This window comes from Kitasatospora sp. NPDC034533 (assembly GCF_055575155.1).
In genome coordinates, this window is record NZ_JBVITE010000017.1 from 81,134 (window position 1) to 138,804 (window position 57,671).

The 57,671-nt window shown below is 69.7% G+C and carries 47 protein-coding genes and 1 pseudogene (1 of these 48 cut by a window edge); 18 read left to right on the forward strand and 30 right to left on the reverse strand.

Features of this window, described 5'->3' with window-relative positions; all coding sequences use genetic code 11:
* The 4 genes from ACZ55U_RS15395 to ACZ55U_RS15410 form a co-directional block, all read left to right on the forward strand.
* Nucleotides 1-370: DUF8189 domain-containing protein (locus tag ACZ55U_RS15395; protein WP_465526431.1), on the forward strand; the 370-nt coding region annotated here is incomplete at its 5' end.
* 803 nt (nucleotides 371-1,173) lie between these two features.
* On the forward strand, nucleotides 1,174-2,550 hold the full coding sequence (locus tag ACZ55U_RS15400; protein ID WP_465526433.1) for a hypothetical protein: 1,377 nt from the start codon (nucleotides 1,174-1,176) through the stop codon (nucleotides 2,548-2,550).
* A gap of 180 nt (nucleotides 2,551-2,730) precedes the next feature.
* Entirely contained in the window at nucleotides 2,731-4,380 is a 1,650-nt protein-coding gene (locus ACZ55U_RS15405; protein ID WP_465526435.1) for a GDSL-type esterase/lipase family protein, read from the forward strand.
* 171 nt (nucleotides 4,381-4,551) lie between these two features.
* Complete coding sequence (locus ACZ55U_RS15410; protein ID WP_465526437.1) at nucleotides 4,552-4,821, forward strand: hypothetical protein; 270 nt, start codon at nucleotides 4,552-4,554, stop codon at nucleotides 4,819-4,821.
* A gap of 277 nt (nucleotides 4,822-5,098) precedes the next feature.
* Here ACZ55U_RS15410 and ACZ55U_RS15415 read toward each other — a convergent pair whose 3' ends face one another.
* Genes ACZ55U_RS15415 through ACZ55U_RS15425 form a run of 3 tightly spaced genes read right to left on the reverse strand, consistent with a single transcriptional unit; the run spans nucleotide 5,099 to nucleotide 7,703 of the window.
* Nucleotides 5,099-5,701 carry a hypothetical protein gene (locus tag ACZ55U_RS15415; RefSeq protein ID WP_465526439.1) on the reverse strand — a complete coding sequence of 201 codons (603 nt, stop codon included), beginning with the start codon at nucleotides 5,699-5,701 and terminating at the stop codon, nucleotides 5,099-5,101.
* A complete protein-coding gene (locus ACZ55U_RS15420) occupies nucleotides 5,698-6,957 on the reverse strand; it encodes a DUF7224 domain-containing protein (protein ID WP_465526441.1) in 1,260 nt (419 codons plus the stop codon). The genes ACZ55U_RS15415 and ACZ55U_RS15420 overlap by 4 nt, the downstream gene beginning before the upstream one ends.
* A gap of 2 nt (nucleotides 6,958-6,959) precedes the next feature.
* Nucleotides 6,960-7,703, reverse strand: coding sequence for an ATP-binding cassette domain-containing protein (locus tag ACZ55U_RS15425; RefSeq protein ID WP_465526443.1), 744 nt, complete (start codon nucleotides 7,701-7,703; stop codon nucleotides 6,960-6,962).
* Nucleotides 7,704-8,432: 729 nt separating this feature from the next.
* Here ACZ55U_RS15425 and ACZ55U_RS15430 point away from each other — a divergent pair.
* Both ACZ55U_RS15430 and ACZ55U_RS15435 read left to right on the forward strand, forming a co-directional pair.
* Nucleotides 8,433-8,849 carry a hypothetical protein gene (locus ACZ55U_RS15430; RefSeq protein WP_465526445.1) on the forward strand — a complete coding sequence of 139 codons (417 nt, stop codon included), beginning with the start codon at nucleotides 8,433-8,435 and terminating at the stop codon, nucleotides 8,847-8,849.
* A gap of 16 nt (nucleotides 8,850-8,865) precedes the next feature.
* Nucleotides 8,866-9,285, forward strand: coding sequence for a hypothetical protein (locus ACZ55U_RS15435; RefSeq protein ID WP_465526447.1), 420 nt, complete (start codon nucleotides 8,866-8,868; stop codon nucleotides 9,283-9,285).
* Nucleotides 9,286-9,881: 596 nt separating this feature from the next.
* On the opposite strand, the gene ACZ55U_RS15440 is transcribed toward ACZ55U_RS15435, so the two are convergent.
* From ACZ55U_RS15440 to ACZ55U_RS15450, 3 genes are all read right to left on the reverse strand, one after another.
* Entirely contained in the window at nucleotides 9,882-10,115 is a 234-nt protein-coding gene (locus ACZ55U_RS15440; RefSeq protein WP_465526449.1) for a hypothetical protein, read from the reverse strand.
* A gap of 528 nt (nucleotides 10,116-10,643) precedes the next feature.
* Entirely contained in the window at nucleotides 10,644-10,922 is a 279-nt protein-coding gene (locus ACZ55U_RS15445; RefSeq protein WP_465526451.1) for a hypothetical protein, read from the reverse strand.
* A 100-nt stretch (nucleotides 10,923-11,022) separates the two neighbouring features.
* Complete coding sequence (locus tag ACZ55U_RS15450) at nucleotides 11,023-11,337, reverse strand: hypothetical protein (RefSeq protein ID WP_465526453.1); 315 nt, start codon at nucleotides 11,335-11,337, stop codon at nucleotides 11,023-11,025.
* A gap of 260 nt (nucleotides 11,338-11,597) precedes the next feature.
* On the opposite strand from ACZ55U_RS15450, the gene ACZ55U_RS15455 reads away from it, so the two are divergent.
* From ACZ55U_RS15455 to ACZ55U_RS15465, 3 genes are all read left to right on the forward strand, one after another.
* The gene (locus tag ACZ55U_RS15455; protein ID WP_465526455.1) at nucleotides 11,598-12,326 is read left to right on the forward strand and encodes a hypothetical protein; all 729 of its coding nucleotides are present in this window, start codon (nucleotides 11,598-11,600) and stop codon (nucleotides 12,324-12,326) included.
* A gap of 239 nt (nucleotides 12,327-12,565) precedes the next feature.
* Nucleotides 12,566-13,072, forward strand: a complete 507-nt coding sequence (locus tag ACZ55U_RS15460; RefSeq protein WP_465526457.1) for an SsgA family sporulation/cell division regulator — start codon at nucleotides 12,566-12,568, stop codon at nucleotides 13,070-13,072.
* A 343-nt stretch (nucleotides 13,073-13,415) separates the two neighbouring features.
* A complete protein-coding gene (locus tag ACZ55U_RS15465) occupies nucleotides 13,416-14,423 on the forward strand; it encodes a hypothetical protein (protein WP_465526459.1) in 1,008 nt (335 codons plus the stop codon).
* 83 nt (nucleotides 14,424-14,506) lie between these two features.
* Here the strand turns inward: ACZ55U_RS15465 and ACZ55U_RS15470 are convergent.
* Together ACZ55U_RS15470 and ACZ55U_RS15475 are read right to left on the reverse strand one after the other, a co-directional pair.
* A pseudogene (locus ACZ55U_RS15470) lies at nucleotides 14,507-16,010 on the reverse strand (ISL3 family transposase).
* Nucleotides 16,011-16,351: 341 nt separating this feature from the next.
* The gene (locus tag ACZ55U_RS15475; RefSeq protein WP_465526461.1) at nucleotides 16,352-16,888 is read right to left on the reverse strand and encodes a hypothetical protein; all 537 of its coding nucleotides are present in this window, start codon (nucleotides 16,886-16,888) and stop codon (nucleotides 16,352-16,354) included.
* A gap of 539 nt (nucleotides 16,889-17,427) precedes the next feature.
* Here ACZ55U_RS15475 and ACZ55U_RS15480 point away from each other — a divergent pair.
* Complete coding sequence (locus tag ACZ55U_RS15480; protein ID WP_465526463.1) at nucleotides 17,428-18,102, forward strand: HNH endonuclease family protein; 675 nt, start codon at nucleotides 17,428-17,430, stop codon at nucleotides 18,100-18,102.
* 204 nt (nucleotides 18,103-18,306) lie between these two features.
* On the opposite strand, the gene ACZ55U_RS15485 is transcribed toward ACZ55U_RS15480, so the two are convergent.
* The 4 genes from ACZ55U_RS15485 to ACZ55U_RS15500 form a co-directional block, all read right to left on the reverse strand.
* On the reverse strand, nucleotides 18,307-19,851 hold the full coding sequence (locus tag ACZ55U_RS15485) for a tyrosine-type recombinase/integrase (RefSeq protein ID WP_465526465.1): 1,545 nt from the start codon (nucleotides 19,849-19,851) through the stop codon (nucleotides 18,307-18,309).
* 1,150 nt (nucleotides 19,852-21,001) lie between these two features.
* Nucleotides 21,002-22,252 carry a tyrosine-type recombinase/integrase gene (locus ACZ55U_RS15490; protein WP_465526467.1) on the reverse strand — a complete coding sequence of 417 codons (1,251 nt, stop codon included), beginning with the start codon at nucleotides 22,250-22,252 and terminating at the stop codon, nucleotides 21,002-21,004.
* A 733-nt stretch (nucleotides 22,253-22,985) separates the two neighbouring features.
* Nucleotides 22,986-23,621, reverse strand: a complete 636-nt coding sequence (locus ACZ55U_RS15495) for an HAD-IA family hydrolase (protein WP_465526469.1) — start codon at nucleotides 23,619-23,621, stop codon at nucleotides 22,986-22,988.
* Nucleotides 23,618-24,859 carry a hypothetical protein gene (locus ACZ55U_RS15500; protein ID WP_465526471.1) on the reverse strand — a complete coding sequence of 414 codons (1,242 nt, stop codon included), beginning with the start codon at nucleotides 24,857-24,859 and terminating at the stop codon, nucleotides 23,618-23,620. Before ACZ55U_RS15500 ends, ACZ55U_RS15495 begins: the two co-directional genes overlap by 4 nt.
* A 121-nt stretch (nucleotides 24,860-24,980) precedes the next feature.
* On the opposite strand from ACZ55U_RS15500, the gene ACZ55U_RS15505 reads away from it, so the two are divergent.
* From ACZ55U_RS15505 to ACZ55U_RS15515, 3 genes are read left to right on the forward strand one after another with little or no spacing between them, the layout of a single operon-like run.
* Nucleotides 24,981-25,469 carry an integrase gene (locus ACZ55U_RS15505; RefSeq protein ID WP_465526473.1) on the forward strand — a complete coding sequence of 163 codons (489 nt, stop codon included), beginning with the start codon at nucleotides 24,981-24,983 and terminating at the stop codon, nucleotides 25,467-25,469.
* Between the two features lie 21 nt (nucleotides 25,470-25,490).
* A complete protein-coding gene (locus ACZ55U_RS15510) occupies nucleotides 25,491-26,639 on the forward strand; it encodes a hypothetical protein (protein ID WP_465526475.1) in 1,149 nt (382 codons plus the stop codon).
* A 53-nt stretch (nucleotides 26,640-26,692) separates the two neighbouring features.
* Nucleotides 26,693-26,995, forward strand: coding sequence for a hypothetical protein (locus tag ACZ55U_RS15515; protein WP_465526477.1), 303 nt, complete (start codon nucleotides 26,693-26,695; stop codon nucleotides 26,993-26,995).
* Nucleotides 26,996-27,066: 71 nt separating this feature from the next.
* Here the strand turns inward: ACZ55U_RS15515 and ACZ55U_RS15520 are convergent, their stop codons facing one another.
* From ACZ55U_RS15520 to ACZ55U_RS15590, 15 genes are all read right to left on the reverse strand, one after another.
* Nucleotides 27,067-27,819 carry a polysaccharide deacetylase family protein gene (locus ACZ55U_RS15520; protein ID WP_465526479.1) on the reverse strand — a complete coding sequence of 251 codons (753 nt, stop codon included), beginning with the start codon at nucleotides 27,817-27,819 and terminating at the stop codon, nucleotides 27,067-27,069.
* A complete protein-coding gene (locus ACZ55U_RS15525) occupies nucleotides 27,816-29,006 on the reverse strand; it encodes an MGDG synthase family glycosyltransferase (RefSeq protein ID WP_465526481.1) in 1,191 nt (396 codons plus the stop codon). The genes ACZ55U_RS15520 and ACZ55U_RS15525 overlap by 4 nt, the downstream gene beginning before the upstream one ends.
* Before the next feature lie 120 nt (nucleotides 29,007-29,126).
* The gene (locus ACZ55U_RS15530; RefSeq protein ID WP_465526483.1) at nucleotides 29,127-29,699 is read right to left on the reverse strand and encodes a DUF4097 family beta strand repeat-containing protein; all 573 of its coding nucleotides are present in this window, start codon (nucleotides 29,697-29,699) and stop codon (nucleotides 29,127-29,129) included.
* A gap of 353 nt (nucleotides 29,700-30,052) precedes the next feature.
* Nucleotides 30,053-31,054, reverse strand: coding sequence for a beta-ketoacyl-ACP synthase III (locus tag ACZ55U_RS15535; protein WP_465526485.1), 1,002 nt, complete (start codon nucleotides 31,052-31,054; stop codon nucleotides 30,053-30,055).
* 31 nt (nucleotides 31,055-31,085) lie between these two features.
* The gene (locus ACZ55U_RS15540; RefSeq protein ID WP_465526486.1) at nucleotides 31,086-31,367 is read right to left on the reverse strand and encodes an acyl carrier protein; all 282 of its coding nucleotides are present in this window, start codon (nucleotides 31,365-31,367) and stop codon (nucleotides 31,086-31,088) included.
* A gap of 56 nt (nucleotides 31,368-31,423) precedes the next feature.
* Entirely contained in the window at nucleotides 31,424-33,169 is a 1,746-nt protein-coding gene (locus ACZ55U_RS15545) for an acyl-CoA dehydrogenase (RefSeq protein WP_465526487.1), read from the reverse strand.
* Nucleotides 33,166-34,932 carry an acyl-CoA dehydrogenase family protein gene (locus ACZ55U_RS15550; protein ID WP_465526488.1) on the reverse strand — a complete coding sequence of 589 codons (1,767 nt, stop codon included), beginning with the start codon at nucleotides 34,930-34,932 and terminating at the stop codon, nucleotides 33,166-33,168. The genes ACZ55U_RS15545 and ACZ55U_RS15550 overlap by 4 nt, the downstream gene beginning before the upstream one ends.
* Nucleotides 34,929-36,710, reverse strand: coding sequence for a fatty acyl-AMP ligase (locus ACZ55U_RS15555; RefSeq protein ID WP_465526490.1), 1,782 nt, complete (start codon nucleotides 36,708-36,710; stop codon nucleotides 34,929-34,931). Before ACZ55U_RS15555 ends, ACZ55U_RS15550 begins: the two co-directional genes overlap by 4 nt.
* A 33-nt stretch (nucleotides 36,711-36,743) precedes the next feature.
* Entirely contained in the window at nucleotides 36,744-38,168 is a 1,425-nt protein-coding gene (locus ACZ55U_RS15560; protein WP_465526491.1) for a condensation domain-containing protein, read from the reverse strand.
* Entirely contained in the window at nucleotides 38,165-39,004 is an 840-nt protein-coding gene (locus tag ACZ55U_RS15565) for a thioesterase II family protein (RefSeq protein ID WP_465526492.1), read from the reverse strand. The genes ACZ55U_RS15560 and ACZ55U_RS15565 overlap by 4 nt, the downstream gene beginning before the upstream one ends.
* Before the next feature lie 112 nt (nucleotides 39,005-39,116).
* A complete protein-coding gene (locus ACZ55U_RS15570) occupies nucleotides 39,117-40,694 on the reverse strand; it encodes an amino acid adenylation domain-containing protein (RefSeq protein ID WP_465526493.1) in 1,578 nt (525 codons plus the stop codon).
* A complete protein-coding gene (locus tag ACZ55U_RS15575) occupies nucleotides 40,691-45,271 on the reverse strand; it encodes an amino acid adenylation domain-containing protein (RefSeq protein WP_465526495.1) in 4,581 nt (1,526 codons plus the stop codon). Before ACZ55U_RS15575 ends, ACZ55U_RS15570 begins: the two co-directional genes overlap by 4 nt.
* A gap of 220 nt (nucleotides 45,272-45,491) precedes the next feature.
* Nucleotides 45,492-46,220 (reverse strand): DUF4097 family beta strand repeat-containing protein, encoded by a 729-nt coding sequence (locus ACZ55U_RS15580; RefSeq protein WP_465526497.1) that lies wholly within the window; start codon nucleotides 46,218-46,220, stop codon nucleotides 45,492-45,494.
* A gap of 31 nt (nucleotides 46,221-46,251) precedes the next feature.
* On the reverse strand, nucleotides 46,252-46,896 hold the full coding sequence (locus tag ACZ55U_RS15585; protein ID WP_465526499.1) for a response regulator transcription factor: 645 nt from the start codon (nucleotides 46,894-46,896) through the stop codon (nucleotides 46,252-46,254).
* Nucleotides 46,884-48,137, reverse strand: coding sequence for a sensor histidine kinase (locus tag ACZ55U_RS15590; protein WP_465526501.1), 1,254 nt, complete (start codon nucleotides 48,135-48,137; stop codon nucleotides 46,884-46,886). Before ACZ55U_RS15590 ends, ACZ55U_RS15585 begins: the two co-directional genes overlap by 13 nt.
* A gap of 274 nt (nucleotides 48,138-48,411) precedes the next feature.
* Between ACZ55U_RS15590 and ACZ55U_RS15595 the strand changes: the two genes are divergently transcribed.
* A complete protein-coding gene (locus tag ACZ55U_RS15595; protein WP_465526503.1) occupies nucleotides 48,412-48,732 on the forward strand; it encodes a hypothetical protein in 321 nt (106 codons plus the stop codon).
* On the opposite strand, the gene ACZ55U_RS15600 is transcribed toward ACZ55U_RS15595, so the two are convergent.
* Nucleotides 48,697-50,616, reverse strand: coding sequence for an AfsR/SARP family transcriptional regulator (locus ACZ55U_RS15600; RefSeq protein WP_465526505.1), 1,920 nt, complete (start codon nucleotides 50,614-50,616; stop codon nucleotides 48,697-48,699). The genes ACZ55U_RS15595 and ACZ55U_RS15600 overlap by 36 nt on opposite strands.
* 501 nt (nucleotides 50,617-51,117) lie before the next feature.
* On the opposite strand from ACZ55U_RS15600, the gene ACZ55U_RS15605 reads away from it, so the two are divergent.
* The 4 genes from ACZ55U_RS15605 to ACZ55U_RS15620 are packed head-to-tail and all read left to right on the forward strand — an operon-like array spanning nucleotide 51,118 to nucleotide 54,418.
* Nucleotides 51,118-51,576, forward strand: a complete 459-nt coding sequence (locus tag ACZ55U_RS15605) for a hypothetical protein (protein ID WP_465526525.1) — start codon at nucleotides 51,118-51,120, stop codon at nucleotides 51,574-51,576.
* Nucleotides 51,577-51,586: 10 nt separating this feature from the next.
* Nucleotides 51,587-52,105 carry a hypothetical protein gene (locus tag ACZ55U_RS15610; RefSeq protein WP_465526507.1) on the forward strand — a complete coding sequence of 173 codons (519 nt, stop codon included), beginning with the start codon at nucleotides 51,587-51,589 and terminating at the stop codon, nucleotides 52,103-52,105.
* Nucleotides 52,106-52,128: 23 nt separating this feature from the next.
* Complete coding sequence (locus ACZ55U_RS15615) at nucleotides 52,129-53,259, forward strand: MAB_1171c family putative transporter (protein ID WP_465526527.1); 1,131 nt, start codon at nucleotides 52,129-52,131, stop codon at nucleotides 53,257-53,259.
* The gene (locus ACZ55U_RS15620; protein WP_465526509.1) at nucleotides 53,228-54,418 is read left to right on the forward strand and encodes an amidohydrolase family protein; all 1,191 of its coding nucleotides are present in this window, start codon (nucleotides 53,228-53,230) and stop codon (nucleotides 54,416-54,418) included. Before ACZ55U_RS15615 ends, ACZ55U_RS15620 begins: the two co-directional genes overlap by 32 nt.
* Nucleotides 54,419-54,438: 20 nt before the next feature.
* Here ACZ55U_RS15620 and ACZ55U_RS15625 read toward each other — a convergent pair whose 3' ends face one another.
* The gene (locus ACZ55U_RS15625; protein WP_465526510.1) at nucleotides 54,439-55,716 is read right to left on the reverse strand and encodes an MFS transporter; all 1,278 of its coding nucleotides are present in this window, start codon (nucleotides 55,714-55,716) and stop codon (nucleotides 54,439-54,441) included.
* Nucleotides 55,713-57,671: part of a serine hydrolase domain-containing protein coding region (locus ACZ55U_RS15630; RefSeq protein WP_465526511.1), annotated on the reverse strand (this coding region is incomplete at its 5' end). 699 nt of the annotated region lie beyond the right edge of the window; the window shows 1,959 of its 2,658 annotated nt. The genes ACZ55U_RS15630 and ACZ55U_RS15625, both read right to left, overlap by 4 nt.

Here is a 57,671-nt window from a genome sequence, read left to right on the forward strand (position 1 = left end):
CCTGCGCACCGACGGCGTCATGGCCCACCTCTACAACACCGACGGCGCCGGCTGGCACGGCCCGTTCACCCTCAACCCCTCAGGCCAGTTCACCGGCACACCGGCCGTCGTCCACAACCCGGTCACCAACACCCTCGACGTGTTCGCCACCGGCACCGACGGCTCCATGTACCGCGCGACGTGGAGCCGCACCACCGGCTGGACGTCCTGGATCATGACCGGGAGCTGGAAGTTCCGCGGCTCCCCCTCCGCGGTCTACAACCCCGCCAGCAGGACAGCCGAGGTCTTCGGCCAGGGCACCGACGGCATCATGGCCCACATCGCCAACCCGGCCGGCGCAGGCTGGACCGGCTGGTCCATCGTCGGCTAGCTGTACTGACCCGTGCCACCGCCTTCACGCTGTGCGGCGGCACGGAGCACGTGCCGCCCGTGTGTCTCGTCGTACGGCGCCGTTTCGGGCCCTGACCGGTACTTGGCGCCTCGGGACACACGAAGCGGCGGCCACCGTGCTGGCGGCTGGCGCCCAGGGGTGCGGGCAGGGCCGATCCGCTCGTCACTGCCGAGCACTCGGCCACGCAGCGCCCCTTCAGGTGTGGCTCCAGCGACTTCGCGATGCTGTGTAGGGAGAGGACGAGCTGCTCGGAGTGCGCGTTCTTGAGGTATGCGAGGCTTCGGCGGCCGGCGTTGACGGCCGCGTCGAAGTCGGGCCGTGCCCGGCGGGTCTGATGGAGCGCGATGTCGGCGGTGTAGAGGGCCGTATTGCGGGCGTGGCCGCCGACGAAGATGAGGGGTCCGTCTGACATGGCGTGAGTCAACCGGAGAAGGCCCATGTCACAGTGCCAGTGGTTGATACCGGGATTGAGAACCTACGACACCGTCGGTTCCGCGCCCGCCGAACCGTAGTCGGTCGGAACCCCCGGCCCCGTCCCGGCTGCTTCCGCTCTCGAGCCGGCCGCGCTCTGGGAGTCTGCCGCCGATGCCGCTGAGCATGGAGAGCACCGCCACGATGGGTGCCGTGGAAATCACTGTACACAGCAAATATCCGCGCCCTAGACTCCCTCGCGCCCCGCAGGTCCGCGCTGACCTATCTGCGGTTCCCCTGGCGAGGTACTCACCGACACGCTCGTATTCGTATCAACGGACGGGCCGTTCGCCTGTCATCCGAGAGGACTCATGCAAAAGCTATCAAGGCTTCTCGCCTTCATCGGTGCCGTTGCCCTGGCCGTCGGCGTCACCGTCGTCGCCGGCCCCCCGGCGTCAGCGGGCGGTTTGGGCGGATACCAGATCCAGAACAAGGCGACCGGCCTGTGCCTGACCGCGGTGATCGACACGCCGTCCGCCATCAACCCTGTCTACGAAGCCCCTTGCGGAACCAAACCCACGCAGCACTGGGGCAATATCACGAACATGCTCGTCCTGCTGGGCGCCGGAACGTCCAGCCTCTGTCTGACCGCGGACAATTACGCCGGCGTGGTCACCACAGGATGCCATCCTGAAGGTGACATAGGTTGGAACTACACCGACCAGGGGTGGAAGTACGCGTCGCTCCGGGGCGACTACACCAACCTCTACAACACTGGTAAGGCTTGCTATGTGCAGGTGATCTCCGGTCAGACCGCCTGCATGAAGGGTTGGGCCGGGGATTCCAAGCTGTTCCGTTTTATGGAGACTCCTATCGTGTCGCCTCCCAGCGAGCCGAACACGGTGCGGTTGGTGGACCTGCGGCCGGACGGCAGGCTGCAGAACGCCGAGGGTGACTTCTCGGCGGGCAAGTGGAGCTCGTGGAGCGACATGGGTGCCTACGGGGTCAGGGAGGTGACCAGCGCGGCCACCGGTTCCGTCAACCGGATCTTCGCGATCACCGACGACGGCCAGATCTACGAGAAGGACGGCGACTACGGGAACGGCCAGTGGTCGGGCTGGTTCCACCCGGCGACCGGGGACCTGCCGACCTCTGCAGTGGCGATCAGCGCGTCCTCGTTCGGCAACGTGGTGCACCTGGTCGTCGTGGGCGCGAACGGGCACCTGTACAACTCCGACGGTGACTTCACAGCCGGTCGGTGGAACGGGTGGACGGACCACGGCGGCAACTTCAAGCGGGTCGCCAGCGCCTCGACGTCCACCAACGTCAACCACATCTTCGCCATCGACAGCAACAACCGGGTCAACGAGCTCGACGCGGACTACGCAGCCGGCAGGTGGGGTTCCTGGTCGACAGCCGGATCGAACGCGTTCACCGCGCAGGATGTCACGGCGTCCGCGTCCGGCAACATCGTGCACCTGAGCGCCATCGCACCGGACGGCAGCTGGTCGAACACCGACGGCGACTTCAACAGCGGTCAGTGGAACGGCTGGACCAAGATGCCCGGGTCCGGCCTCAAGCGCATTGCCAGCGCCGCCGCCAACAACGTGAACCACATCTTCGCCGTCGACGGCAACAACCGCCTCCTGGAGATCGACGGCGACTACAACGCTGGCCGCTGGGGCTCCTGGAACCAGGCCGCCACCGGCGCCGACTCCATCGGCGTCACCGCCACCTTCACCCACTGACCGAAGAGCCCACGTACGGCGATGCCGTGATCGCCGTTCTCACCGCGCCCGGCGCGCCCGAGCCTCGTGCAGGGCTGCCGGGCGCGGTCTGTCCATACCGGGCGATATCCGCCGTCCGCCGTACGCGCCCTGCGTACGGCCCCCACCGCCACCTTTGGTGTGTCAGATCCGGAGCATGTCATGACCCGTCCCACCGCCCTTGCTGTGGCCACCGTTCTGCTGGCCGCAGCAGGAATCGCCGCGTCCCCCGCTACCGCAAGCACCTCGACCACCAGCCCGACGGCAGCCCCGCCGACGGTCCGGGTCCTGCCGTTGGGTGACTCGATCACCTACGGCCGAAACAGCTGCACCGGCAACGGCTACCGGGGACCCCTGCAGAACCTGGTTGCCGCCGAAGGGCGTTTCGCCATCGACTACATCGGCTCGCAGCAGAACGGCGTGATGGCAGACCCTGCGAACGAAGGCCATCCAGGCTACACGGTCGACCAGATCAGCAACAACATCGACGGATGGCTGGCGGCCACCCACCCGGACGTCGTGCTGCTGCACATCGGCGCCAACGACCTCAACCAGTACGCCAGCAGCTCGGACACCGCCGCCAAGGCGGAGCGGCTGGTGAACCGGATCTTCGCGGACCAGCCCGGCGTCACAGTCATCATGCAGGGACTGGTCCCGACCATGTCCGGCATGAACAGCCCCATGCCGGACATGGCGAGGAACATCCCGGACTACAACGCTGCCCTCCAACGTCTGGAGGCCACCGAGCAGCAGGCGGGCCGGCACTTCAGGTACGTCCCCGCTCCGGCGCTGGTACCGTCCGGTCAGGGCACGGCCACCAAGCCCGCACAGATGTCGGACGGCCTGCACCCGAACGACGCCGGCTACGCCCTGATGGGTCAGAACTTCCTGGCGCCGCTCGACCAGGCATACAACGCCGGCTGGTACACCGGCCGCGCCGCGCAGTCCCCGCAGCCGGCCAATACGGTCCGCCTGGTGAACCTGGCACCGGACGGCAGCCTGCACAACGCCGAGGGAGACTTCTCCGCAGGTTCGTGGAGCGGCTGGAGCAGCCTGGAGGCCTCGGGGATCAAGGAGGTGACGAGCGCGGCAACATTCTCGGTGAACCGGATCTTCGCCATCGGCCGTGACGGTCAGGTGTACGAGAAGGACGGCGACTATGGCAACAAGCAGTGGTCGGGCTGGTTCCAGCCGAACATCGGGACTCTCCCCTCGCCGGCCGTCTCCATCACCGCCTCCTCGTTCAACCACAGCATCCACTTGGTGGTGGTCGGTGCCGACGGGCACCTGTATAACTCCGACGGCGACTACGAGGCCGGTCGGTGGAACGGGTGGACGGACCACGGCGGCAACTTCAAGCGGGTCGCCAGCGCCTCGACGTCCACCAACGTCAACCACATCTTCGCCATCGACAGCAACAACCGGGTCAACGAGCTCGACGGCGACTACTGCGCCGGCAGGTGGGGTTCCTGGTCGACAGCCGGATCGAACGCGTTCACCGCGCAGGATGTCACGGCGTCCGCGTCCGGCAACATCGTGCACCTGAGCGCCATCGCACCGGACGGCAGCTGGTCGAACACCGACGGCGACTTCAACAGCGGTCAGTGGAACGGCTGGACCAAGATGCCCGGGTCCGGCCTCAAGCGCATTGCCAGCGCCGCCGCCAACAACGTGAACCACATCTTCGCCGTCGACGGCAACAACCGCCTCCTGGAGATCGACGGCGACTACAACGCCGGCCGCTGGGGCTCCTGGAACCAGGCCGCCACCGGCGCCGACTCCATCGGCGTCACCGCCACCTTCACCCACTGAGCCAGCGCAAATTACTGGCACAGGCGCCAACTCGTCGGTCAACTGGACGTAGAAGGCGTTCCCTCGCCCGCTGCGCTCCGCGCTGGGCAGCTGTCCCGCCGCAGCTGTCCGGCGGGGCCGTCGGGAGGGACAGGCGCGGGTGGCGCCGGCAGTCCGGTCGGCCTCGGGGGCGTGCTCGGCCGCCAGGCCGCCGAGCACGCAGGGCGGAAGGCCGCGGCGATCGCGCAGAGGGTGATCAGCGGCATCCACTCGCCGGGGTGGAGCCCGGACAGGGCGCTGATGATGTGCGAGCTCCTAGCCGACGAGCACCTGGCCGTCCTCGCCGTCACCTACACCCCCGGCGAGCCCACCGCGAAAGGCAACCCCGCCACCCGGCCGCCGCCCGCATCACCACCCTCGACCACACCGGCACCACCCTCTACGACCGCCTGCTGCGCCTGACCGGCCTCCGCATCTCCAGTGCCCCCTCCGACGCGCTCGACCCTGCCCCGGCTCTGGACGACCTCGCCAGGCGTGATTTCCCGAGGGCTCCAGCCGCAGGCGCCCCGAGGGGTCTGCCGGGCGGTGATTCTTCGCCAGGGCCCCTCGTACGAGCCGCCGCAGGGCTGGCAGTTCGAGCGGGCGCCACCCGCGGCCGCCCCCACCATGAGGAGATTGCCAGGTCAGCGCAGGCGCATGCAGTGCGTCGCCCGCGCGGGGACCGAACACGGTCGGAGTGTCATTCGCCCTCGACATCGGTGTGCCGGCGCGGCGGGGGGAGGAGGAGCGACAGACCTCCGGTGGTGAGCAGGAACAGGGCTTGCAGGACGGCGGGGACTGAGTTCGCGTCGTGCAGCGGCCAGGCCCAGATGCCGGGTCTGTTGTGTACCAGGCCGAAGGAGACGCACAGGAAGGGGAACAGCGCGGTGGTCACCGTGGCGACGCGGGCTCCCGCGAGCCGGCGGACGATGAGGGCGAGGCCGAGGTAGCCGGCGAAGTCCCGGGCCAGAGCGCTGGTGGCGCTGCCCGCGCCCGCCATGGATGCCACGGCGGCGGCCAGTGTGCAGGACAGGACGCATGCGGCCATGAAGGCCGCGTCCCATCCGCCCATGGCGCGGACCGCCACGCGCTCCGCGACGCCGTCGGCGCGGGCCTGGCCCTCCAGGATCAGGCAGACGGGTACCAGGGGCAGGAGCGAGGACATGGGGAGGTCGAACGTCAGCCCGCCGATCACCACCGGAATGGGAACCGTCACGGAGTCGGCGCCGCTGCCGAGCAGGATGCAGGCGAGCAGACCGACGGCGACGGCGGGAACGTACCTGATGCGCAGCCACCAGATCATCGGGGCGCCTGGAGGGAGGACGCGCCCGGCTGGTGGTATTGCGCCGGGTCCAGAACCGGCCTGACGTCGCAGCGGCCCACGGTGTCCGCGTTCTTCCGGAACCATGTGAGCTGTTCGGCCTGCGGGAGCGCCATGACCCGGCGGGCGAGTTGAACTTCCTGCGGTCGGTAGCGGCCTTCGACCGTGCTGGGGGTGACTCCGGCCGTGAGCTTCAGCCAGGACGACAGGGGGGCGACAGCCTCCGAGCCGAGCCAGCGGGCGAACGGCTCCTTGGCGCAGTCCGGAGCACGGTTGGGGATGTATCCCAGTGCAACGAGTGACTGCACCTCGTCCTTGCTGGGCTTGGCGGAGAGCGGTGACACCGTCGCGGTCTGCGTCAGGCCCACGGCGTTCAGGCGCTGCTGGGCCTCGGTCGCCCAGCCGGTGATGCGGGTGGCGTCGGCCTTCTGCTCGGGCCACAGACACACCCGCGGCGTTGTCGTGGCGCAGGTCTGCTCGCTTTCCGGGCGTGCCTGCGCCGCGCGGTAGCCGAGCGGCGCGGCGATCCACGCGCCTGCGGCTGTCGTGGCCGCCAACGCCAGGACCGCGGTGAGCCGGTTGTTCCCGCGCAGCCTCGTCCAGATCCAGGCGGCGCCCACCATTCCGACAGCCACGACGGCCGGTGCGAGGACCGCTCGGGTGGTCGGCACCTGGTCCAGAGCGCAGCACTCGGTGAGGTTGCGTCCGTTGAGCTGGCGGACCCAGAAGGCGTCGAGGGTCGACGGGTAGGCCATCCACAGGAAGCCGGCGATGAGGGTCAGGGGTACGGCGAGCAGCCGCGGCAGCATCTGCCCGAGGACGTAGCCGGCCACGGTGTGCGCGAGGACGACCAGCAGCTCCAGGAGGACGATGACGGGGACGGACCAGCCTGGAAGGCCGCCGGCCTGCGGCACGAACAGGGCGAGGGCGGCCAGGACGGACAGCGTGCCGAGGGCCAGGGTGGGGGCCAGCACAGAGAGGGCGATGACGGCGGCGGAACGGGTGGGCGCGGTACCGAGGACGGCCGACTGGCGTACCTTGAGGCCTTCCCAGGCCCCGCACGCCGCGACGGCGGGTGCGGTGAAGTTGAGCAGGAAGCTGCTCTGGGCGGTGACGGAAGGCCAGTAGCCGTCGGTGACCCAGTCGGCCATGTTGCCGCTGTACATCGCGATCCACACGAGCAGGACAGGTGCTGCCCGCAGGGCCGATGAGATCCGGATGATGCTGCGCCAGGGCATGGTCACACCTCCCCGGTGACGATGCCGGCGTAGGCGCTTTCGGCGCGCCGCTCCGCGGAGACGGTGTTCGGCGCGAGCGCCAGGAAGGTCTCGATGGGCCCTTGGTGGCGTACCTGCCCCTGGTCGAGGACGACGACCGAGTCATAGATCTCGGCCAGGTCCTCGGTCTGATGTGTGGAGACGAGGAAACTCGTCAGGTGGCGCAGCTCGCCGATCAGGTCCCGGAAGACTCCGCGCTGGACCGGGTCAAGCCCCGCAGTGGGTTCGTCCAGAAGCACGATCTCGGCGCCGTGCACCAGGGTCTGGGCGATCCCCAGGCGCCGTAACTGTCCACCGGAGAGCTCCCCACTGCGCCGGTCCGCGAGCGAGGCGAGCCCGACTTTGCGGATGGCTTCTTCGGACTGGTCCCAGGCTTCGCTGCGCGACATGCCCTTGAGCCAGCCCGCGTAGGCCGCTTGTTCCCGTACCCGTAGGCCGGCTACCGGCCGCACCTGCTGGGGGAGCCAGGCGACCTTCCGGCGGTAGGCCTTGAGGTCCTTGGACCTGCGGGTGTCCAGGCCGTCGAGGGTGATGCGGCCGGACTCGGGCCTGAGAGAGGAGGCGATCAGGCCCAGCAGGGTCGACTTGCCCGCGCCGTTCGGACCGAGCAGGACACTGCACCCGGAGCCCAGGCTGAGGCTGAAGGATTCCAGGACTCGGGACCCCTTGCGGTAGCCGAAGGAACAGTCAGTTACTTGAACAGGCATAATCACCGATCCGCTATGCGTTCGAGCTGGGGAGAGGCGGGGAGGGTCCAGTCAACTGGACATTCTTTGGGACAGATACGTACACCACTAGGTTCCCGGGCGGGCCTGTAGGGCGGTGCACGCACGTTGGATATCCGTGCGTTCGCACTGGGAGGGCGCGCAGGTTCCCGGCAAGGGTTCCCGGCATCCTTCCAGTGCGAGGGGCTGAGGCCCCGGCGCGCCGATCTTTGGCGCGTATGCGCTGACGGAGAGTACGCCGGGCCCGCTGGCATATGCCGGAGCCTCCCTCCTCGAAGGGAGACCGGAAGCGTGCTCATGCCTGTTGATCTGCACTGACCTCCTCCTGATGACCTGCGCGCGAGACCTACGGCGAGAGTTCGGGTCCGATCATGCCGTATGGGCGCCACCTCCGCAGTGACTTCAGGGAACCCGATCGCATGAAACATGACAAAGTCGACCATTCGATTACCAATCGTATTGCACAGTGCAATATGCAGCTTGCGCCTATGTTCGTAAATTTTCCACCAGCCTCCAGGATCAATTGACTTGACCTGGAATTTCCGCTCCATTGGGCACCGCAAAGTGATTGGCGAAAACCGGCCAACCGAGCAGGAATTTCAGAAAGGCATTCGCTCGGCCCTCGTACGTGTGCATCATTAATCCGGCGCTCCGGAGCTTCCCGGGTGCCGGCTTCGCTGGTTGGCGAAGCCCCCACAGAAAGGGATTAGTGTGCAGGTCACTGGATTCATGCGGCGCCGCGCGGGCGTCGTCCTGGCCGCGATCGCGGCGGCCACGCTCGCCGGAACGGTGCCGGCGAACGCCGAGGGGGACTGGAGCTCCTCCATCTCCTACTGGGGGTACAACGCCGAGTCCCGCCGGTGGACCGACAACCACGTCGATGGGAACTGGACCACCGTCAGCTTCAGCGGCTGCTCGGACAACAACTCGGGCTGGTTCGCCTCCGGCCGTCCCACCACCGTCGAGCTGGACAGGGACATCTCCTGGTCCCCCGACACGAGCTACGGCGGCCGCGGCAACTTCTGCAACACCGTCGACTGGGGCGAGCGCACCGACAAGGGCCAGTACTACTTCATCCACAAGAGCGACTTCCGGCTCGACGTCAACTCGGTCTACACCGCCTACTAGCAAGGGGAGAAGCGACATGCAGCTCACTGGATTCATGCGGCGCCGCGCAGGCGTCGTCCTGGCCACCATCGCGGCTGCCACACTCGCCGGAACGGTGCCCGCGAACGCCGAGGGAAGCTGGAGCTCCAGCATCACCAACTGGACGTACAACTTCGAGTCCCGCCGGTGGACCGACAACCACGCCGACCGGAACTGGACCACCGTCAACTTCAGCGGCTGCTACCACAACGGTTCGACGGACTACTTCGACCGAGGCGGACAGGCCACCGTCGAGCTGGACAGGGACATCTCCTGGTCCCCCGACACGAGCTACGGCGGCCGCGGCAACTTCTGCAACACCGTCGACTGGGGCGAGCGCACCGACAAGGGCCAGTACTACTTCATCTTCAAGGATGACTACCCGCTGAGCGTCGACAGGGTCTACACCGCCTTCTGACCGAACCGGCCCGATCGCTAGCCGCCAGTGTGCCCGGCGGCGCTGATACCACCGCCGGGCACACGCAGGCCAGGCCAAGAACGGATCAATCGCACCGCCTCGGAAATGGCCGGGTTCCTCACGCTGGAATCGAGAGGGACCCGGCCTCAGCATACGGAGTCCCAGATCAAGGCCGGTGCCTGTTCAAGCGGAACACCCCCTGCTCCCCGGGCCCGGCCGCCTGCGCCACGCCTCCTTCAGCCGCGGAGCCGGCGCGCCTCCGCGTACGGTAGCGACGCCGTCCACGTCCGCGACCACCACCAGGCCGTCCGCGATCTCACCGGCCAGCTCGACCCCGCCACGCTGCGCCGGGTCATGGGATGGCTGGAGCGCACCCGCGCTGCGGTCTTCGCGCTGCGGGGCACGGAACAGGCCCCGCCCGCCCGGCCCGTCGTGCGGCGCGCGGCGCGCGGGTTCTGATCGGCACCCCGGTGCCCAGGTGCCCTGGGAACAGGTGAAGCGCCGGCCGCCGTGATGGTGGCTGGTGCTTCACCTGTTCCGTCCTGTCCGGGTCTGGGCGGGGTGAGGGCCTGTTCGTCGGTATCGGGGACGCTGTCTCAGTCCAGGTCGGTGCTGGCGGGTTCGACCGCGTGGACGAGGTGGGGGACGGCGTCCAGGCGCCGGTCGGCCGCGGTGTCGGGGCCGGGGGCGGTGCGCACCTCCTGGAGGGGGAGCAGGGCGGCCGTCACGCATTCGTCGGTCGCCGCGTCCAGGACCTCCCACGCGGAGAACTTGCCTCCGGCGGTGAGTTCCAGGGCCGGCGCGGCGCCCTCCGCGGGGTCTCGCGCCACCGTTCGGCGACCTCGGCGCCGGCGGCCGCGAGATCCATCGCCGCGCCCTGTTCGACGACCGGCACCGGCACGGCTGGCCCCGGAGCTTTCGCCCCGTCGCCGATGGGATCTTCCCGGCCGTCGTGGTGGGTGTGGTCCTGGGCGGCGGCCACCGCGCACCGCGCCGCGTAGGCCAGTTCCGACTCACGCCGCTCGCGGATGACCTCGCTGGGCCACCGCTCGTCGTTCTCGGGACGGGCATGGTCGAGCAGGACCGGCGCGGCGAGGCCGACCCGGACGCACAGTCAGGTGGCGGCCGTGGCCCCGTCCCTGGCGCGGCGGGGCCGCGGCGATCGGCTGGTACACCTCGCCGGCCGCTTCGGGGAGGGCGCCGATCAGGGCGGTGAGGACGGCGATCAGCCGCGCGCGGCGGCGACAACGGGGCGGGGCCAGGTCTGTGCTCCTCCTGCACCATGCCGCCGGGCTCCCGCCCCGCCGCCCCCGCTTTTCGGGACATCCGCCCGCACCTCCCGAGAGCCTGTGCCAGCCTCAGGGCATGTCACCGCGCCAGACCAGGGTGCCGGGCCGGCCCGGGGCCGGGACGTAGACGCTGCGCCCGCCCGGGTAGGAGCAGCCGTTGGTGATCAGCGCGAAGCCTTCCTCGGCGTCATTGGGGTCCACGCCGGTGGTGTCCAGGAAGCGCCCGTCGAGGGGACCTCCCCGCAGCGGGACAAGGCCGGGCCCGGCCGTGGTGGGGTAGAGATCCTCGCCGTCCTGGGGCGGGATTCGGATGATGTCGTGTGGGCTGTCGAACCGGTCTTGGTTCACGAAGGCTCCTGGAGGCGCGGCTGCTGTCGGATCTCATGATGGGCACGCAGCGGCTGCGCTGTCTGGCTGTCCGGTCCGCGCCGACGCCGGCCGTCGGCGGCTACGCCGTCTCGTTGGCCGGCGCCGGGTTGTCGATGTGGCTGAGGCGAGAGCGGGCGGTTACCCGGTCCTCGCCGGAGAGTGTGGCCCAGTACGCGTCGGCCCACACGGTGTGGGAGGCTTGGCGTTCGGCTTCCGCGAGCCGGGCGGACTCGGCGAGCCGTTCCTCGCTCAGGCCCTGTCCCGCGGTCTCCAGGTCGCCGTTCCAGGGGCCGAGCGCGGCCAGGAACGTGCGCCGCTCGGCCTGCACGGCCGCCAGCGCCCGCTGTGCGGTCTTCAGGTCGTCGGGGTACTCGAAGGTCTTCTGCTTTCCCACCCCGCCATCGTACGGCTGGTCGAAAGCGCTCGGCCGCGACCCGTTCGGTGAAGGACCCGGGGTACGGGCCGGTACCGCCTCCGATGAGGGAACGAAAGCCACGCCCTGTCGCTGGCCTTCAGCCCGCGCCGCCGCTGCTCGCGGTCGGTAGCACCAGCAGCGGGGATGGTGTGCGGCTATGGGACACCACCGACCCGGCCAGACCAGCCCCGGTCACCAAACCGAACTACACCGCGGATCCGTCCTACTCGACCGACCCCGTGAAGATCGCACCCGGTCAGCTCGTGGGGACGGCCGGGTTCTCCTCGGACGGCCGGACCCTGGCCCTCGGGGCCTCCAACGACGACGGCTACCAGCTCGGCCGTGCCGAGACCGTCGACACCACCGACCTGCACCAGCCGACCGTCCTGACCGACTTTCCCACCCCGGGGATGCTCACCTCGGTCCAGATCGACGACCGCGGGTCCCTGTTCAGCGCAGGCGCCGAACCGGAGATGCGGCACTGGTACCCCTCCATCGACTTCACCCTGCCCAACACCCAGGCATTCGGCGACTACTCCCCGATCGTCCGCACCCTCCTGGCCTTGCGACGCGTCGAAGGCCGAGTCCCTCCGCCCGCTGCCCTCGACACGTACGAGAAGACCTTCCACCTGCGGCGGCACATGTCAGTGGAAGCAGTCGATGACAGGCAGCACCCGCAGGGATGGCACAGCTACCTCGTCTTCCAGAACGCCCCAACCGTCTCCAGCAGCCTGGCCTTACCGACCACGACGAACCGCACACGACGACATACCAGTGGTACGGGCAATCCCGATGGACGGACCTCGCAAGGGAGGCATCAGTTCTTCCTTCGCTGCATACCGTGCACGGACCAGTGCGTATCTCGCGTTCCCGCGAAGGACTTTGGGCGCCCATTGGGCTGTCCTCGGATTCTCCCTGCGACTTCCTGTCCCAAGACGCTCTTGATACCGGCCCTGGCAGCACCCTAATGCTGTTCGCCGACGGAATCGTCGAACGAGGCGGCCGGCCGCCTCGGACGGACATGGAGTTTCTGCTTGATGAACTGCGTCACTCGTGGGGCTACCTGCCCGCACCTGCCCGCCTGGGAGCGGACAACGGGTATCCACAACCGTCCGGTTCTTCGCGCAGGCCCCGGGTCGCGAGGTCGGAGCGTCGCCGTGCCAGCTCCGCCAAACCCACGTCGCGCAGCGACACCCTTCCCAGTGCGATGCCGAAGGATCACCGCCTTCGCTTTGCCACCGAGACAACCGACACCGGCACGACTCTCCGAGCCCGGGCCCACATGCAACTGCTCGCCCCCGACGAGCAGCACATCGACGTGCCCACCGAGCTCGTCTACCGCTCCCGCGACCCGTACGCCGTGGAAATCGCTTTCGCCCCCACCGGATTGCCGCCAGTCACGTGGACCGTTGCCCGTGACCTCGTCGCCGACGGCCTTGCTGGCCCAGCCGGCACCGGCGACGTTCGGATCTGGAGCGACCCGCACGAGCTGTTCGGCTCCAACGACGACCGCAAGGTGCACCTGAGCCTGGACTCACCCCAAGGACACGCCGACCTCACAATTCCGTGGAGCGACCTCGAGGAGTTCATCACCGCTACGCGCAAGATCGTGGCACCGGGCCGGGAGCACACCCACGTCGCCCCCGCGTTCGACGACTTCGCGGCGACCATCCACAGCAGCACCCCCTCGCCGGCATCGCGCCCTGTCAGCTGACCGTAGGTGTGGACACGGGCCATTCGCGGACACACGGTTGTCGACAGGCATGGCTTGTCAGACCGCCGCAGTTCCGCTGCGGCTACACGCCCAGGGAGAGGTGGCGCGGGGGCGACGTGGTGCTGTTGCCCGGGCTGGGAAGGCTCTTGGGTACGTCTCACTGCCGTACTGTTGGTGGCCATTTGGAATTCTCCGCTCGCGGCCAACGTGTGGGGACCTAACTGGCCGCGGATTCGCTACTTGCTGTAGCACCGTGGACTGCTCAAGTTCGGTCGATCTCAGTCAGATGTGGTCGATGGCCCGAGAGCAGCCCCGACTCACTGACGAGTCGTTAGATTGAATCATGGCCACGACCCATCTACGAGCCTCCGACGTTCCTGAGCTGCGTCAGGACCTGGTCCGCTGGGCGGACGAGAACGTGCAGCGCGCTAAACCCGTGCTGTTGCACGGGTTCACCGACCCCCGCCTGGTGCAGTCGGCCGTCCGCGGCGCGGAGCTCTACTTCATCACCGACGACATGACGTGGCTGGCCCGTACCGTGGGCGAAGGCCTGCCGGTCTGCGCCTTCGACGCGGACGACCTGCCGGATCCGCTCGGCTTCCTGCTGTGGTCCGACGACCCGAGCGCGCATACCACCACCCTCGGCCGACCCCGGGCGGTGTTGTGGTCCCGGGCCGGGGAGACCTTGCGGGTGCTGGTCCTGGACGACGCCAGCCCGTACCGGCGCGCGCTGGAGGAGGCGGGGCGACAGGCCCATCCGACCTGGGCCCACCAGGTCACCAGCACCCTCGCGGGGGACTTGGCCGTCGCCTTCGGCGCCGTCATCCCGCTGGGCGTCGAGACCGACTGGGACCAGGTCCAGCGCGCGTGGTCCCTTGACCGCAACGGCAACTCGGCCCAGGACCGGTACGGCCTGGGCGACACGGGGATCACCACCATCACCCACGACCAGCTGCGCGTGCTGAGGACCTTGCTCGGCACGCTGCTTCTGATCCGCCAGCCGGCCGACGAACGCCGCACCTTGTGCCAGGCCGAGGACGTCCAGCCCGACCCAGCCGCCCGCAAGCGCCTGCGGCGAGCCGGTGCCGAACGTCTAGACGCGACGGTGCGGTACATCACGCTGCGCCAGTCCGCCCGTCCCGAGCCCGGGGACGACTTCGGCAGCGAGGACACCGCCGGCCGGGTTTACCGGCACCGCTGGGTCGTCAAACCGCACCGACGCACCTACCCCGACAAGGACCACCCCGCCGGCAAGTCCCGCCGCTGGGTGGGTCCCTACCTGGTCACCCCGGCTGGCTGTGAAGATGCTCCGATCCTCGGCACGGAGAAGGTCAACGTCCTACGACGCTAGCGGTGACGCACCGTGCAACTGGCCGTGAGCGGGGAATCGTGAGGCTCTGGCGCGAGTTCCGTGAAAGCCGCCCGCGGTGATCCTCAGGCGAGGAGTACACGTTTGCGGAGGAGGTCGAGCTTGGCGCGTCCGAACATCTGCCGCTTGAGCATCTTGATCCGGTTGACGTGACCCTCGACTGGCCCTGAGTTCCAGCGGAGTGTGAGGCCGGCCATGACCGCGTCCCAGTCCTTGCGCAGCCCGGTGGCGAAACCTCGCAGTTCGGGCATAGTGCTCGCCTCAGCATCTGCGGTCCACTGTTCGAGGTCCTCCTGGCCGCGCCGGTTTACGAGGATCGAGGCGAACCGGGCGACGAGGTCACACGCATCGCCCAACTCCGCGCAAAGGATGCGTAGTTCCTTCAGGAGGACTTGCTGTTCCTCGGACCGGTGATCGGGGTGGGTGAGGATCAGCCCGGTCACCTCGCGGACCTTGGGGACCGGCACGCGGGTGGTCGGCTTGGCGTTCTCGCGCAGCCGGTGCACGAACCGGCGGACGGTTCGCTCGCTGACGGCCAGGCCGCGCTCGGAGAGTTCACGGTGGAGCCGCAGTGCGCTGTGGCAGCCCTCATTGAACCGGGCGGTCAGGTAGCTCGTCCGCAGTAGCGGCCCTCATGAACTTCCGCACCGTCTTCGGGTCCAGATGCAGCTCGGCGACGATCTGGCTGTGCCCCATGCCGCTGGCCATCAGCGCGTGGACGGCGGCGTGGCGCTCACGGGTGCGCCGGGCCCGCGGTCCTTCGGGCAGTTCCACCTTCTCCTGGTCCGGGGCGGGCGGGACCCAGTGCGGGCGCAGGCGGGCGACCAACCGCTCGGCCGCATCGCCTAGGTTCGCCCAGAGGTGATACCTGTCCGCGACCTGGGTCGCGGTGCCGGCTCCGCGGGTCGCTCCCTCGGCGTAGTAGGCGGCGCGGTCGCGGCAGATCACCTCGACACCGGGGTGCTCGGTGAGCCAGCGGGCCAGGGCGTCGGCGGACCGCTCGGGCAGGACCTCGACCGGGCGATGGCCCTCGATGTCGATCAGAACGGTGCCGTAGTGGTGGCCCTTGCGCAGGGCGAAGTCGTCGACGCCGAGCACGCGGACGCGCCCGGCGGCCGGGTCCGGGAGCGCACGGATCAGGCGTATCAGGGAATCCCGGCCGACCCCGGCTGACAGGTGCTCGGCCAGGCGGGCTCCGGCTCGGCCGCCGAGGGCGAGGGCGACGGCCTCACGGAGCTTCCGCAGCGGTACCGTGCATCGGCCGTAACGGAACGTCAGACCGGGGATCTGCTCGGCGAAGGTCCGCTGCCCGCAATCGTCGGCGTCGCAGAAGAACCGGCGGACCCGCAGGTGCACCAGCAGCTCCTGACCGGAGACCGCCGTGTCGCTGACCCGCCGCTCGTAGCCACTATGGACGCGCTCGGACCAGTTCCCGCAGCCCGGGCACTCCGCCCCCGGCGCCCGACCCCGGGCGTACACCCGTACCGACCGGCCAACTGGCCTGATCAAGTCCACGCTCAGCAGCGCGAACTGGGGGAACAAGACGGCCAGAAGGTCAGTGACAGACACTCATCATGATCGACAATTTTCAAGATCCACGGAGGGCTTTCATGGAACTCACACCAGGGCCAGTCTGCTGCCGTGTCCTCTGACACCCACGGGTTAGAACCTGCACTGGTCACGCGGAAATAGCCGCTCCAGATGTGCTTGAGCAGCCATGCGTACAGTAGCGCGGTCATGGCCGCGAACAACCACGCGCCTGCCTTGTCCGGGTCCGTTCCCGTGCTGTTTGGCTCCAGACCTGGCGACCGCCAGCCCTGGAGCCAGGTTGGCCCGGCTGCGCCCCCGGTTCGAGCGGCCCCGAGCGTTGCACCCGTCCCGTCACAACCTCCCCGCTCCGGGGTGGTGCACTACCAGCCGATCGCCGTACGGAACCGGTCCACGGCCTCGGCCAGGCCGGTCGCCCCGGTGGCCAGCGCGGTGAGGTTCGTCAGCCAGCCCTGGGCCCGGTCCGCTGAGGGAGCGTCAGTCAGCCGCTTGACGTACATCTGCGCCTCTTCCTTGTCGCCGTCGGGCAGTGCGCTGGCAGCGATGGCGCGCAGCAGGTCCGCAGCCTCGGTGCCGCCTGCTGCAGCGTTGAGCTGGACGCCGATGCCCTGCACATTGCCGTTCCCGACCTGTCCGACGGGCCCCTGAAAGACAAGATTTGGCTGCGGTTTGTGAGTGTCGGTCATCGCGAAGTAGTTCCCTCCGAAGTGGTTGATGCAGTGGCGTCCGTAGTCGGTGATGAGCCATCCGCCGAGGGCATCCTTCGACGCGATCAGGCCCCATCTAGTCAGATACGGCGCATAGTTCGACCAGTCATCGCGCTCAGCATGGGAGACAGATCCGTGGCCATAGAGCGGGGCATACCCGTTCGGGGAGTATCCCGCGCTGATGGCGCTCATGTAGGCCCTGACCCGGGAGTCGACTACAGCTCGCGCCGCAAGGTCCTCCCCGCTGAGCGCTGCGGCAACCATCGCATGGAAGTCCGCCTCGGTCTGGCGCCGCCGAAACAGTCGCGACCGGCCAGCCTGGTGTCTGGTGTCCCCCATACACACATACTTCCCGGCTGTGCCCGGACCGTCTAGGGGGGAGACGGGTCCCGTCCGAGCGGCTTGACCTGCGGGCGGCTCTCACGGAACTCGCGCCAGAGCCAGATCCCGGTGGCCGCTGTCGCCGTACCCAAAGACAGGAGGCGATCCGGGTCCCAGTTCAACGCCGGCGCGGTGGCGAGCTTCCCGCGACGGTCAGCAGATCGACACCGGCGAGACGCAGCTCGCGAGAATCGGCCTGCCGCCCGGTGATCGCGGCATGCCGACCCGCCGCCCCCGGCTCCATTCCACTGTCCGGTGGTTTCCCGGGACACGCTCACGTTCGTCGCGTGACCGTCCCAGGCCGTGATCGTTCCCAGGGCGGCCGACCACCGTCACCTGGGAGAACCGACATGCGCCTGCGTCCCGCCATCACGGCCCTCGCCGTCACCGCTCTACTCGGTATCACCACCGCTCCCGCCCACGCCGCACCACACCACCGCGTGGCCGGCGAAATGGTCACCACCACCCTCTACAACGCGATCGACAGCCTCCCGATCGCGGAGGAGGACCGCACCGGATACGAGCGCACCAAGTTCAAGATCTGGGTGGACGAGGACGGGAACGGCTGCGACACCCGCAAGGAGGTCCTCATCGCCCAGGCCGTCGAGAAGCCCGCCATCGGCTCCAAATGCGCTCTGACCGGGGGTGTATGGCTCTCGCCCTATGACAACCTCATCCTCAACGACGCGAAGCTCCTCGACATCGACCACGTCGTACCCCTCGCCGAAGCCTGGGACAGCGGGGCCTCGAACTGGAGCCCGAAGGAGCGTGAGCGGTACGGCAACGACCTCGGAGACCCCCGCGCGCTGCTCGCTGTCTCCGCCAAGACGAACCACTCGAAAGCCGACAAGGACCTTGCGGATTGGATGCCCCCGGCAGCGGGCTTCGCTTGCACGTACGTCAGCGACTGGGTTGTCGTGAAGACCCGCTGGGGTTTGAGTATCGATCAGCGGGAGGCTGACGCGTTGCACCGGATCGCTGCCGGCTGCGAGGACGCCGAGCTCCAGGTCGTACTCGCCCGATGAGCTGGTAGGTGCCCGAGGCGATAGCCGATCAGCCACAGTCGACCTCGGACCCAGGCTGCCGGCCTTCCTCTCCGTGGTGGTCTGCTTCGCCGTTGCGGTCGGCGGCCGGCTCGAAGAGCGCCGACCGCCAGTGCGGGAGATCGGGGCTCCGGTGGGTAGAGCCAAGGCCCTACCCACCGGAGCCCTTGCTTGACGGTGTGATGATCAGAGGCTGGTGGTGATCACGGTGCCGGTGTGGTTGCCGGGGATGGAGGTGAGGTTGAGGGTTTCGGGGGCGGCCCAGGTGCCGTTGGCGTGGCGGGCGGTGAGCAGGACCTTGTTGTCGGTGGTGGCGATGGCGAACTGGGCGTCGGTGTCGAGGGGAGCGGCGCTGATGCTGGTGCCGGTGACGTTCCCGATGACCCCGCCGAGGGAGGCGACGGGCTGCCAGCTGCCGTTGGCCCAGCGCAGGGTGTGGTACTGGCCGTCGCTGGCGATGAAGGCGAGGTTGAGGTCCCCGTTCTGGCGGGAGATCGCCGTGGCCGTCACGGGTGCGGTGGCACCGGCAGCCTCGGCGACCGACCCCCACGTGCCCCAGTTCCCGGTGGCGGTGCGCAGGGTGTGGTAGATCTTCCCGCCCGTCACGGCAGTGATGTGCAGGTTGCCGCCGTCGGCTCCGGCGGCGGAGATGGAGGTGATGCCCTTGAGCGGGCCGGCGACGTCGGTGACCACGCCGAAGGCGCTCCACTGGCCGGCGCCGTTGCGGACGGTGTGGAAGAGGATGTCGTTGGCGACGACGACCACGTGCAGGCTGTCGCCGATGGGGGAGACGGAGACCTGGGTGATGTTGCCGAGGTCGTTGAGCGCGATGTTGAGGTCGACGAAGCGCTGACCCCAGCTGCCGTCCAGGTTGCGGATGGCGTAGTGGAGGTGTCCGTCACCGCACAGGGCCATGATGTGGGTGGAGGTGTTGATCCCGGCCGAGGCAACGGCGCGCACGCCGCCGATGTTCCCGGCCGCGGCCTGGACCTCCTCGTACGGGGGCCAGGAACCGTCGTAGAGGCGGCTGGCGAAGTTTCGGCGGCCGGGGTGGGCGGCCATCTGGATCGCGGCCTGGCGGTGGAGGGCGGCCATGACTCTGGGGGAGAGGCTGATCCAGGCGCGGCTGGCTTCGGTCTTGGGCTCGCGGAGGTGGATCTTGCCGTTGTCGATGGCGGCGAGGGTCCAGCGGACGTAGAGCTTGCGGTCCATGAGGTAGACGTCGGACCAGTGCAGGGCGAGGACCTCACCGCGGCGCATGCCGGTACCGAGCAGGACCTCGAACAGATCGGTCAGCTGGTCCGCGTACTGCTCCGCACCGTGGCGCAGGAAGGTCGCTGCGTGCTCGGGGGTCCAGCAGGTGCGTTCGGCGGCGCGGGGCTTGGGCGGCACGGAGTGCTTGGCCGGGTTGTAGCGCAGGCGCCACGAACGTACGGCGGCGTTCAGCGCGTTGCGCAGCGTGGACACAGCCCGGTAGACGGTGACCTTGCCGCGCTGGGCCTTCAGCTGGGTGGTGACCCAGGCGTCGACGTGCTCCGGGCGCAGGTCGAGGAGCCGGAGGTGGCCGAAAGCGGGGATGAGGTCCCGCTCGACGCACGCCGCGTAGCCGGCGTACGTGTTCGGCGCGAGGTGCGGCTTCCTCGTGGCCAGCCACTCCCGCAGGTAGCTCGCGACGGTGGTGCGACGGTTCTCGTAGACCCCGCGCAGCTCACCGTCCAGCACCGCCCTCATCTCCCGAAACGCCTCCGCACGGCTGGCGAACCCGCCACGCCGGCGGGTCTTTCGCTTCCCGTCCTCCGGAGCCAGGTCGACGCAGTACGTCCACGACCCGTGACCCGTCTCCTCCAACAACCGCACACACCACGGACCCAACTGCCTCCCGTGCCCGTCCGAACAACCACACCGCCGGTACACCCGACCACGCTGCGCACGCTGTTCCATGAACTTCCCCTTCCCTCGGACTGAGTGGTGACTCTGGGGCAAGAGTGGCTGCTGTGTCGGGTGTGGCGGCAGAGCGCGTTGGGAGGTGCGCGAAGCACTCAGAACCGGATGGCGAGGACACGCTCAAGACGACACACCGTCCGGAAGATCACTATCCGTATCCGGTGGGTAGTCGACCCTGATCCGACCGGACCGCCTCGTCTGCCAGGGGCAATGCACGACGGGCCGCGGCGGTCGGCAGAAGGGTCCTGTTGAAGAGGCGACAGATTGCTGTCACTCGCGGTGACGAAGGCGGGTCCGGGGGCCTGGGGACCATTTGGGGACCGCACCTGGTGGGCGCCCATGAGCGCCCGTGGGCGCTTACGGACATCTATGTACGAACTTGAACCCGGTTGGGCATCGGCCGGGTTCTGGCTCTGTCGGCCATGGGTCTTCATGGCGAGTCTAAACTTCCGGTGTTTTCAGTGTAGTTGGGCAACAAGAAAGCCGAGGCCTCAAGGCCTCGGCTGGGGGTCAAGGGGTCGCAGGTTCAAATCCTGTCGTCCCGACCGGCATTTTCGCAGGTCGGAGGCCGTTCTTATCGAAATGATAGGAACGGCCTTTTCCTTTGGTGGTCGCAATGTGGTCGTGAACGCTCGTTCACATCGCCTCGCTGGGCACGTTTCCGCAGGCCTGGCCCCTCCGGCCTGGCCGTGACGGGGCATTTGTTCATTCATCTGGGAGTCCGCGTGCCGTCGATCGCGGACTGGTTGCCTCTTCGGCGCGGAAATGGGCCAGGATTCCCGGGAAATAGGCATGCCGACAGAACCTGCGGCGTCATCTGCTCCGACGGGCCGCACGTTTATCGGGTGTCAGCTATGCGCCGGGGAATCCCGGTTGCTTGTCGGCTCTGGTGGCCGGAGCGGCCAGGAGAGCCGAGCCGGCTTCAGCGGTGGGGCCGTCAGGCCGCGTGGCTGAACAGCGGGTTCGGCAAGCCGGCGCCGTGGGCGGGGGCGTCGAGGCCGGACTGGGTGCGGGCTTCGACGAGGTAGAGCCTTGCCTCGATGGTGTTCACGGCGGCCCTGGCGACGTCCCAGGTCAGGTGGCTGTAGATGTTCGCGGTGGTCGACAGGGTGGAGTGCCGCAGGGTTTTGGAGATGACGGCCATGGAGACGTTGCCCTCCAGGGCGAGGGTGGCGGCGAGGTGGCGCAGGTCGTGGATGGTGACGTGGGGCAGTCCGGCCTGTTCGCGCAGCTCGTGGAAGCGCCGGCGGACAGCGGCCGGGTGGAGGGGCTGGCCGTCGGGGCCCTGGAAGACGTGGCCGTTGATGCTGGCGGTGCTCCGGTCCATGGCGCGCTGGAGGGCGGCGGCGACGCGCTCGGACAGGGGCACCCAGTTGCGGCTCTTCTTGGTTTTCGGCGCGGTCAGGACGAGTTCGTGGTTGTCGACCGCGGACAGGGTGTGGCGGATGTACATGACGCGGTCGTCGAGCCGCACGCACGGGCGCTGGAGACCGAGTGCCTCGCCCTTGCGCAGGCCGGTGCCGATGATGACCTCGAAGAGGTCGGCGAAGGCGGGGTCGACGTTGCGGCAGTGGGAGAGGAAGGCGACGGCCTGGTCTGCGGTCCAGGGCACGCGCTCGTCGGGGCGGGGCCTGCGCATGGGCAGGGGCTGGGCGGCGTTGAAGGGCAGGCGGTGGGTGCGCACGGCCGTGCCCAGGGCGCTGGAGAGGGTGGCGAGGCAGTGGTAGACGGCCTGGCGTCCGCGGCCGGCTTCGAGCTGCTCGTGGGCGTAGGCGGAGATATGGTCGTGGGCGAGCTCCTCCAGGCGCAGCTTGCCGAAGACGGGTATCAACTCGCAGAGCACGTAGGTGCGGTAGCGGGCGTAGGTGGTGGGCTTGAGCAGGAACTCCATGCCCTTGAGCCACTTGGTGAGGTAGGCGGCGACCGTCTCGTGCGGGTCGGCGTCGAACCCCAGCTTGCGGCCTTCGAGGAAACGCCGCAGTGCGCTCTCGGCGGCGAAGTCGTCCTCGAACCCGCCGCGGCGCACGGTGCGCCTGCGGCCGCTGAGAGAGGGCACGTCGACGGCGAACGTCCACGTGCCGTGTCCCTCCTCGGCCAGGCGCGGACACGACGCTCCGAGTTGACGCCGGTCGGCGTCCCGGCATCCGCAGCGGCGGTAGACCCGGCCCGGCCGTTCTGACGTGCGCACTTCCTGCTCCTCCAGCGGTCATTGGCTCTTGATCGACTCGCGGAGGCTACCGGTGCGACCGGCGGGAGGGTCGCCTGCGACCACCATGCGATCACCAACGCCGAATCAGGCCCCTGACCTGCGGCTCGCGGTGAGGACCCGCACCTGGACGTGCCAAAACACGGGAGGACCGCCGCGCTACCTCGGTGGCCGGCGCGAGTACCCGGAAATTACTACCGTGCGTAACCGTGAGCCCCCGAAGTGCACCCCGGAGAGGGCCCCGAAGCGGCGGCCGTGCGAGAGGGGGGCGGATCACTTTCTATTGACGAATGCTCATATAAGTGATATGGGAATCTGCCTCTCTGGCGCCTGTTCGGCCTGCGGGCTGGAGTGTCCCGTGACCTCGATTTGGTTACGCAGCGCTACCAGAAATCGGCTCGGACGGGTCACCGCCGGCTCCCAGTCGAAGAGGCTGGGCGTGCCGACGTCGGGGAGCATCCCGTCGGCTGGCCCGTGCGTGGATGTGTCCTTGCGGAGGTTGCGTGTAGGCCGGAGGTGCTGCTCGTGTGGCCGGGCCGGATGGTCAGACGAGCCGGTCGCGGTTGGCGGCTGCCGCTTCGTGAACGAGGCGGGCGAATCAGCTGCGGTCGATGCCGGGCTGTCCGGCGTGCTCGTCGCCGGGGGGTGACGTGAAGGGGGGCTTGGGTTCGGTGCTGCCGCGGTGTCGGTCGCTCCGGCCGGCGCGGGCGCTGTGTCAGGGTTTCTGCGCGGTCCAGGGTTGATGGCGGATGTCGATGACGGGTGTGCCGGCGGCGAGGGCCGCGGTGACGCCCTCGTCGGTGTTCTCGAAGGCCAGGCACCGGCCGGGGGCTGTGGCCAGCTTGGCTGCGGCGAGGAGGTAGGCGTTGGGGTGGGGATTGAGGCGGGTGACGTGCTCGCGGGCGACGACGGTCCTGAACAGGTCGGCCAGACCTGTGGTGGCGAGAGCGGCTCGAACAATCTGGCCGTCGTTGGCCGAGGCGACCGCCGCGGGAACGGCGGCGGCCAGGTGGCGTGCGGCGGCCGCGACCCGCGTCACGGGGTGAACCTCGTGGACGTGGGCGAGCCAGTGTGCGCGGGTCCGGTCGACGAACTGGGCGTCAGTTTCGGGCAGGTGGAGTCCGAGGTCGTCGCGCAGGTGCTCGCGCAGCAGCGTGAGGTCGGCCAGGGGGGGCGAGTGCAGCCACCGTTCGGGGACGGTGAGGTGCAGGTTGGTGAAGGCAGCGCGGAGGGCATCGATGTTGAGGGCGTCGGTGTGGACCAGGGTGCCGTCGAAGTCGAAGATCACGGCGGCGGGGCGCAGGGCGGCCAGAAGCTTCCGGTCACCGTCAAGGAGGGTGGGGCGGTTCATCGGCGGGCTCCGAGGGACGGGCGCGTCGGGGTGAGCGTGTCTCGCAGTCCGCGGGCGGCGAGGGCGTGGACCTGGGTGCCGGTGACGCTGAGGAAGGGCCGGGGCCGTGCATGACGGGCCGGTCCTGCCAGGTGCCGTCGCCGGTCTGAGCGTCGATGAGGAAGTGCAGCGCTCGCTCGACGGCGGATTCGGGCGGGCGGGGGCCGACGGTGGCGAGGGCGGTGAGCGCCAGGCCGGTGGCGGTGGGGCTGGAGTACGGTTCGCCCGGGATGCGGGGCCACCCGCCGTCGGGGCGCTGGGCGGCCAGGAGCGCGCGTGCGGTGGCGGGTTGCTGGTTGGGGGAGGCGATCTCGGCCGCGCCGTAGGCGGGTGGGATATACCAGTCGGAGTCCCAGTGGCCCTGGGTTCCGTGCGCGGCGGGCGACGGTGAGGTCGATGTCGGGCAGAGCGGTGGCGTGGATGCCAGCGGCCATGTGGGCCACGACGTCGGGGGCGGGGGTGTCATCGCTGGAGTGCCAGGTGGTCCACAGCCCTTCGGGCGTCCGGCGGCGTCGGGCGTAGCGGGCCGCGGCGGCGCGTCCGCGGTCGGTCCATGGCGTGCTGGCCAGGGCGAGGAGGGTGTTGCCGGTGGTGTCGTTGTCGGACTCCATCGCCGCGTTGCAGGCCCAGCCGCTTTCCGCGTTCTGGGCCGTGGTGAGGTAGGCCAGGGCTCCGGGGAGGGCGGACCGGTCGAAGTGGGGATGGCCGCGTAGGGCGCGGATTATTAGGCCGGTGTCCCAGACGTCGGCGACGAGGAAGCGCCAGGTGCCGTCGCCCTGTTGCGTCGCGAGCAGGCCGTCCAGGCAGCGGCGGGTGACGGGATGGTCCGGGGCCGCGAGGTTGAGGGCGAGCTGGAGGATGCCCGTAACGAAGGGCATGGCGTAGAAAGTGCCGTCCGCGGACTGGGCCACCGCGTACTCGTCGAGCGTGCCGCCGGGGACCGGCCGGCCGAGGGTGGAGCTGGCGATGGCCTCGAAGGCGAGCAGCATGGCGCGTTGCCACGGCTTGATCCGGTCGCCGTGCTCGGCGGTGTCAATGGCGTTGCGGGCGGTGTTCAGGAGCCGGCGGGGATCGGCGCCGGGGGCGTGGAGGGCGCAGGCGACGGCGTGCAGGTACATGGCTCGCCGGGCGTGCGGTCCTTCCGGTGCGGGCGGGTGGGCGAGGGCTGTGGTGCCGCCGGTGGTACGCTGATGAGCCATCGGTCGGCGGCTTCGACGAATGGGTCGTGCCACTGCGGTTCGGCGTCGGCCAGCCAGCGCACGGCGCGAGTGAACTCCTCACTCACTTGCGCGAACCCACGCTCCGAACGGCCTTGTAGCCGTGACGATCGGCTACAAGGCGGTCTATCCGGAGGAGACTATCAGGTCCCACCTGGCCTTCCTTGCCCGCCGCAGATCCCTGCGTCCCAGCGAGGAATACCGCACACCCACCGACTCCGAGTGGCAGGAATTCCTCGGCCACTTCGAGCGGCGAAAGGTCGCTACTGGGTTCTGCGGCCGCGCTTTCTCAACCCCTTGCATTCATGAACACGCCTGCCTGCGATGTTCCATGCACTGGCCAGACCCTGACCAGCGCTCCCGCATCGAGGAGATTCGCGACAACCTCATCGCGCGCATCGCCGAAGCCGAGCGCGAGGGCTGGCTCGGCGAGGTCGAGGGCCTGCAAGCCAGCCTGGCGAGCGCCAACGACAAGCTCGCCCAGATCGACGCGCTCGTCAACAGGCGGTCGACCGCCGTCGAACTCGGCATGCCAAGTCGGGAGTCATCGCCGGCATCTCGGAACGTGTGTTTGAATAAAGGAAAATTATAGTTGACTCACGATAATCGAATCATGATTCGACGGAAAACTCGAAGTGCTCTGCTCGTCGCGGCGACGGTGCTCGGTGCTGCTCTGCCTGTCGGCGGCACGCCGGCCATGGCTGATGCGGGATCCACATCCTGGCAGCAGCTCCCTCTCCCGTCGACGCCGGGAAAGATGGACAGGGTCACCGCTTTCAGCGCCAACTCGGCGATCGCCTTCAACGTGGAGAGCTGTCCGCCGTGGGACGGCAAAACCTGTTCTCGACTGGTGCAGCTGAGGGGAGGAGCCTGGAGCTACTTCAAGAACTACCTCGCTTCTGTTTACGCCTATTCCGGTCCCGTCAGGGGGACCAGCGAAAACGACGTATGGGTCGTCGGGATCAAGTTCGACTACCCTGCCGGCGACCCCGCGGTCATCTCCCACTGGGACGGTCAGAAGGTGGACGATCGCACCCCGGGGGATGCCGGGTACCGCATCGTGGACGTCGCTCCGGTGTCACCCACCACTGCGTGGGCTGTCGGAACGTACGGCGACAACCAGGCTGCTGTCAGCCTCTGGGACGGGGCCAAGTGGACCATCACCAAATTGCCGAAGGAGGCAGGCACGTCCACCAGGCTGTGGAAGGTTCAGGTGTCGTCGGCCGACGAGGCCTGGGCCATCGGGAAGCAGTGCACCGTTGTGGGGAGCGTCGAGAGCAACTGCCGACTCTACGTGGTGCATTGGGATGGCAAGCAGTGGTCGCGGGCGGATGTCCCGGACGCTCCGGCGTGGGGTGACGACGTGATCAGCCGCGGTGGCGAGGTCTGGATCGCGGAAAGGGAATCCGGGGCAAGTCCCACGCAGGACCGGTTCTATGCCCTGCACTGGGACGGCCGGAGGTGGACCAAGGACTACCTTCCGGTGGGCGCGAGCGCGGCCGACGGCCTGACCTACAGCTATTTCAAGGGGTTCGCCTTCCACGGCACAGAGCTGTTGGCCGCGATCGGTGACGCGGGGAACGAGGGCATGGCGCGCTGGAACGGCCAGGCCTGGGAGAAGTTTTCCAGCCCACTGCTGGCGACTTCGACCATCCGCTCCATCTCCGGAACGGCTGACGGGGGAGTCTTTGCCGCTGGTACCACGCTGGACGCGGACGGCAGGCATGATTTTCTGGCCTTCCTCCCTGCTCCAGCCAAGTGATGGAAACTTTCCCGTATGGAGAAAATAGATATGGGGGTACCAGCCTGATGGGCATGCAGAAGAAACGGAACTCTCTGAAGCTGGTCCTCGCTGCTGCGACAGGGGCGGCGCTCCTGGTCCCGGCCGTGCCGGCCAACGCTGCCGCCAATGCTGGTGCTGTGACGGCCGATGTGCCCTGCGGGGCCTCCTACCCGAGCCAGGGAAATTCGTACTACCGGAACTGTGAAGACCACGCCGTCAAGGTCCGCGGGCAGTATTTTGATGGCTTAGGTTTTCAGTGGTGCCTTCAGCCTGGCGAGACTCAGCACTTTGGTCCGGATACGTGGTTGGTGGTCAAGGTAGCGGACTCCTGCTGATCCTCCGCCTGGAAACGGCCGATCGGGGCGCTGCCTGAAGAGACAGCGCCCCGATCGGTTCGTCCCGGGTTCTACGGGCGGGCTCTGGCTGGAAGGTGGTCGCGCAGCGGGCCGACCACCAGTCCTTCTCGGGCGCAGTGCTCCAGGAGTCGGGGCAGTGCGCCGAGGGTGGCCCGCCAGGAACCGGGAGCGGAGGTGACGTCGGAGTCGTGCAGGAGGACGGTACCGCCGTCCAGCGGGGATCGAATGACGGTCCGCAGCACGGAATCGGGAGTGGCTCCGGCAGTCCAGTCGCGACCCCAGTGGGTCCAGAGGACGGGAGTCAGCTCCAACCGCCGGGCGGCTGAGAGTGCGGAGAGACTGAACACTCCGTACGGCGGGCGGTACCAGCGTGGTGCGGTCCCGGCCAGGTCGGTGACGAGGTCTCGGGCGCGGTGGACGTCGTCTCGGGCACAGCGCGGGGAACGGAGCAGCATCGGACGATGCCGGTAGCCGTGCACGGCGACCTCGTGGCCGGCCTCGACGAGGTCGCGACCGAGCGACGGGGCCCGGAGGAGCATCCGGCCAAGCAGGAAGAACGTCGCCTGGACGCCTGCGCGCTCCAGCTCTGCTAGGAAGAGCGGTGTGGAGCGGGGATCCGGGCCGTCGTCGAAGGTGAGGGCCACATGACCTGGGCGGCCCAGGCCGCTGAGACTGGGGGCGAGGTACGGGCGCAGCGGACCCACTGCGGTGAGGGCGGGCAGGCTGTGCACCGCGACGGCACCGGCGGCCACGGCGGCGGAGACGGTCAGGGCACGGCCGGCGGTGACGGGTGGGCGGTTCACGAGGCGGCGTTCAGGCTGAGTGAGGGCGGCTCCTCCGATGCGAACGGCGCGAGCCGAGCCGAGCGACCGGGGCCGGCGTGTCCGGACACGGGGCGCGGGTTCACGAGTCGTGCGATCTCGCGGTCGGGCGACGGCCAGGCGGAGAACGCCTTCAGGGGACCGGTCGCCCACTGGCCGGGAGCTGTGAGCACGGCTCGCAGAGCGGGAGCGAGTGCGGTCCGGTCGCGGATCCACGGTGCGAGCCCGGCCTCGTCCAGTGCGGCCGCATTGCTGACTCCGTGACCGGGCAGGCATCGGTAACTCACCACAGGGACACCGCTGGCCATTGCCTCCAGAGAGGTGAGACCACCCGCGTTCTGGACGACGACATCGGTGCTGCGCAGCAACGCGGGCATGTCGTCGACCCAGCCGAGCGGCACACCGACACCGGTCTTGAGCAGGTGGTCGCGTAGAGCCGTGTTGCCACCGCAGGCGATGACGGGTATCGCAAGGCGGGTGGCGGCGATGTCCCGAGCCGTCTTCTCCACCTCTCCCACGCCCCATGAACCGGCTGTCACCAGGGCCAGTCGAGAGCCTGTCGGCAGCCCGAGACGGGCACGCTCGCTGCGGCGTTCTTCCTCACTCCAGGACGGGCGGAACGCGGGTGGCACGAGTGGTCCGGAGACGACGACCTCAGCTGCTCCGCGACGGCCGGCCTCGGCGGCCGCGACGGGGTGCAGGGCGAGGTGGAGGTCGACACCGTCGGCGACCCAGAGCGGGTGCACGGACATGTCGGTGAGGAAGGTGGCCACCGGTGCGGCCAGTTGCCCGGTGCGGCGCAGTCTTCCGAGCGCCTGGCTGGCCAGCGGGTAGGTGGAGACCACTGCCGCGGTGCCCGGACCGGTTACTGCGGCAGTGCGTCGGGCGGCCAGTCGCGCGAACATCCCGCCGACGGCACGTCCGAGGCGGCCGTGCCGTTCCAGGACCCTCAACATCCGCCCCCACGCCCAGGGAGTGGCGTGCAGTTCGAAGGCATAGGCGTTGCGGAGTGCTCGGCCGAGTCGCGGTGGCAGCAGATTGAGGAAGTCGTGGCGGTCGACCTCGTAGCCGGCATCCGTCAGGCGGCGGGACAGCTCGTCGGCCGCCCCGTCGTGACCGGCTCCGATCTCGGCCGAGATCACGACGATCCGCCTCGGTGGTGATGCCATCTGAGTCCTTCCGGCGCGGCGAAGCGCGTCAATGTGAAGCGGCGCGGCCGCGCCAGGGCTCGTTGCCGTCCGGCAAGGGGACGTCTCCCCGGGTGTGCGTCGTCCTGGTGGGCAGGGCCGTCAGTGGATGTGGATGCCGCCGCTGGCGGTGGTGACGGTCAAGGAATGAGCGGCGTTGCGGGCGCTCGGCACATCGACCTGCGGTGTCGTACCCGTGCTGCGGGTGGTGACGTCGTAGCCGGCGCCCGAGGGCACGGAGAGGTCCACCGCGCCGTCCTTGGCAGTCACGTTCACGGTGGTAGGAGCAGCCGCGAAGGTGGCGTCGACCGCGCCGTTCTCGGTGGTGATGTCGGCCTTCTGGGAGGCGGCGTCGGCGACGGAGATCCCGCCGTCGCGGCTCTGCAGGGTCAACGGGCCGGTGGAGTGGGTGACGGTGATGGAGCCGTCGGTGGTCCGCAGGTCCAAGCTCCCGCCCGTGCCGTTCGCGACGATGGCGCCGTTGCCCGCTTCGACCTGGACGCGCAGTGCGGCCGGCAGCGTGATGTGCAGCTGGAGGTCGCAGTCGCCGGCGCAGGATCCCGAGACCACCGCGGTGGTTCCCGTCGTGGTGGCCGTCACCTGGGGCTTCTGGTCGGCGTAGTTCCCGGTTGCGGAGACCCGCACCTTCGAGTCGCTGCCCGTGCTCAGTGTCACGCCGATGTTCCGCGCGTTCACTTGGAGGCTCGTGCCGGGCTGGGCGTAGATCTCGTTCGTCTGCGTGAAGTCGGTCCGATTGAGCGTCTTCGTGGGATTGCAGGCCGTCATCACCCCGAGGACCGCGAGTGCCGCGAAGGTGATGCCGACGTGTCGACGGCGGAAGGCAACTGACGTAGCGATGACGGAACTCCTTGCTGTGGGGAAGAGCGTTTCCGCTCCCTAATTCCCATGGTGGCCCCAGGACTTGGCATATTCGAGCCCACCGTCGAAACCTCTGGGTTCACGCTATTCGCCGCTCGGCCGACGCTGCCACGAGGTCAGCCCACGTAATGACGGTAGGGATAACCCACCTACGGCAGCGCCACGACGGTGGCGGCGTACGAGAGGCCGGCGCCGTAGCCCAGGAGGAGCGCCAGCCCGCCCGAGCGGACCGAGCCGGCGTTCAGCAGAGCCTCCATGGCGAGGGGGATCGACGCCCCCGAGGTGTTTCCGGTGGTGACGACGTCCCGGGCGACCACGACGTGGTCCGGCAGGCCGATGCCCCGCGCCAGCCCGTCGATGATCCGCAGGTTGGCCTGGTGCGGGATGAAGGCCTCGAGGTCGGCGGCCCGGACTCCTGCGGCGTCCAGGGCCTGCTGGGCGACCTCGGCCATCTTGTAGACCGCCCAGCGGAAGACCTTCTGGCCGTCCTGCCTGAGCGCGGGCCACCGCACGTGGGGGTCGTCCCGGAGCGCATCCCAGGGGACGGTTTGGGAGATCGCGTCGGCCTGGGAGCCGTCCGCGCCCCAGACCACCGGGCCGATGCCGGACACGGTCGCGGGCCCGAGGATCACCGCGCCCGCGCCGTCCCCGAAGATGAAGGCGGTGGACCTGTCCTCGCGGTCGAGCAGGTCCGTCATGCGCTCGGCCCCGACAACGAGGACGTGCCCGCCGCGGCCGCGGACCATGTCCGCGGCCAGGGAGAGGGCGTGGACGAAGCCCGCGCACCCCGCGGAGATGTCGAAGGCGGCCGCCGCGGTGGCGCCGATGCGGTGGGCGACCTCGGTCGCGACGGCGGGGGTCTGCTTCAGGTGGGTGAAGGTGGCGACGACGACGCAGTCGACGGCCGCAGGGCTGATGCCGGCGGACGCGAGGGCCTTGTCCGCCGCGATCTCCGCCATGTCGGCGAGGGATTCGTCCGGGCCGGCCCACCGTCTCGTGGCGATGCCGGAGCGGGACCGGATCCACTCGTCCGAGGAGTCGATGCTCCGGCAGACCTCGTGGTTGTCGACCACGCGGTGCGGCCGGTACCCGCCGATGCCGAGCAGGGCCGGTTCGGAGTGCGGCGGCGAGGTGTTCAGCAGCTTGGTCACGTTACTCCCGGTGGACGTGCGCACGCCTTCGTCAGGCCCGTGCGGTGAGGGTGTCGTAGAGGAAGGCCGTGATGGCGTCGATGGTCGGGTGGTCCCAGGCGAGGGTGGCCTTGATCTCGATGTCGTACTCGTCCTCGATGTCGCCGCAGAGGGTCAGCGCGAAGATCGAGTCGAGCCCGTACTCGACCAGCTTCACGTCGGACCTGATCTCGGTCACGGGCTTCTCGAGGTAGGAGGCGACCAGGCCGAGCATCAGGTCGCGGATCTCCTCGGGGGTGACGGTGTTCAGGGCCGGTGCGGGAATTGACGTCATGATGGGACGGCTCTCCTGTGTCGGATGTCTGGTGTGGGAGCGTTGCCTTGCGCGGGTCAGTGGAGCCGCCGGCCGATCAGGTCGAACGCCCGGTGCTCCGCATGCCGCCGGAGGAGCTCGGCGAACATCCGACCGGCGGCCGACTCGGCCTCCGGCAGCGGGTCGTACCCGAGCCGGCCGGTCAGCCGGTTCAGGGCGCAGACCAGCCACGCCGTGTCGCGCATGAACAGGTCGGGGTGGTCCTGGTTGTGCCACCACATGCCCAGGCAGGCGGCGGCCGCCAGCACCACGGTGTAGCGTTCCGCCAGTTCGAAGCCGATCGGCCCGGCGAACGGCGTGCGATTGCGCGGCGCGAGCGCGCGCCAGCCGTCCGTCAGGGAGCGCAGCTCGTCGAGCAGACGCGCGCACAGCGCCCGCAGAACGGGATCGGCCCGGACCTCCCGTTCGACGGCCGGCAGGGTCGCGATGACCCGGTCGTCGGAGCCTGCGTTGGCCTCCAGCCGCTGGAAGTCCAGGTCCGGCAGGGGGCGGGCGAGTTGGTAGAGGGCTGCCTCGGGAGCCTCGGAGGTGAACCAGCTCTTGCGCGCGAGCCGGGGCAGCTGCGGGATGATCGTCGCAAGGCAGACCGTCGCGCCGGAGTGCGCGAGGGCCGCGACCGGGAGGTCCCTGAGGTTCTTCTGGAAGGCGGCGTGCGGGCCTTCGCGGAGGAAGGAGCGAGCGCCGAGCACCACCGTGAGACGGTCGGCCGCCGCCTGCTCGATCTCGGGCACCAGGTACTTCGTGGCCGCCGCATACACGCTGGTCTGGCGGGGCAGCACGTGCAGCGCCCGGCAGGCGGTGGTCGTCATGGCGTCGCAGATCAGCAGATCGGTGAAGACGCCCGCCAGCTCCGCCTCGACGAAGGGCAGATCGGTGACGGTTCGGTCGTACAGCTGGCGGTTCACGCCAAAGTCGGCCACGGTGCGCAGCATCGTGTCGACCATGCCGATGCTCGCGGCGCCGGCCACCGACTTCGTGACCTGGAAGCACCGCAGGATGGTCTCCATGGCGTTGCCGTACCCGCCGACCACCGCCGAGGAGGGCAGCGGGCAGTCGACGAACTCCACTCCGCCGAGGTGGCTCGCCCGCATCCCCGAGGTGCGGAACCTCGGCAGGAAGCGCATCCGGTCGCGCGGCACGGACGCCGGGTCCACCAGGAACAGGGTGTGACTGCGGCTGCCCTGGTCCGCGCTGGTCCGGGCCAGGACGGTGAAGGCGTGCGCCCGCGCGATGTTGCTGATGACCTCCTTGCGGCCGTTGAGCACGACGCCCTCGCCCCGCTCGGTGGCCTGCATCCGGGTGCGGGCCAGGTCGTCGCCGTAGGCCAGCTCGGTGATCGCGCCGGCGGTCGGGCCGTTGCGCAGCAGCACGTCCGCCATGAAGCCCTGCTGCTGCGTGTCGCCGGCGGCCCAGACGGTGGAGGAGGCGATGAGGTTGATCGCGCCCAGCCCCAGGGCCAGCGAGCCGTCGTGGCGGAAGACCGTGCGCAGCACCCTGGCGAGCTCGTCCACCTGGCCGAGCCGTCCGCCCAAGGCCCGGGGCACGAACTGCGCCCCCATGCCGAAGGACTCCAGCACCTTCCGACCGGCGGGGAGGAAGTCGCCGCGCTCGTCGGCGTCGAGGAACGCCTGGTGTCCGACCGGGTTGTCGGGATCGTACGGGTCCCCGAACAACCGGTCCAGGGCGTCCGGGCTGTCGAGTTCGGTGAGCGGGCCGGCGGACTGCACCGACTGCCGCCGGGGAGGTGTGCCAGTGACGGTCATGTGCGGGTCCTCGGGAGTGGGTACGGCAGTAGGGCGGGCAGTTGGCCGGTGGAGTGCTGGGCCACGAGCGGCTCCACCAGCCGGTCGAGGACCTCGTCGGGGTCCCGGCCGCCGTCGGTGACGAGCTGCGCGGTGCGCGGGGGGCACAGCGAACGCAGCAGCCGGGCCAGGCAGGCCTCCAACCAGAGCCCGGACTCCCAGAGCCCTTGGGTGGCCTGCGGATCGACGGCGGACCGGTTGCGCAGCCATAGATGGAGGGCGGCTGCGGCGGCGAAGCAGCGGGTGTAGTCCTCGGCCAGCTTGAAGGAAGCTGCGGGCACCGCGATCGGTGTCGGCCGGTGGCGGCCGATTCCCGCGACCACGTCGCCGACGACGGCTTCCAGTTCGGCAGCTCGCTCGATCAGCGTCGCGGGCACGGCGTCGCCGAGGGCCCGCAGCTCGTCGAGTGCGGAGGGCAGGGCCTGGATCAGGCTGCTGCCGCGCCGGGGTACGAGTTCCAGACGCCGCGGGTCGAGAGCGGGCAGGGTGTCACCGAGGGTGGTCGCAGCGTGAAGTCCGGGCTCGTCCACGAAGCCGCGCCGGTGGGCGCGGGCGATGGCCGGGAAGTGGTTGATCAGTGTGTGCAGATTGATCACCGTGCTGCCGTCGAAGATCCCCACGATGCGGTGGTCGCGCAGCACCTTCTGGAACCGGCCGTGCTCGAAGGTGTCCCCGAGCAGCAGGGAGCGGGTACCGACCAGCCGCGACAGTGTGCTGAGAGCCTGCTGCACGAGGGTCGGCACCAGATACTTGGTTGCCGCGGAGACGGTCGCGAGGTCGCCCGGAAGCGCGTGCACGGCCCGGGCGGCGACCAGGGTCAGCGCCTCTGCGGTCAGCAGGTCCGCGTACGACTGTGCGAGCAGTCGCCGTGACTGGGGGAGTTCGACCAGGGGCCGGCCGTGGTTGTGGCGGGTCAGCGCGTACGACGTCGCCATCTCCAGGGCCTGGTCGGCGGCGCCCAGTGACAGGCCGGCGCACAGGGTCCGGGTCAACTGGAGGCTCTTGACCACGATCTCCAGGCCGTCGCCCTCCGCGCCGACCAGCGCCGCCGAGGGCACCTCCGCCCCGGAGAACGTCACACCGCTGATGTCGGCGCCGCGGATTCCGTGCAGCCGGACCTCCGGGAGCGTGCGGAACTGTGCCGGGTCGAGCCTGCGCTTGTCGACCAGCAGCACGCTGAAGCCGCGTGCGCCGCCTTCCGGCGCGGTCCGCGCCAGGACGCACAGGAGGTCGCCCCGGGTGGCGTTGTTGATCAGCCATTTCTCGCCCGACAGCGTGTACCCGTCGCTGTGCGGCTCGGCGACGACGTCGCCCGCGAGCAGGTCGCTGCCGTGCTGCTGCTCCGTCAGGGCCCAGGAGACGGCGGTTCCCTGGGCAACCTCGGCTCCCAGAGCCCGGGCCTGCCGGGGATCGCCGCCGACCCACACCGAGGCCGCTCCGAGGAAGGTCTTGCCGTGCGCGATGGCGGTGCTCAGGTCCCGACGGGCGAGGGCCCGGACGATTTGGACGAGATCCTCGAAGCTGTCCAGCGCCCCGCCGTGGGCGGCCGGCACGTAGTGCGAGGGAAGTCCGAGCAGGTCGAGCTCCCGGCAGAGTTCGAGCGGGAACTCCTCCCGTTCGTCCAGCGTGGCACAGCGGGCATGTGAGAAGAGCCGCCCGGTGTCCCGGGGATCACCCAGCAGATGGTCGAACCGGGCGGCCGCGACGTAGGCGGGATGCCTCATGCCGTGTCACCCGCACCGATCTCCGTCGACGGGTTGTCGGCAGCGGCTCGGTAGCGGAGCCTGACCTCGGTACTGAGGTCCTCGTGGACGGCCTTGAGCCCATCGGTCATGAAGAGCTCGCGCATCAGTGCCCGCTGTACCTTGCCGCTGGTGGTCCGCTGGACGTGGCCGGGGCGCAGCAGGACCACGCTGGGCATCCGGACGCCGAGGGACGCCGCGAGCTCCTCCCGGATGTTGCGGGCCAGGGCGCCCAGGTCCAGGTTGGCGATCGCGACGGGGCTGACCTCGTGCATGACGACGATCTCCTCCTGGTCGGCCGGCACCGAGCAGGCGGCGCCCTGGAGGCCGTGGAGGGCCGGGTGCAGGTCGGAAGTCTCGCGCTCGATGTCGTGCGGGAAGAGGTTGCGTCCGTGGACGATGAGGACGTCCTTGCTGCGCCCGGTGATGTAGAGCTCGCCACCGTCGAGGACGCCGAGGTCCCCGGTCCGGAGGAACCCCGCCTCGCCGTCGGCGGTGACGGCGTTGAAGGCGTGCTCCGTCTCCGCGGCGTTGTTCCAGTAACCCGCCGCGACGCTCTCACCGCGTACCCAGATCTCGCCGATCCGGCCGTCCGGCTGCACCACCCCGGTGGCCGGGTCCACGATGCGGACCTCCAGCCGGGTGAGGGGGCCGCTGCTCACCAGGAGTCGGCCGTCGGCCGATTCGGACCGCCGGGTGAAGCCGAGCAGCTCCAGTTCGGCGCTGTCGACCGCCGTGACCAGCGGGTGGCGGCCGTGGGGGGTGCCAGTCACCAGCAGGGTGGCCTCCGCCATGCCGTAGCTGGGCTTCACGGCGTCGGGCCGCAGGCCCGCCGGGGCGAAGCGCTCGTTGAACCGGGCCAGGGTGCCGGCCATGACGGGCTCGGCGCCGTTGACGGCGGCCGAGAGCGAGGAGAGGTCCAGCTGGGCGAGCTGCTTGTCGGTCACCCGCGTCGCGCACAGCTCGTAGGCGAAGTTGGGCGCCGCGGTGAAGGATCCCCGATGGTCCTGGAACAGCCGGAGCCAGGAGTGCGGCCGGCGCAGGAAGTCTCCCGGGGACATCAGGACCGCGGTTCCGCCGAGGAGCAGCGGAGTGAGGAGCATGCCGATGAGGCCCATGTCGTGGTAGAGCGGCAGCCAGCTGCAGGAGACCGTGCCCTCGGCCAGACCGAAGGCCTCGGCGATGAACCGGAGGTTGGCGGTCAACGAGCGGTGCGGAACGATGACGCCCTTCGGGTCACTGGTGGAGCCCGAGGTGTACTGGAGGAAGGCGACGGTGTCGTTGCCGGGCTCCGGGCCGTCCCACGGGGGGACGCCGTCGGAGTCGACGGCATCGGTGGCGACGCACGGCACGTCCTCCGACCCTGGCTGGTGGACGGCCTCGTTCACTGACTCCAGGTGGCCGGAGTCGGTGAGCACCAGGCGTACGTCGGCATTGCGGGCGATGGTGGTGGTGCGGGATCCGCGGCGGCCGTTGTTGTCGGGCACCGGGGCGGGCACCGCGATGGTCCCGGCGTAGAGGCAGGCGACGAAGGCCCGGACGAACTCGAGCCCGCTGGGGTAGAGGAGGAGGACACGGTCGCCCTCCGCACAGTTGGTGCGCAGCCAGCCGGCCATGGCCCGGGCTTCGCGGTCCAGCTCCGCGTAGGTCATCCGTTCCGCGTGTGCTTCGGACCCGAGCATCCGGACAAAGACGACGGCGTCCCGATCGGGTGTCGAACGGCTGTGCCGCCGGATCAGGTCCACCAGGTTTTCGCGCATGACCGAGGTCCCTTTCTTGGTGCGTCAGTGTGCTCAGGCGTGAACGGGGGCCGCGTCGTTGCGGGGGACGGCGACGTCGGGCCCCGGCGACTGCGGGGTGGTGGCGTCCCAGAACCGGGCCGCGGCCACGATGGAGTCTGGGTTCCGCGAAGCGATGTCGATCGCCCGCAGGAAGTGCCGGGAGAGCCGCTGCACGCTCTCGCGCTCGTAGAGGTGAGTGTCGTAGCGGAAATCGAAGGCCAGCGTCTCTGCTCCCAGAAGAACGTCGACCGCTAGGTCGAGCTGGCCCTCCTGCTGGGGCAGGTGGTAAGGGCGCAGGACCAACCCGGCGTGGTGCGTCGGACGCTCCGGGCGGGTGGTGTCCAGGGCGGGCTGAAGTGCTGCGTCGAAATGGGTGGTGGCCAGCATGTTGAACGTGATCTGGTACAGGGGGGAGCGTCCGGCGGTGCGCTGGGTGCCGGCGGCGCGGGCGATCAGGGAGAAGGGGTAGCGCGCCGCCTCCATCCCGTGCTTGAGCTGCTCGTCGGCGGCCAGCACGTAGTCGCGGAACGTCGAGCGCGGGTGGGGCCGCGACCGTACCACCACCGTGTTCATGAAGTTGCCCACCACGTCGCGCATCCGGCTGGTCAGCCGGGTGGTCGTCGGTACGCCGAGGAGGAAGTCGCGCTGTCGGGTGTGGCGGTGGAGCACGGCCTGAAAGACGCCGAGCAGCGCGGAGTACGGGGTGGCGCCGGTCGCGGCTGCCAATCCGGTGACCGCGTCGGTGAGTTCGTGACCCGCGGTGAGTCGGATGGTCTCGCCCGTGAAGGACTGCACGGGCGGCCGGGGCCGGTCGGTGGGCAGGGCTGCCGGGACCGAGCCGCGATGGACGCCCTGCCAGTACCGGGCCATGCCGGCGCCGCGGGACGATGCGAGCAGCCGGCGTTCCTTGTCGACGTGGTCACCGTAGCCGGCGGACAGCGGCCGCGGGGCGGTGTCGGAAGCGCCGGTGATCCGTCCGTACTCCTCAAGGAGGTCGCGCAGCAGCAGCGTGTTCGACACGGCATCGGTGGCGATGTGGTGGCCGGCGATGAGCAGGACCGCGTCCTCGGGGCCGTTGGTCAGCAGCGCGATGCGGAACGGGACGTCGGTGCGAAGCACGAACGGGGCTGTGAGCTCGGCGCGAACGGCCGCGTGGAGTCGTTCCGCCGTGACACCGGGGTGTTCGCGCAGAGTCAGCCGGAGTGGGCTCGTGGGCGACTCCAGGCGTACCGGCAGGCCTTCGGCCAGGGCGTACCGCGAGCGGAGCATCCCGTGCCGGGGGCCGAGGGCCACGACGGCCTGCCGCAGTGCCCCGACGTCGACGGTCGAGGTGACGCGGACGGCGACGCCCGCGTTGTACGCGCCGCTGGCCGGGGACAGTTCCTGGAGGAACCACTGGGCTTCCTGGGCGTGGGAGAGCGGGTGGACGGTGTTCACCGGGCGCCCCCCGTCCGCGGGCCGACCGTGGGCTGCGCCGTTGCGACCGGGTGCCGCCGCGCGCCTGCCGCCCGGACCACCCGGGCCAGCCGCAGGTCGTCCCGGAGGTGACCGACCACGTGGAGGAGCAGGTCGGTCTCGCGGGCCTCCAGGTAGAAGTGCCCGCCGGGGAAGGCGCGATACTCGAACCCCGCGGTGGTCAGCTCCGACCACGCGGTGACGGCGTCGGGCCGGCAGTCCTGGTCCCGGTCGCCGGCGTAGGCGACGATCGGGCTGCGGACCTTCGCCGTCCCGGGGGAGTACGTCTCGATGAGCCGGAAGTCCGACCGCAGCATGGGCAGTGCCAGCTCCAGGAGTTCGGGATGGTCCATGGCATCCGCGCTCGACAGGCCGAGCCGCTTGATCTCGGCGACCAGCGTTGCGGTGTCCTCGCGGTGCAGGTTCGAGGCTGGTGCGCGGTGCGGCGCCGGATGCCCGGAGAGGAACAGCCGGACGGGCCGGACGTCGTACCGGGCGTCGAGCCGCAGGGCCACTTCGTGGGCCACAACGGCGCCCATGCTGTGCCCGAAGAGCGCCAACGGGGTTCCTGTGTAAGGGCGGAGGGCCTCCGCCGCCTGGTCGGCCAGTTCCGCCATGCTCTCGGCGAACGGCTCGTCGAAGCGTCCCTGCCGGCCCGGGTAGCAGGCTGTCACGAGTTCCATCCCGGCAGGGAGGTGGCGTGCCCAGCCGTTGAAGAAGCTCGGGACCCCGCCCGCGTGTGCGAAGCACACGAGACGCAGGTCGGGGTCGGTGGTCCTGCCGTGCTTCTGGTACCAGGTGCCGCCCGTGTGGGTCACCGTTCTCCTCCAGGACAGCCGGGAATGGGCGTGGTCAGTTCACCTCTCCACCGTCCAGGAGCGTCCTATATGCGGACTATATGGATCGGTGGAGAGGGAAGTTCGGATACGGCTACCGCGGTGGCGGTGCCGCGGTGGGCCGGCCCGCCCGCCCGGGGTCCGGCAGCGCGCGGTGGTCGACCTTGCCGCTGGTGTTCAGCGGGACGCGGCCGATCGCCACGAACGCCCGGGGGACCATGTACTCGGGCAGCGTCGCGGCCAGGTGTGCGCGCAGCGCGGCGACATCGGGCCGGCGGCCCGCCACGGGGACCAGGTAGGCCGTGATCCGTTTGTCCCCGGGGTTCGGTTCCCGGACGGTGACGACCGCTTCACGCACGTCCGGGTGATCGGCCAACCGTGCCTGGATCTCACCGAGTTCGATCCGGTACCCGCTGATCTTCACCTGGTCGTCGATCCGGCTGACGAAGCCGAGGCCACCGTCGGGGGTGCGTCGGACCAGGTCACCGGTGCGGTACATCCGGGCGCCGGGGGCCCCGTTCGGGTCGGGGACGAACCGCTCCGCGGTGAGACCGGAGCGGTTGGCGTAGCCGCGGGCCAGGCCGACGCCGCCCAGGTGGAGTTCGCCGGTTCCGCCGAAGGGCACCGGCCGGCCGGCCGGATCCAGGACGTACGCCCGAGTCGAGGCGAGAGGGTCCCCCAGGAGGACGTCGGACGCCCCGCCCGGAACCGGCCAGAAGGTCGACCACACCGTTGTCTCGGTCGGGCCGTAGACGTTCGTCAGACGGTGGGTGCGGCGGACCAGTTCCTCGGCCAGCGCGGTCGGGAGGGCTTCGCCTCCGACCAGGGCGCGCACCGCCGGCCGGTCGAAACCGGAGGCCAGCAGGAGCCGCCAGCCCGACGGCGTGGCCTGGACGTCGGTGACGCCGTGCGTGTCGACCAGCGTGATCAGTGCCGTCGGATCCTTCGCCTCCCAGTCGGAGGCCAGGACGACCCGGCCACCGGTCACCAGCGGCACGTACATCTCGACTGCGGAGATGTCGAAGGACATCGAGGTGGCGGCGAGCCAGGTGCCGCCGAGGCCCACCCCCGCGTCGTCCACCAGAGAGCAGACCAGGTTGGCCAAAGCCCGGTGGCGGACCATCACCCCCTTCGGAGTACCGGTCGACCCTGAGGTGTACATCAGGTAGGCGAGCTGCTCAGGGTCCGTCGACCGCGGCGGCGTGGTGGGCGGTTGGGCCGAGAGGGCCTCCTGGTCCTCGTCGAGGGCGAGGATGGCGCCGCGGTAGCCCGCAGGGATCACGGCGCCGGAGCGGGACGAGCAGATCAGGACGGTCGCACCGCTGTCCGCGAGCATGTACTCCCGGCGTCCGGCAGGCAGCGCCGGGTCGAGCGGGAGGTAGGCGGCGCCGGCCTTCCAGACGCCCAGCAGGGCCGGCAGGAGGTGACCGCCGCGTGGCAGGCACACGGCGACCGGAACGTCGGGGGCCGCTCCCAGGGCCCGCAGCCGGTGGGCGATCCTGTTGGCGTTCAGGTCGAGCCGGTGGTAGGTGCTCGCGGTGCCGCCGGTGATCACCGCGACCGCCTCCGGCACGGCGGCCGCCTGCGCCTCGACCAGGTCGATCACCTGCCGCCCGGTCGATGCCGCAGGGGCCGGCCACGGGCGGGCCACCAGGGATTCGTGGATGCTCATGCCGGACGCTCCGTCGTGGCCGTGTCGTGGTCGAGCAGCTCTCCGTCGGACATCCGGTCGATCTCGGCCCTGATCTGGTCCTCGACCGCCTGCGCCAGCGAACGGATGGTGGGGTGCTCGAACACGGTTCGCAGGGTGAGGTCGATGCCGAACACGTCCTGAAGGCGCGAGGTCATCCGGATTGCGAGAATCGAGTGCCCGCCGAGCTCGAAGAAGCGATCCTCCACACTGACCCGCTCCAAGCCGAGGATCTCGGACCAGACCTCCGCGATCCGCTCCTCGGCCGGCGACCGTGGGATCTCGTGATGACCGACCGAGCGGTCCACTGCGGGCAGCGCGCGGCGGTCGAGCTTCCCGTTCGGTGTCAGGGGCAGGGCGTCGATGACCGCGAAGGCCGAGGGGACCATGTAGTCGGGCAGCACGGCGGCGAGCCGGTTCCGGACCGCCGCGACGTCGAGCTCCGCACCGGCGACCGGGACGAGGTAGGCAACCAGCGACCTTTCGCCCGGCAGGTCCTCCCGGACGACCACGGTCGCGCTCCGCACGCCGTCCTCGGCGGCCAGCGCGGCCTCGACCTCGCCCGGCTCGATGCGGTAGCCGCGGATCTTGACCTGGTTGTCCGTCCGGCCGAGGAAGGCGATGCTGCCGTCGGCTAGGCGCCGCACCAGGTCGCCCGTCCGGTACAGGCGCGATCCCGGCTCGCCGTACGGGTCCGGGACGAACCGTTCCGCCGTCAGGCCGGGCCGGGCCAGGTACCCCCGGGCCACGCCGTGGCCGCCGACGTAGAGCTCGCCGATCACCCCGGTGGGCACCGGCCCGGCCGTGTCGTCCAGCACGTGGGCCGTCATGTTCGGCAGCGGCAGTCCCAGCGGGACCGTCGCGTCCCGCACCTCGTAGACGGGGTGGATCGTGGTGCCGATCGAGGCCTCGGTCGGGCCGTACTCGTTGATCAGGCGCCCGGGGCCCAGCACGTCCAGCCACGTCCGGGCGGTCCGCGCCGACAGCGCCTCCCCGGCGACCAGCACCAGGTCGGCCAGTCCGGCCATCTGCTGCTCGGTCAGCTGCTCGGCCAGCAGGTCCAGGTGGCCCGGAGTGAGCTTGACGAAGCTGTACGGGCCCGACGCGGCGAGCGCCCGTCCCAGGCCGCTCAGGTCGGTGCGGTCCGACAGCAGGTGGACGGGGCGGCCGGTGATCAGCGGGGCGTAGAGGTTGGTGGCCGGGAGGTCGAAGGCGATGGAGGAGAACAGCGGCGCCCCGCCCTCGCCGGTGACCAGGTCCCGGGCGGCCCAGCGCAGGTGGTTGGCCAGTCCGTGGTGCGTCACCATGACGCCCTTGGGCCGTCCGGTAGATCCCGAGGTGTAGATGAGGTACGCCAGGTGCTCGGGATCCACCGACCGCGGCGGGGCGGTGACCGGCTCCCCGGCGATCCGCTCAGCCTCCCGGTCGAGCAGGACCCGGGTGCCGGTGAAGGCCTCCGTCAGACCGGTCAGTGCCGAGGTGGTCACCAGGACCGCGGCCCCGCTGTCGGCCAGGACGTGGCCGATCCGGTCGGCCGGGTTGGCGGGGTCGACCGGCACGTAGGCGGCTCCCGCCTTCCACACGGCGAGCAGGGACCGCACCAGATCCGGCCCGCGCTCCAGGCACACGGCGACGAGGGTGTCCGGGCCGGCCCCCAGCGCGCGCAGCCGGTGCGCGAGCCGGTTGGCCGCGCCGTCCAGCTCCCGGTAGGTGACGCGTCGGTCGTCCGCGACCAGGGCGACCGCCTCCGGAGTCCGCGCGGCCTGGGCCTCGATCAGATCGATCACCGAGCCGGACTCCCACGCCGCGCCAGTGGCGTTCCAGCGGTCGGCGGTCTCCGTCAGCTCCTGCGCCGGGACGACGTCCATCGCGGACAACCGCGTCCCGGGCGCGGCCACGGCCGAAGCGAGCAGCTGGACGAAGTGCTGGGCGAACCGTTCGACGGTGGCGCGCTCGAACAACGACGTCGCGTACTCGACGACGCCTGTCAGGGATCCGTCGTCCTCCTTGCGCAGGTACAGTGTCAGATCGGTCTTCGCGACCTGGCGCGAGCTGAGGAGCAACTCGTGATCGGCCTCCTCGCCGGGCATGCCGCCGGAGACCTGCGCGTCGTTGAAGTTGAAGGCGACCTGGTACAGCGGCGTCCGGGACAGGTCGCGCTCCGGGCGCAGCTCCTCGACCAGGTGCTCGAACGACACGTCCTGCCGGGCGAAGGCCGCCAGGCTGGTCGTCCGGACCTGTTCCAGCGCGTCCGAGAAGGCCGTGTCCGGATCCAGACGGCAGCGCAGCACCAGCGAGTTGATGAAGAACCCGACGACCGGCTCGGTCTCCGGCAGGTTGCGGCCCGCGACCGGGACGCCCACACTGACGTCCCACTGGCCGCTGTACCTGGCGAGCAGGGTGGAGAACGCCGTCAGCAGGGTCACGAACGGACTGGCCTCGTGGTGCTGGCCGAGCGCGACGACCTCGCGCGCCAGCGGGGCCGGGATCCGGACGGGTACCAGGGCGCCGCGCGGATCACGCTCGGCCGGCCGCGGCCGGTCGGCCGGCAGCTCCACCGGCTCGGACCCGCGCAACTCATCGCGCCAGAAGTCGAGTTCGTCCGCCAAGCTCTCCTTGTCACGGAACCGCCGCTGCCACACCGCGTAGTCCGCGTACTGGATACCCGGCTGGGCCGGCTCGGGTTCCCGGCCCTCGTGGTAGGCCGCACAGAGCTCACGGAACTCGCGCTCCAGCACGGTGGCGGACCAGCCGTCGCAGGCGATGTGGTGCACGGTGACGAACAGCAGCTGTTCCGCGCCGGCCTCCGTCGCGAGCAGGGCCCGCCACACCCGGCCGGAGGCCAGGTCGAAGCCGGTCTCGAACTGCTCCTGGACCAGCGGGCCGAGGCTCCCCGGCGGGCCGTCGACGACCCGCAGCTCGACCGGCGCCGGCGCCTCGACGATCTGCATCGGCTCGCCGTCACGGCTGATGTACCGGGTACGCAGCGACTCGTGCCGGGCGGCGAGCGTGTCCAGCGTCCGGCGGACGGTGTCCGGCGCGATGTCCCGGGGCAGCCGCAGGAAGAGCGGGACGATCCACTCGGTGCTGTCGGGGTCCATGGTGGAGAGGAACCACACCCGGCGCTGCCCGAACGACAGCGGCAGCGCGCCGTCCCGGGCCACGGTGTCGATCACCGGCGCGGCCGTCCCGGCGGCCCGGACCAGCTCGGCCTGCTGCTCCACGGTCACGGCCGTGTAGAGGTCGGCGAGCAGCAGCGACTTCCCGGTGGTCAGCCGCAGCTGCTCGACCAGCTTGGTCAGCAGCAGCGAGTAGCCGCCGAGTTGGAAGAAGTCGTCCAGCGCACCGATCCCGTCGGTTTCCAGGACCTCCGACCACGCCACGGCGACGGCGTGCTCCTCGGGCGTCCGCGGCGCCAGGTACGGCGGGCGCTCGGAGTCCAGTAGCAGCACCGGCTCCGCCCCGAACTCCTGGTCCGCGTCGAGCCGGCCGAAGTGGTCCAGCGATCCGTCGGCGCGCTCGCGGACGAGCACTCCGGTCGGCCGGGTCCGGCCAGGCGCCGTCCCCGGGCTGCCCAGGTGCAGCTCGCCCGGCACCCCCGGCGGCACCGGCTCGCCGAAGTCGTCCAGGACGACCACCCGCGCAGGGTCCACCGGCCGGCCCAGGGACGGCGAACCGGCCTCCGCACCGGGTGCGAGGGTGTGGACGGTGACGGCCAGCCCGTGCTCGCCCTGGCCGTAGGCGCTCGTCAGACCGGCGGCGGTCCGTTCGGCCAGGCGCCTGCGGAGGGCGGGGTCCACGCCGGGATCCAGCCCGGGCTCGCAGCACAGCAGCAGCCGCAGCGACGGCGACCAGTCGGGAAGGTCCGCCAGGTCCTCCAGCAGCCCCTGGGAGACCGACAGGACGTCGGCCCGGTGTTCCGCGACGGTGCGCAGCAGCAGGGCTCCGTCGGCCGGGGAGCCGGCCGGTGCGAAGACCGCCGTCGCGCCGCTCAGCAGGGTTGCCAGCAGGGCCCCGTAGCAGCTGGCCTCGTCGACCCGCTCGCCGTACACCACCTGGTCGGAGGCCGACAGTCGGAGCTGCTCCGGGAGGCGCGACGCGTAGTCGGCGAGCATCCCGTAGTCGACCACCAACCCCGCGTCGCCGGAGCCGTAGCTGATCAGCGCGGCGCCGTCGGGGTTCGGCTCCTCCACGTCGTCGTCCGGGGCGGACGCGACGTCGTCCCACGCGTCGGCGTCCAGTACCACCTCGATGTCGGCGTCGTCGACGATCCACTTGAACCGGTCGGTCGGCAGCTCGCACGGCAGCAGGACCAGCGTGGCCCCCGTCCGCCAGACCCCCAGCAGCGATGCCGCCAGCAGCGCCCCCGACGTCGGCCGGACACCGACGGAGTGGCCGGGGCCGATCCCACGGGCCCGGAGGAAATGCGCCACCCGGCGGGCATCGGTCTCCAGCTCCGCGTAGCCGATGCGGAGACCGTCCTCGACCACGGCGACCGCGGCCGGGGACCGACTCGTGTGCTGCGCGACGGTTCGATGCGGAAGCGAATGCCGGGTCACTACAGCTCCTGTGATCAACAACGAGTGGATGGCGGAAGAGGGAACCGGGGAGAGTAGCCGTTCGGCTGACGTCCGACCGTGTTCCACCGCAGCGAGGCGAGTCTGTGCGGAGGCTCTATAGCCGCCCTATACGGCACCGGGCCGGGACGCGAAGAAGGGCGGCGGACCGGGAACGATGCTTCCCGGCCCGCCGCCCTCCTCGGCTCGTCGCGAGCGGCGCTCAGCGGACCCGGATCCCTCCGCTGCCGGTCTCCACCACGAGGCTGTGCGAGGCGTTCCGGTCGGTTGGCAGGCGGACCTCCGGCGCGGACGACGCGCTGCGCGCCTCGATGTAGTAGTCGGCGTCGTGCGGGACCTGGAGGTCCACGGCGCCGGATCGGGTACGGAAGTCCACCTTGGCTGGGGCAGCCGCGAACGCGGCGTCCACCGCGCCGTTGGAGGTGGCCACGTTCACGTCGGAGGACGTGCTGTCGCTGATTGTCACCGCTCCGTCCTTGCTCTGCACCCGAAGCTGCCCGGACGACTTCTTCACCTCGACGGCTCCGTGCGTCGTCCGCAGGTCCAGTGCTCCGGAGATGCCCGCCGCCACGATGGCGGCGTCCCCGGTGTCCACCTGGGACGCCAGGCCGGCCGGGATCACGATCTTGAGTTGGACGGAGCAGTCGTCGGGGCAGCCGCTCGTGACCGTGAGGTTGTCTCCGGAGGCCGCCACGGAGACTTCCGGTGCGCTGCCCGAGTAGTCTCCGCTGGCGGTGATCTGGACCTGCTGGGTGTCACCTTGGCTCAGGGTCACGCCGATGCCGGCGGTCTTCACGGTCAGCAGCGTCGTGCCGCTCGCGTCCTGCTGCCACGACCGGTCGAAGGGGTGCTGCCCGGGAAGCATCTGGACGACGGCCCAGGCGGCCAGCGCCGCGATGACGACGAGTGCGGCGATTCCGCCGAGGACCACCCGGCGGCGGTCTTTCGATGACGTACTGATGTCAGGCTCCCAGAAAGCGTAGGACGGCGAGGACGCGGCGATGGTCGCCCGCCTCTGGCTGAAGACCGAACTTCGTGAAGATGCTGCGGATGTACTTCTCGACCGCCGCCGTGCCGATCACCAGATCGCTCGCGATGCCCGCGTTCGAACGGCCTCCGGCCATGGCGTTCAGCACATCGCGCTCACGGGGCGTCAGGTCCGCCAGCGGATCCTTCTGTCGGCTGCGCGCCAGCAGCTGCTTGACGACCTCGGGATCGAGCACCGTCTCGCCCGCGTTGACCCGCTCCAACGCGTCCACGAACTCGTCGGCGTCGGACACCCGGTCCTTGAGCAGGTAACCGACGCCGTTCCCGTTGTTGTTGACCAGGTCGAAGGCGTACCGCTCCTCCACGTACTGGGACAGCACGAGCATCCGCACCTCCGGCCAGCGGGCGCGCACCGCGAGCGCGGCTCGAAGTCCCTCGTCGATGAAGGTCGGCGGCATGCGGACATCCACCACACAGATGTCCGGCCGATACTCGTCGACCGCACGCAGCAGCGCCTCACCGTCGCCCACGGCGGCGACCACGTCGACACCCTGCTCGGAGAGCAGGAGAACGATCCCTTCGCGCAACAGCGCGGAGTCCTCGGCAATCACGACTCGCATGGCAGCTCCACTTCGATCACGGTCGGTCCACCTTCCGGACTGTTGATGGCGAACCGGCCGTCCACTCCGGACACCCGGCCTTCCAAGCCGGCGAGACCGCTCCCGTTCGCCAGGACGGCCCCGCCGCGTCCATCGTCTCCGATCGTGACCATGAGCCGGTCGCCGTTTCGCCGGATCTCCACCCACGCCCGACTCGCCTGGGCGTGCTTGGCCACGTTCGTGAGCGCCTCCGTCACCGTGAAGTAGGCGACGGCCTCCATCCGCGCCGAAGGCCTGGGGTCGGCCTGCACCTCCAGGTCCACCGGTACCGGCGCCAGGGCCGCGACTGCGGACAGCGCCGCCCCCAGGCCCCGGTCGGTGAGGACCGGCGGGTGCAGGCCGCGTGCCAGATTGCGCAGTTCGGTGATCGCGTGCAGGGCTTCCCGCCGGGCGTCCTCGACCAGCTTCCCGGTCGCCTCGTCCCCGGACTTCTTGAGCCGGGAGTTGGCCCGCGCCAGAGTGATCGACATGGCCACTAGCCGCTGCTGCGCCCCGTCGTGGAGATCGCGCTCGATGCGCCGCCGCTCTGCCTCGGCGGAGTCGACGACTCGCGACCGACTCTCGGTCAGGTCCTTGACTCGCTGCTCCAGTACCAGGCCGTGCGGACGGGACAGGAGGGCGCGGCCGAGCGCGATGTCGAGGGAGACGAGGGCTTTGACCACCAAGGGGGCGACGAACACCCCGAGGAGCAGGGCTACCACTGCGACCAGTAGGGCCGCAGGGAGACCGTCGACGGTCAACGGTCCGACACCGGCCTGTCCACCGGGCAGCAGCGGATAGTAGAGCGGAAGCAGTGCCAGGGTCGCCGGTACGGCCCAGACCACCGCCACAGCGGTGGTGGTGACGCAGGCGACCGGGATCAGCAGCACGAAGTAGCCGATCAGCTGCCAGGTGCCGCGGTCGCGGGCGAGTTCCGCCAGCACCCCCAACGAGCGCCAGGACCAGGCCGGCCGTGCCGGTCCGGCGATCTCCAACTCGCAGGTGGCGGCGAACCGCCGGCGTTCGAGGGCCGCCAGCCGGTGGACGGCCGCTCCCGAAGCGAGAACGAGGGGCACACCCACCAGCCCGAGGGGCACCGCGCACAGGGCAAGCGCCAGAACGGTGAGCAGTGCCAGCCCCGCCAGTGCCACGAAGCCGTCCAGAGCCAGGTGTGCGGTCGCCCGCCAGAGGCCCGCCGAGCGCCAGGCCCGTAAGGGATTCACGGGCAGAGCGGCACCCGGCGGCTCCACCCGGTCACCGCCTCCGACCGCGGTGCGTCCGGTGCTGTTCTCAGTCAATGCATCGACCTGCTCTCGTGCCGTGAGAGCGCGGTGAACGGCTCACCTGCCCCACTCTGCTCCGTCGACAGGACGCTAGTTGAACGGCGCTCCGGTGTGCAGAGAGGGCAGCCGACGGTTCCGGGGTAGGGATAACCAGCCATGCGGTCGGTGGGTTCACGTGGTCGCCGCGGAACGGACCGCGTGGAACGCTGGACGCATGACAGAGAGGCACCGGACTGCGGACGGCAGGCGCAACCAGCCCGACAGGGCCGACGATCTGGAGCAGTTCCTCGCGCACTACGGGGACACCATCGACGACCGCGTCGGCGAGATCGTCGACGAAGTCGTCCACGAGCAGCTGAACAGGCAGCGGTACTCCCCTCTCCTGCCGGTGCTGACCACCGTCCTGGCGGCGACTGTCGTGTCGCTGGCTCTCATCTGGGTGAATCCCTGGCCGGCCGCGGTGGTGTGGGCGGCCGCCACGGTCATCTGCGTCACGGCGTCACGCACGGCTCGGATGTCCCAACGGCGATGGTGAGATGACCGCGACCTTCGCGAGGCTTCGGTCCGCCCAGTCCCGGAATGGCTGCGGCGGAAGGTGCGTCCGGTCCGCCGGCCGGGGACGGCTGTCCGGATCGGACGCCAGCAATCGCACCAGGTCGTGGAGGCGGTAGTGCAGTCGCTCGTCGCCGTCCACGCCGGTCACCTCGACGAGGGCCTTGTCGACCAGGACTTCCAGGAAGAGCTCGGCGAGTTCCGCCGGCATCGCCAGGGCGACGGAGATGTCCAAGGAGGAGAAGGTCCCGCGGGTCACCCGGGCCAGTCGGCGAAGGAAGACCTGTCCTTCCGGTGCCAGGCGCCGAACGGACACGAGAAGGCTCCGTCGGACGTCGAGGTCCCCGAGGCTCAGTTCGGACAGTCGGACACCGGGGTTCCCCAGCCGTTGTGTCAGACGAGCCGCGGACGGGTGGGAGCGGGCCGCCCATCGCGCGCCGGCGATGCGCAGTGCGAGTGGAAGCCCGGCACAGTGCGCCACGATCTCCTGGGCCTCGTCGAACGACCGGGACATCCGTTCGTCACCCGCTACCGCGGACAGTAGCGCGAGGGCGTCGGTGTCCGGCATCGGACGGAGGACCAGGGTATTGGTCTCGGAGACGGCGGCCACCCGGGTGCGCCCGGTGATCAGGACGGTGGGCCTCGCGGTGCTCGGCAGGAGCGGCTCCAGCTGAAGGTCGCCGACGGCGTCGTCCAGGATGAGGACGATGCGCTTGTCGTACGTTGCGATCCGGTACAGTCTCACCAGCTCGTCCAGATTGTCCGGGTGATCGCCGGGATTCTCGCCCAGTGCGCGCAGGAGTGTGGACAGCAGGTCCCTGGGATCTCTCGGCTCCCCGTCGGGATGGCAGAGGTTGACATAGAACTGGCCGTCAGGGAAGTATTTGCGCACCTCGTGCGTGACGCGCAGTGCCAGGGCGGTCTTACCCACCCCGCCCATGCCGGTGATGAGGAAACGGCGTGACCCGTCGTGAGGACCGGCCTGTGGATCTGGCGACAGGAGTTCGCAGAGCCGTTTGAACTCCTCCTCTCGGCCGACGAAGTCCACCAGGTCGGGGGGCAGCGTGATCGGTTTGATGTCCTGCTCGGCCGAGTGGGTGGAGGGTGCGGACTCCTCAGGAGCGTGCATGCCGAGAGGTAACTCTCCGTCCAGGATCGCCTGGTAGGTGTCGACCAGCGTCCCGGAAGGGTCGATACCGAGCTCCTCGGACAGCACCTGACGGCCCGCGTGGAAGACGTGCAGTGCGTCGGCCTGTCGGCCGCAGCGGTACAACGCCGTCATCAGGAGGGCCCGCAGGTGCTCCCGGACGGGGAACTCGGCTACGAGGCCGGTGAGTTCCGCGATGAGCTCCTGGTGAAGCCCCAGTTTCAGATCGGCCTCGATGCGCTGATCGAGGAGAGTGGCCCAGGTCTCCTCCAGAGGTGGTACGTAGGCCTGTGCCAGTTGTGGTGTGACGTTGGCCAGAGGGTCGCCGCTCCATAAGCCGAGCGCCCTGCGCAGCATCTGGGCGGCCAGGGCGGCGTGGCCGTCCTGCAGGGCAGCCTTGCCGAGCCGACCGAGGCGTTCGAAGTCGGCGATGTCGATGCGGGATCCCGGGGCCTCCAGCACGTAGCCGGGCTGGCGCCGGACGAACTCGACATCGGGGCCCAGGCGCTTCCTGAGCCTGGAGATGTAGGTGTAGATCTGTGCGCTGACGGTCCTGGGCGGCTCCCAGCCCCACAGCAGCTCGGTGAGCCTCTCGTCGGAGACCACCTTCCCACGAGCCAGCAGGAGGGCCGCGAGCAGAGTGTTCTCCTTGGTTCCCGAGATCTCGATCAACTCCGTGCCGCGCCTGGCTTCCACTGGACCTAGCAGTCGAAAATCCATGTCGCCCCCCATGGTCGCCCCCATGCGAATGTGTGTGACCTCAGGTGAAGTGCGGCCGTCCGCGGCCGATGCCGGGGGCTCCCACTCCGCCGGTCCGCCGGCCTGGTCGGGGCCGGGCGGATCGGTTGCAACGAACAGTGGGCCGGCGGGCGCGTGGCGCGGGCCTCGCCGACCGGAACGTCCGGCGGTGCCGAACGATCGGGTGCTCGGCGCTCGCCGGCGGACCCGTCGGCAGACGACGGGGATCCGAGCGGGCCCCGTTCAGCGTCAGTCGGGTCTCGTCCCGGTGTGCACGCGGGAGCGTTGCGAACGGCCCATGACCCGTGCTCGACTCTGCGTGATCACCTCGCCGCCGGTAGGACTCCTGTTCGCGAGGTGTCCAATATATTGGCAGCCTGTTGATTGTTCGGTCAAGTACGCTTAGATGGTGCCTAGTTGACTGCGTATCGGGGGGTGACGTCACGGACAGTAGGGGATGGATCCGGCCGGAAGGGCGTGATCATGGTGGCCGAGTCGGGCAGTGGGCGGTCATTGGCCGAGCGGTTGAATGCGCTATTCGCGATGGTGCGGTGGACCGACAAGCACGGTCGGCGGCGGGAGTACTCGACCGCCGAAGTGGCCGAGGCGGTGACCGCGAATCCGTCGCATGCCGCAACCCTGTCGCGGAGCTATCTTGCAATGCTTCGCAACGGTTCCCACGCGAATCCGACGTTGATCGTGTTGGAGGGATTGGCGAAGTTCTTCGACGACCATCGCGAGCCCGGGACGCCACCGATCACCATTCGGTCGCTGGTCGTGGGGGAGGACCCCGAGGACGAGCTGCTGAGACAGCAACTGGCCAGTCGTCAGGTACGGATGATCGCCATGCGGGCAGGCGTGATGACGCCCGCGATGCGCGAGGAGCTTCTCAAGATGATGGAGATGTTCGACCCGGCCGATCCGGCCGGCCCTGATGAGTGAGGAATGTTTCGTGGCCGTACGTGAACGCAGGCTCCGTCGTTCCTGTCGCGAGTTGTTGAGGGGGCTCGACATTCAGCCGCCGCTGAGGGTCGAAGAATTGTGTCGGAAGCTGGGTGAATTCCGAGGAAAGCCCATCAGATTGATTCCCTGGGAACTTCCGATACCGGGTCCGTTCGGAATCTGGATGTCCAGGCCGGGCGAGGACGTCATCTTCTATCAACAGGAAACAACCCGACTGCACCAGGATCACATCATTCTGCATGAGATCGGGCACATTCTTGCCGAGCACGCCGACGACACTGCGGGCGACGATACTGTGGATCTCGGTCCCGATTTCCCCGGAGATCTTCTCAATCGCGGCTTCCGGCGCACCTGTTACACCGATGACTACGAGCGCGAGGCCGAACTCGTCGCGACGATCATCCAGGAATGGGCCGTCGTCATCGACTCCGCCGCCGACCGGACACCGGAGGGCTTTGTGCTCGGCCCTCTGCAGTCCGCGCTGAACCCCCGTTGGGGGTGGACGTAATCTTCCAGGAACCAGTGACCTGGATGTTGGTCATCGGGTCGGTGTGGAAGACCATCGACCTGGTGCGCGCACCGCATGACAAGGTCCTGCGCATGCTGGTGTGCTGCCTTTTGCTCCTGGCGGCCGGAGAGCTGCTCAGCTTCCCGGAGTTCAGCGGGCTGATCGACTGCTGGACGGTCCCCGGTGTCAACAAGATCCTGTTCAACGGGCTCTACATGGCGGGACTGGCTGCGCTCATTCTCTTCTTCGTCTCGGCGGAGTCCGGCGAACAGTCCCGGTACCGGCGAAGAGCCCGGTTCGACCTCGCCCTGCTCGGCGGAGTCCTGCTCGTCATCGTCGTGCTCGTCGCGGCGACACCGGAGTCCATGCGTGGTCACACTCTGAGCACCCCGTACATGGCGAGGCCGTCCATCTCGTTGTTCTATCTGGTCGGCAACTCCTACTTCATCTACGCCTACCTGGCCTCGGGGTTGTGGACGCTGCGGTTCGCGCGCATGGCGGAGCTGCACCTCACGGTGGGCCTGCGGATCGTTGCGTTGGGCCTGCTGGGAATGACGGCTTCCGCTGTGGGACGGATGGTCCTGGTCTGCCTGCGGATCGGACAGCCCGGATCGCATCAGTTCTTGAATCAGCTGAACTGGTCGCTGACCGACTGGTCCATGGGGATCACGCTCGTCGGCATCAGTTACTCCGCCTGCGCCCAACTGCTGGCCCACCTACGGTCGGTGGTGCGTCACCGGCGCATGTATCGCGAACTCACCCCTCTCTGGACGGTTCTCTCCGGTGCGTACCCGGAGCTCGTCCTCCGTCAGGAGGCCGGCGCACGGTGGAGCCGGTGGTGGGTCCGCCGGACCCACGAGCGGTTCTACCGCCGGCTCATCGAATGCCGCGACGGACTGGTTCGGCTGAGTCCCTATCTGGTCCAGGTCGCGCCGACGGCCGACCTCGCTCGCATCCCGGCGGATCAGCTCGCACGGCTCATCGTCGAGGCCGTGGCGTTGAAGCCGGTCTACGAGAATGGTGAGACCTCCTATTCCGCCGCGCGCATCGCCTTCCCTGCGGCAGACGGCTTACGGGCCGATGCCGGCGAGCTCATTGCCGTTTCCCAAGCCTATGCGAGAGATGATCGTGAAAAAGCTGCTGATTACCGCTGACCGAGTTGTCACCGGACCCGCCGGCCAAATGGTCGAGGGCGGTGCGGTGTTCGTCGATTCGGGTGTCATCCGTGCCGTCGGCACCGCGGACGATCTGGAGTCATCGGTGGGTGTGGAAGTGGAACGCCTGCGGTGTCCAGGGGCCACCGTTCTTCCCGGCCTTATTGACTGTCATGTGCACCTCGCATTCGACGCTGGGCCGGATCCCGTTCGCGCGGTCACCGAAACCGCACCGGACGAGTTGCTCGCCGCCATGACCGAACGAGCCGGGAAGCTGTTGGTAGCGGGTGTGACCACGGTGCGCGACCTCGGCGACCGCGACGCGCTGACCGTTGCACTGCGTGACGCGATCGCCGCCGGGAAGACGACCGGTCCGACCGTCGTGGCCGCGACCACCCCCCTGACCGTCCGGGGCGGCCACTGCTGGTTCCTGGGCGGAGAGGTCGGAACCGAGGACGAGATCCGGGCGCGGATCGCCGACAACGTCGCGGCCGGGGCCGATCTGATCAAGGTGATGGCCTCCGGCGGCGCGCTGACACCAGGTGGGCCGCGCATGTGGGAGTCGCAGTTCACCCCGGGACAACTGCGCCTCATGGTCGAGGAGGCCGCCCGCCACGGCCTTGGGGTGGCCGCACATGCGCACGGTACGGATGCCATCGCCGACTGCGTGGAAGCCGGTGTCCGGACCATCGAACACTGCTCCTGGCGCACCGCCGAAGGGCTCGTGTACGACCCGGAGACCACGCGTCGGATGGTCGATGGCGACGTGGCTGTCTGCCGCTGCGTCTCGGGGGACTGGCGGTTGTTCCTGGAGCAGATGGGGCCGGAGCGGGCGGAGGCCATGATCGCGGCGATCCGAGCCATGCGAACGGCCGGTGTCAGGTTCATCGGCGGTACGGATGCCGGCGTGCCCGGGGCTCTGTTCGGTGACTACGCGGGCATGCTGGAGTTCTTCGCCTCCCTCGGCTTCGACAACGCCGAAGTCCTCGACATGGCGACGACGAACGCCGCCCACGCGTTGGGGCTGGCCGACACCGGCCGGATCGCTCCCGGTATGCGCGCGGACCTCATTGCCGTCGACGGCGACCCGCTGACCGACCTGTCCTCCCTCCGTAGGGTGCGGCACGTGTTCGCCGCAGGTCGGCCTGCCCCGAGGTGAGGTGGCCGACCGAATGACGGTCACTCATGTTGCGGCCCGGGGGCCGGACCGCGGTCCGGTTCCTCGGGCCATCCCCGGGAGACGCCGGCCGTGACGGTGAGGACCGCGACGAAGGCGCCGGTGGCGACGCCGGTGGCGGTGGCGCCGAGCCGGTCGAGTAGGAAACCGCCCAGGAGCGCGCCCAGCGATCCGATGCCCGACATGAGGAAGCTGCTGGCCCCGCTCACCCGGCCCTGGAGTTCGTCCGGGGTGATGCGCATCTGGTACACCGTCCCGACCACGTTCAGGACGCCGACCACGTAGGAGATGGCGGCCAGGACAGCGGCGAGTGCCAGAGGGCCGTCGGAGACGATCGCCGGTGGAGTGAGCACTGCCCACAGCGCGAACCCGGCCACCACCGTACGGCGGAAGGACATGCGCCGGGCCACCCAGGCCGCGCTCAGCGCGCCCAGCACCCCGCCGAAGGCGCCGATGCCGAGCACGACGCCGACGAGCGCCGGTGAGCCTCCGTTCTGGTGGATGGTCACCATCACGGCCAGCAGGAGCACCCGGAACACCAGGTTGCTTCCGGCGAACACGCCGGTCAGGATCCGAAGGAAGCTGCGCTGCCACAACCAGCGCAGGCCTTGGGCGACGCCGACGTGAAGCGGCGGATGGGGGCCGTCCGGCTCTGTCTGCAGCCTCCTCCGCAACAGGACCAGGAGCAGTACGGCCACGGCGTTCGCGCCGGCATTGGCCGCGAACGGGAGCCAACGGGCCAGCGAGAACAGCATGCTGGCGCCGGGTTGGCCGAGCAGTCCGATCGCAGCTCCGCGCGCCTCACTGCGGGCCATCGCCGTAGGCAGCTGGGCGGTCGGCACCACGTAGCGGACCGCTGCTCGCTCGGTCAGCTGGTGGACCAGCGCCAGCGAGGCCTGGACGAAGGCCGCGACCATCAGAAATGGTAGCCAGAACCATGCGAAGGCCTCCGCCACCGCGACGCCGCCGACCGTGACGAGGCCGACGGCATCGCACCCGATCATCAGTCTTCGGCGGTCCCAACGGTCGACCAGCATGCCGGCCGGCAACTGAACCAGGAAGGCCGGAAGTGCGGCTGCGAATGTCACCAGCCCCGTTGCGGTGGCCGATCCGGTGTGCCAGAGGACCAGGAGCGGATAGGCCACCATGGTGACGGAGGTGCCGAGCCGGGAGATCCCGGCGCTCACCCACAGGCGGACGAAGTCCCGGTTCCGACCGAGCGGTTGCAGGGACAGGCCGGCCGTGGCCGAATGATCGGCCACGGCCGAGGAGTCCGTCATCGGCGCAGGTCCGGGTTCGCGGCGGCGCGCTCCCGCTGCACGGCGTCGTCGATCGCCTGCTGCCATACGCCGGCCATGCGAGTGCGCCCGGACAGCACGGCGGAGATCAGGTGCCGAACCAGCTCCCGTCCGGTCACCGCGTTGCTGAGCATCACCAGGCCGAGGCCGGAGTGCACGCGCATCCAGGTCATCGCCTGGTAGCCGGCCGCCTGGCCGCCGTGGCCGAACTCCAGGTCCTCGCTCGTGGTGTCGAGGATCGTGCTCCATCCGTATGCGCGGTCGGACTGAGGGCGGAGCATCTCCTGGACGAGGGCCCGGTCGACCAGTCCGCCCTCTGCCCCCAGGTAGCAGCGGCGTACCTCGGTGGCGAGGTTTGCCAGGTCGGCCGCGGTTGTCCAGAGGCCGCCGGCGGCCGCCTCCGGGTTGACGTAGTAGCCGTCCGGCGCCGGACGGCCGGCGGCGTCGTGGCCGCGGGCGTAGCGGCGTCCGGCCTCGTCGGGCAGCAGCGCCGCGTACCCGCTGTCGGCCATGGCCAAGGGCTCGAACACCAGACGGCGTGCGAGGTCCGGATAGGACTCACCGGTGATGTCGGTCATGGCCTGCTGGAGCACCGAGAAGTTGAGTGAGTTCAGCTGGAAGGCCCTGCCCGGGAGCTCGGCCACCGCCAGGGCGGGTGTCCGCGCCGGGGCGCGGCCGTTCAGGACGTCGAGTACGGTCGGTACCGGATCCTGCGGACGGTAGCCCTCGTACAAGGCCGGACTCTGGGCGAACCCCGCCAGGTTCGCCAGCAGCAGACGAGCCGTTACCGGGTGGTCGGGGGAGCTGGGTACCTGCCAGGACGAGAGGTACTCGTTGATGTCCGCGTCGAGGTCGAGCAGTCCCTGGGACACCAGGCGGAGGGCCGTGAAGGTCGTGACGTGCTTGCTGATGGAACCGGCCGCGAACAGGGTGTCCGGGGTGACCGGCTCGGAAGACCCGGCTTCGAGGACACCGAAGCTGTCCACCGCCACGGTCCGCCCGTCCTGGATCAGTGCCAGGCTCGCACCCGGGATGCCGTTCCGGGCCATCACGTCCACGATCCCCCCGGAGATCGAGCGCAACGGGTCGGCCGTCGGCGTGCTGGGCGAACCGCCGGGCTTACCTGATCCGGTGGAGGGATTGCCGGGGTCCTGCCGCAGGAGTGAGACCAACTCCTCCAGCTGGTCGGCGACCAGGCGCTCGACCGTCTGACGGTCGTGCACGGCGCTGTCGTGGGTCCACCGGAGGTAGAGCCGGCCGCCGCGCACGTCCGCCTCGACGTCCAGCAGATGCGGCATGGGATCGCCGGGAACCGGTGCGATCCGCTCCGGGACGAATACCAGGCTCTCTTCGTCCGAGCTCAGCTGGGTGGGCGGGACGAAGGCGAACCCGACCTCGGCCTCGGGCAGTTCGGCCAGCTCTGCCGCCAGGGCGGCGTCGGGCGCCAGGTACCGGAGCAGCTCGAAGCCGTGCGCCGGGGCCGGGAGCGTGCGCAGCTGCCTGGAGACCGACCGGTAGGAGTCGGCGGCGTCGCCGGTCTTCGGCACGCGGAGCGACACGGGGAAGGTGTAGCTCAGCAGACCCACCGTACGGGCCAGGGCGTCCTCCCGAGCGCGGTTGTGGCGTGGATCGGCGGTCACGTCTATGTTGACGCGCTCCGATCCGGTCCAACGGGCCAGGGTTCGTGCCAATGTGCCCAAGACCAGGCGCTCCGGGTGGGGATCGGCGAGCAGCTTGTCGGTCAGCTCGGGCGGGAGAGTGGCGGTGACCGTCTCGAAGGCCCCGTGCGAGTGCTGGTTCCTCCGCTGGTCGGTGGGAAGGGCCGGGGCTTCGGGCCGGTTCAGCCAGAGGCCGGCCTGGTCAAGGATCTCCTCCGAGTGCGCCAGCTCCGTGAGCGCACGAGCCCACGAGCGCAACGGCGTCGCCACGGGCGGGAG

Bases quoted from the DNA above. Each gene is read 5' to 3' on its own strand.
- ACZ55U_RS15480 (WP_465526463.1), top strand. From the start codon at position 17,428: ATGCGCCTGCGTCCCGCCATCACGGCCCTCGCCGTCACCGCTCTACTC.
- ACZ55U_RS15465 (WP_465526459.1), top strand. From the start codon at position 13,416: ATGGCCACGACCCATCTACGAGCCTCCGACGTTCCTGAGCTGCGTCAG.
- ACZ55U_RS15585 (WP_465526499.1), bottom strand. From the start codon at position 46,896: ATGCGAGTCGTGATTGCCGAGGACTCCGCGCTGTTGCGCGAAGGGATC.
- ACZ55U_RS15495 (WP_465526469.1), bottom strand. From the start codon at position 23,621: ATGAACCGCCCCACCCTCCTTGACGGTGACCGGAAGCTTCTGGCCGCC.
- ACZ55U_RS15425 (WP_465526443.1), bottom strand. From the start codon at position 7,703: ATGCCTGTTCAAGTAACTGACTGTTCCTTCGGCTACCGCAAGGGGTCC.
- ACZ55U_RS15485 (WP_465526465.1), bottom strand. From the start codon at position 19,851: ATGAGGGCGGTGCTGGACGGTGAGCTGCGCGGGGTCTACGAGAACCGT.
- ACZ55U_RS15515 (WP_465526477.1), top strand. From the start codon at position 26,693: ATGCAGAAGAAACGGAACTCTCTGAAGCTGGTCCTCGCTGCTGCGACA.
- ACZ55U_RS15415 (WP_465526439.1), bottom strand. From the start codon at position 5,701: ATGATCTGGTGGCTGCGCATCAGGTACGTTCCCGCCGTCGCCGTCGGT.
- ACZ55U_RS15540 (WP_465526486.1), bottom strand. From the start codon at position 31,367: ATGACGTCAATTCCCGCACCGGCCCTGAACACCGTCACCCCCGAGGAG.
- ACZ55U_RS15510 (WP_465526475.1), top strand. From the start codon at position 25,491: ATGATTCGACGGAAAACTCGAAGTGCTCTGCTCGTCGCGGCGACGGTG.
- ACZ55U_RS15435 (WP_465526447.1), top strand. From the start codon at position 8,866: ATGCAGCTCACTGGATTCATGCGGCGCCGCGCAGGCGTCGTCCTGGCC.
- ACZ55U_RS15420 (WP_465526441.1), bottom strand. From the start codon at position 6,957: ATGCCCTGGCGCAGCATCATCCGGATCTCATCGGCCCTGCGGGCAGCA.
- ACZ55U_RS15460 (WP_465526457.1), top strand. From the start codon at position 12,566: ATGCCGAAGGATCACCGCCTTCGCTTTGCCACCGAGACAACCGACACC.
- ACZ55U_RS15550 (WP_465526488.1), bottom strand. From the start codon at position 34,932: ATGAGGCATCCCGCCTACGTCGCGGCCGCCCGGTTCGACCATCTGCTG.
- ACZ55U_RS15620 (WP_465526509.1), top strand. From the start codon at position 53,228: ATGATCGTGAAAAAGCTGCTGATTACCGCTGACCGAGTTGTCACCGGA.
- ACZ55U_RS15545 (WP_465526487.1), bottom strand. From the start codon at position 33,169: ATGACCGTCACTGGCACACCTCCCCGGCGGCAGTCGGTGCAGTCCGCC.
- ACZ55U_RS15615 (WP_465526527.1), top strand. From the start codon at position 52,129: ATGTTGGTCATCGGGTCGGTGTGGAAGACCATCGACCTGGTGCGCGCA.
- ACZ55U_RS15600 (WP_465526505.1), bottom strand. From the start codon at position 50,616: ATGGATTTTCGACTGCTAGGTCCAGTGGAAGCCAGGCGCGGCACGGAG.
- ACZ55U_RS15500 (WP_465526471.1), bottom strand. From the start codon at position 24,859: ATGGCTCATCAGCGTACCACCGGCGGCACCACAGCCCTCGCCCACCCG.
- ACZ55U_RS15605 (WP_465526525.1), top strand. From the start codon at position 51,118: ATGGTGGCCGAGTCGGGCAGTGGGCGGTCATTGGCCGAGCGGTTGAAT.
- ACZ55U_RS15555 (WP_465526490.1), bottom strand. From the start codon at position 36,710: ATGCGCGAAAACCTGGTGGACCTGATCCGGCGGCACAGCCGTTCGACA.
- ACZ55U_RS15595 (WP_465526503.1), top strand. From the start codon at position 48,412: ATGACAGAGAGGCACCGGACTGCGGACGGCAGGCGCAACCAGCCCGAC.
- ACZ55U_RS15525 (WP_465526481.1), bottom strand. From the start codon at position 29,006: ATGGCATCACCACCGAGGCGGATCGTCGTGATCTCGGCCGAGATCGGA.
- ACZ55U_RS15570 (WP_465526493.1), bottom strand. From the start codon at position 40,694: ATGAGCATCCACGAATCCCTGGTGGCCCGCCCGTGGCCGGCCCCTGCG.
- ACZ55U_RS15475 (WP_465526461.1), bottom strand. From the start codon at position 16,888: ATGAGCGCCATCAGCGCGGGATACTCCCCGAACGGGTATGCCCCGCTC.
- ACZ55U_RS15625 (WP_465526510.1), bottom strand. From the start codon at position 55,716: ATGACGGACTCCTCGGCCGTGGCCGATCATTCGGCCACGGCCGGCCTG.
- ACZ55U_RS15400 (WP_465526433.1), top strand. From the start codon at position 1,174: ATGCAAAAGCTATCAAGGCTTCTCGCCTTCATCGGTGCCGTTGCCCTG.
- ACZ55U_RS15405 (WP_465526435.1), top strand. From the start codon at position 2,731: ATGACCCGTCCCACCGCCCTTGCTGTGGCCACCGTTCTGCTGGCCGCA.